The sequence below is a fragment of the Gemmatimonadaceae bacterium genome, from assembly GCA_020851035.1.
In the GTDB taxonomy this organism is placed as follows: domain Bacteria; phylum Gemmatimonadota; class Gemmatimonadetes; order Gemmatimonadales; family Gemmatimonadaceae; genus JACMLX01.
Window position 1 is genome coordinate 458,938 of sequence record JADZDM010000005.1, and the last position, 57,671, is coordinate 516,608.

General features: G+C 69.9%; 47 protein-coding genes (2 of these 47 only partly in view). 30 read left to right on the forward strand and 17 right to left on the reverse strand.

Features of this window, described 5'->3' with window-relative positions:
• Positions 1 to 121, forward strand: the final stretch of a protein-coding gene (locus IT355_05805) for a hypothetical protein (GenBank protein ID MCC7052762.1). The gene continues 1,043 nt to the left of window position 1, outside the view; the window shows 121 of its 1,164 coding nt (coding positions 1,044–1,164); the start codon falls outside the window, past its left edge; its stop codon occupies positions 119 to 121.
• A 72-nt stretch (positions 122 to 193) separates the two neighbouring features.
• Here the strand turns inward: IT355_05805 and IT355_05810 are convergent, their stop codons facing one another.
• Positions 194 to 1,021 (reverse strand): alpha/beta hydrolase, encoded by an 828-nt coding sequence (locus IT355_05810; protein ID MCC7052763.1) that lies wholly within the window; start codon positions 1,019 to 1,021, stop codon positions 194 to 196.
• Between the two features lie 294 nt (positions 1,022 to 1,315).
• On the opposite strand from IT355_05810, the gene IT355_05815 reads away from it, so the two are divergent.
• Positions 1,316 to 2,428, forward strand: coding sequence for a hypothetical protein (locus IT355_05815; GenBank protein MCC7052764.1), 1,113 nt, complete (start codon positions 1,316 to 1,318; stop codon positions 2,426 to 2,428).
• 157 nt (positions 2,429 to 2,585) lie between these two features.
• Complete coding sequence (ppk2, locus tag IT355_05820) at positions 2,586 to 3,755, forward strand: polyphosphate kinase 2 (GenBank protein MCC7052765.1); 1,170 nt, start codon at positions 2,586 to 2,588, stop codon at positions 3,753 to 3,755.
• 57 nt (positions 3,756 to 3,812) lie between these two features.
• Here ppk2 and IT355_05825 read toward each other — a convergent pair whose 3' ends face one another.
• A complete protein-coding gene (locus IT355_05825) occupies positions 3,813 to 4,646 on the reverse strand; it encodes a creatininase family protein (GenBank protein ID MCC7052766.1) in 834 nt (277 codons plus the stop codon).
• Between the two features lie 388 nt (positions 4,647 to 5,034).
• On the opposite strand from IT355_05825, the gene IT355_05830 reads away from it, so the two are divergent.
• The gene (locus IT355_05830) at positions 5,035 to 5,523 is read left to right on the forward strand and encodes a hypothetical protein (protein MCC7052767.1); all 489 of its coding nucleotides are present in this window, start codon (positions 5,035 to 5,037) and stop codon (positions 5,521 to 5,523) included.
• A 144-nt stretch (positions 5,524 to 5,667) separates the two neighbouring features.
• Positions 5,668 to 6,693: a 4Fe-4S dicluster domain-containing protein gene (locus IT355_05835; GenBank protein ID MCC7052768.1), complete on the forward strand. Its 1,026-nt coding sequence runs from the start codon at positions 5,668 to 5,670 to the stop codon at positions 6,691 to 6,693.
• A 266-nt stretch (positions 6,694 to 6,959) separates the two neighbouring features.
• Here IT355_05835 and IT355_05840 read toward each other — a convergent pair whose 3' ends face one another.
• Positions 6,960 to 7,760 (reverse strand): DeoR/GlpR transcriptional regulator, encoded by an 801-nt coding sequence (locus IT355_05840; GenBank protein ID MCC7052769.1) that lies wholly within the window; start codon positions 7,758 to 7,760, stop codon positions 6,960 to 6,962.
• 117 nt (positions 7,761 to 7,877) lie between these two features.
• Here IT355_05840 and IT355_05845 point away from each other — a divergent pair, with 117 nt between their 5' ends.
• The 3 genes from IT355_05845 (at position 7,878) to IT355_05855 (ending at position 15,177) form a co-directional block, all read left to right on the forward strand.
• Positions 7,878 to 9,113 (forward strand): MFS transporter, encoded by a 1,236-nt coding sequence (locus tag IT355_05845; GenBank protein ID MCC7052770.1) that lies wholly within the window; start codon positions 7,878 to 7,880, stop codon positions 9,111 to 9,113.
• Positions 9,114 to 9,283: 170 nt separating this feature from the next.
• Complete coding sequence (locus tag IT355_05850) at positions 9,284 to 12,541, forward strand: hypothetical protein (GenBank protein ID MCC7052771.1); 3,258 nt, start codon at positions 9,284 to 9,286, stop codon at positions 12,539 to 12,541.
• Complete coding sequence (locus tag IT355_05855) at positions 12,538 to 15,177, forward strand: ERAP1-like C-terminal domain-containing protein (protein ID MCC7052772.1); 2,640 nt, start codon at positions 12,538 to 12,540, stop codon at positions 15,175 to 15,177. Before IT355_05850 ends, IT355_05855 begins: the two co-directional genes overlap by 4 nt.
• A gap of 318 nt (positions 15,178 to 15,495) precedes the next feature.
• Here the strand turns inward: IT355_05855 and IT355_05860 are convergent, their stop codons facing one another.
• Complete coding sequence (locus tag IT355_05860; protein ID MCC7052773.1) at positions 15,496 to 16,686, reverse strand: winged helix DNA-binding domain-containing protein; 1,191 nt, start codon at positions 16,684 to 16,686, stop codon at positions 15,496 to 15,498.
• Between the two features lie 450 nt (positions 16,687 to 17,136).
• Between IT355_05860 and IT355_05865 the strand changes: the two genes are divergently transcribed.
• From IT355_05865 to IT355_05875, 3 genes are all read left to right on the forward strand, one after another.
• Positions 17,137 to 17,538: an energy transducer TonB gene (locus IT355_05865; GenBank protein ID MCC7052774.1), complete on the forward strand. Its 402-nt coding sequence runs from the start codon at positions 17,137 to 17,139 to the stop codon at positions 17,536 to 17,538.
• A gap of 208 nt (positions 17,539 to 17,746) precedes the next feature.
• Positions 17,747 to 18,913, forward strand: coding sequence for a diguanylate cyclase (locus tag IT355_05870; protein ID MCC7052775.1), 1,167 nt, complete (start codon positions 17,747 to 17,749; stop codon positions 18,911 to 18,913).
• A gap of 52 nt (positions 18,914 to 18,965) precedes the next feature.
• Positions 18,966 to 19,469 carry a hypothetical protein gene (locus IT355_05875; GenBank protein ID MCC7052776.1) on the forward strand — a complete coding sequence of 168 codons (504 nt, stop codon included), beginning with the start codon at positions 18,966 to 18,968 and terminating at the stop codon, positions 19,467 to 19,469.
• A gap of 223 nt (positions 19,470 to 19,692) precedes the next feature.
• Here the strand turns inward: IT355_05875 and IT355_05880 are convergent, their stop codons facing one another.
• Complete coding sequence (locus IT355_05880; protein MCC7052777.1) at positions 19,693 to 22,143, reverse strand: zinc-dependent metalloprotease; 2,451 nt, start codon at positions 22,141 to 22,143, stop codon at positions 19,693 to 19,695.
• 198 nt (positions 22,144 to 22,341) lie between these two features.
• Between IT355_05880 and IT355_05885 the strand changes: the two genes are divergently transcribed.
• Positions 22,342 to 22,767, forward strand: a complete 426-nt coding sequence (locus IT355_05885) for a hypothetical protein (GenBank protein MCC7052778.1) — start codon at positions 22,342 to 22,344, stop codon at positions 22,765 to 22,767.
• Positions 22,768 to 22,798: 31 nt separating this feature from the next.
• On the opposite strand, the gene IT355_05890 is transcribed toward IT355_05885, so the two are convergent.
• Positions 22,799 to 23,764 carry a dihydrodipicolinate synthase family protein gene (locus IT355_05890; protein ID MCC7052779.1) on the reverse strand — a complete coding sequence of 322 codons (966 nt, stop codon included), beginning with the start codon at positions 23,762 to 23,764 and terminating at the stop codon, positions 22,799 to 22,801.
• 208 nt (positions 23,765 to 23,972) lie between these two features.
• Between IT355_05890 and IT355_05895 the strand changes: the two genes are divergently transcribed.
• The gene (locus IT355_05895; protein ID MCC7052780.1) at positions 23,973 to 24,317 is read left to right on the forward strand and encodes a DMT family protein; all 345 of its coding nucleotides are present in this window, start codon (positions 23,973 to 23,975) and stop codon (positions 24,315 to 24,317) included.
• Between the two features lie 118 nt (positions 24,318 to 24,435).
• Here the strand turns inward: IT355_05895 and IT355_05900 are convergent, their stop codons facing one another.
• Positions 24,436 to 25,476, reverse strand: coding sequence for an NAD(P)-dependent oxidoreductase (locus IT355_05900; GenBank protein MCC7052781.1), 1,041 nt, complete (start codon positions 25,474 to 25,476; stop codon positions 24,436 to 24,438).
• Positions 25,477 to 25,804: 328 nt separating this feature from the next.
• On the opposite strand from IT355_05900, the gene IT355_05905 reads away from it, so the two are divergent.
• Both IT355_05905 and IT355_05910 read left to right on the forward strand, forming a co-directional pair.
• Positions 25,805 to 27,016 carry a hypothetical protein gene (locus IT355_05905; GenBank protein MCC7052782.1) on the forward strand — a complete coding sequence of 404 codons (1,212 nt, stop codon included), beginning with the start codon at positions 25,805 to 25,807 and terminating at the stop codon, positions 27,014 to 27,016.
• 206 nt (positions 27,017 to 27,222) lie between these two features.
• Positions 27,223 to 28,635: a radical SAM protein gene (locus IT355_05910; GenBank protein MCC7052783.1), complete on the forward strand. Its 1,413-nt coding sequence runs from the start codon at positions 27,223 to 27,225 to the stop codon at positions 28,633 to 28,635.
• A gap of 114 nt (positions 28,636 to 28,749) precedes the next feature.
• On the opposite strand, the gene IT355_05915 is transcribed toward IT355_05910, so the two are convergent.
• Genes IT355_05915 through IT355_05925 form a run of 3 tightly spaced genes read right to left on the reverse strand, consistent with a single transcriptional unit; the run spans position 28,750 to position 33,139 of the window.
• Positions 28,750 to 29,955, reverse strand: coding sequence for a CHASE2 domain-containing protein (locus IT355_05915; GenBank protein MCC7052784.1), 1,206 nt, complete (start codon positions 29,953 to 29,955; stop codon positions 28,750 to 28,752).
• Positions 29,952 to 30,776 (reverse strand): hypothetical protein, encoded by an 825-nt coding sequence (locus IT355_05920; protein MCC7052785.1) that lies wholly within the window; start codon positions 30,774 to 30,776, stop codon positions 29,952 to 29,954. The genes IT355_05915 and IT355_05920 overlap by 4 nt, the downstream gene beginning before the upstream one ends.
• Positions 30,773 to 33,139, reverse strand: a complete 2,367-nt coding sequence (locus tag IT355_05925; protein MCC7052786.1) for a CHAT domain-containing protein — start codon at positions 33,137 to 33,139, stop codon at positions 30,773 to 30,775. Before IT355_05925 ends, IT355_05920 begins: the two co-directional genes overlap by 4 nt.
• A gap of 456 nt (positions 33,140 to 33,595) precedes the next feature.
• Here IT355_05925 and IT355_05930 point away from each other — a divergent pair, with 456 nt between their 5' ends.
• The 5 genes from IT355_05930 (at position 33,596) to IT355_05950 (ending at position 40,159) form a co-directional block, all read left to right on the forward strand.
• Positions 33,596 to 35,671: a hypothetical protein gene (locus IT355_05930; protein ID MCC7052787.1), complete on the forward strand. Its 2,076-nt coding sequence runs from the start codon at positions 33,596 to 33,598 to the stop codon at positions 35,669 to 35,671.
• Between the two features lie 181 nt (positions 35,672 to 35,852).
• On the forward strand, positions 35,853 to 36,560 hold the full coding sequence (locus IT355_05935) for a PEP-CTERM sorting domain-containing protein (protein MCC7052788.1): 708 nt from the start codon (positions 35,853 to 35,855) through the stop codon (positions 36,558 to 36,560).
• Between the two features lie 191 nt (positions 36,561 to 36,751).
• Positions 36,752 to 38,803, forward strand: coding sequence for a hypothetical protein (locus IT355_05940; protein MCC7052789.1), 2,052 nt, complete (start codon positions 36,752 to 36,754; stop codon positions 38,801 to 38,803).
• Positions 38,800 to 39,222 (forward strand): hypothetical protein, encoded by a 423-nt coding sequence (locus IT355_05945; protein ID MCC7052790.1) that lies wholly within the window; start codon positions 38,800 to 38,802, stop codon positions 39,220 to 39,222. Before IT355_05940 ends, IT355_05945 begins: the two co-directional genes overlap by 4 nt.
• Positions 39,223 to 39,547: 325 nt before the next feature.
• Positions 39,548 to 40,159, forward strand: a complete 612-nt coding sequence (locus IT355_05950; GenBank protein MCC7052791.1) for a hypothetical protein — start codon at positions 39,548 to 39,550, stop codon at positions 40,157 to 40,159.
• 114 nt (positions 40,160 to 40,273) lie between these two features.
• On the opposite strand, the gene IT355_05955 is transcribed toward IT355_05950, so the two are convergent.
• The 6 genes from IT355_05955 to IT355_05980 form a co-directional block, all read right to left on the reverse strand.
• Positions 40,274 to 41,080, reverse strand: a complete 807-nt coding sequence (locus IT355_05955) for a DUF547 domain-containing protein (protein ID MCC7052792.1) — start codon at positions 41,078 to 41,080, stop codon at positions 40,274 to 40,276.
• A 203-nt stretch (positions 41,081 to 41,283) separates the two neighbouring features.
• The gene (locus IT355_05960) at positions 41,284 to 42,789 is read right to left on the reverse strand and encodes a mercuric reductase (protein MCC7052793.1); all 1,506 of its coding nucleotides are present in this window, start codon (positions 42,787 to 42,789) and stop codon (positions 41,284 to 41,286) included.
• A gap of 31 nt (positions 42,790 to 42,820) precedes the next feature.
• The gene (locus tag IT355_05965) at positions 42,821 to 43,570 is read right to left on the reverse strand and encodes a TVP38/TMEM64 family protein (GenBank protein MCC7052794.1); all 750 of its coding nucleotides are present in this window, start codon (positions 43,568 to 43,570) and stop codon (positions 42,821 to 42,823) included.
• 64 nt (positions 43,571 to 43,634) lie between these two features.
• Positions 43,635 to 44,420 carry a 1-acyl-sn-glycerol-3-phosphate acyltransferase gene (locus tag IT355_05970; protein MCC7052795.1) on the reverse strand — a complete coding sequence of 262 codons (786 nt, stop codon included), beginning with the start codon at positions 44,418 to 44,420 and terminating at the stop codon, positions 43,635 to 43,637.
• A 3-nt stretch (positions 44,421 to 44,423) separates the two neighbouring features.
• Positions 44,424 to 44,651 carry a CDGSH iron-sulfur domain-containing protein gene (locus IT355_05975; GenBank protein ID MCC7052796.1) on the reverse strand — a complete coding sequence of 76 codons (228 nt, stop codon included), beginning with the start codon at positions 44,649 to 44,651 and terminating at the stop codon, positions 44,424 to 44,426.
• Between the two features lie 121 nt (positions 44,652 to 44,772).
• Complete coding sequence (locus tag IT355_05980; GenBank protein ID MCC7052797.1) at positions 44,773 to 45,210, reverse strand: SufE family protein; 438 nt, start codon at positions 45,208 to 45,210, stop codon at positions 44,773 to 44,775.
• Positions 45,211 to 45,249: 39 nt separating this feature from the next.
• On the opposite strand from IT355_05980, the gene IT355_05985 reads away from it, so the two are divergent.
• Entirely contained in the window at positions 45,250 to 46,530 is a 1,281-nt protein-coding gene (locus IT355_05985; GenBank protein MCC7052798.1) for a glycosyltransferase family 1 protein, read from the forward strand.
• Between the two features lie 234 nt (positions 46,531 to 46,764).
• On the opposite strand, the gene IT355_05990 is transcribed toward IT355_05985, so the two are convergent.
• Positions 46,765 to 47,784, reverse strand: a complete 1,020-nt coding sequence (locus IT355_05990; protein ID MCC7052799.1) for a mechanosensitive ion channel — start codon at positions 47,782 to 47,784, stop codon at positions 46,765 to 46,767.
• Between the two features lie 105 nt (positions 47,785 to 47,889).
• Here IT355_05990 and IT355_05995 point away from each other — a divergent pair, with 105 nt between their 5' ends.
• The 9 genes from IT355_05995 to IT355_06035 form a co-directional block, all read left to right on the forward strand.
• The gene (locus IT355_05995; protein MCC7052800.1) at positions 47,890 to 50,589 is read left to right on the forward strand and encodes a hypothetical protein; all 2,700 of its coding nucleotides are present in this window, start codon (positions 47,890 to 47,892) and stop codon (positions 50,587 to 50,589) included.
• Between the two features lie 3 nt (positions 50,590 to 50,592).
• A complete protein-coding gene (locus IT355_06000; protein MCC7052801.1) occupies positions 50,593 to 51,819 on the forward strand; it encodes an ABC transporter substrate-binding protein in 1,227 nt (408 codons plus the stop codon).
• Positions 51,820 to 51,874: 55 nt separating this feature from the next.
• Positions 51,875 to 52,723 (forward strand): ABC transporter permease subunit, encoded by an 849-nt coding sequence (locus tag IT355_06005; GenBank protein MCC7052802.1) that lies wholly within the window; start codon positions 51,875 to 51,877, stop codon positions 52,721 to 52,723.
• Positions 52,720 to 53,514, forward strand: coding sequence for an ABC transporter permease subunit (locus IT355_06010; GenBank protein ID MCC7052803.1), 795 nt, complete (start codon positions 52,720 to 52,722; stop codon positions 53,512 to 53,514). The genes IT355_06005 and IT355_06010 overlap by 4 nt, the downstream gene beginning before the upstream one ends.
• Positions 53,511 to 54,647 (forward strand): ABC transporter ATP-binding protein, encoded by a 1,137-nt coding sequence (locus IT355_06015; GenBank protein MCC7052804.1) that lies wholly within the window; start codon positions 53,511 to 53,513, stop codon positions 54,645 to 54,647. Before IT355_06010 ends, IT355_06015 begins: the two co-directional genes overlap by 4 nt.
• Positions 54,648 to 54,650: 3 nt before the next feature.
• Positions 54,651 to 55,256 (forward strand): CDP-alcohol phosphatidyltransferase family protein, encoded by a 606-nt coding sequence (locus tag IT355_06020; GenBank protein ID MCC7052805.1) that lies wholly within the window; start codon positions 54,651 to 54,653, stop codon positions 55,254 to 55,256.
• A 63-nt stretch (positions 55,257 to 55,319) separates the two neighbouring features.
• Positions 55,320 to 56,249: a protein-methionine-sulfoxide reductase catalytic subunit MsrP gene (msrP, locus tag IT355_06025; GenBank protein ID MCC7052806.1), complete on the forward strand. Its 930-nt coding sequence runs from the start codon at positions 55,320 to 55,322 to the stop codon at positions 56,247 to 56,249.
• Positions 56,250 to 56,259: 10 nt separating this feature from the next.
• On the forward strand, positions 56,260 to 56,910 hold the full coding sequence (locus IT355_06030; GenBank protein MCC7052807.1) for a sulfoxide reductase heme-binding subunit YedZ: 651 nt from the start codon (positions 56,260 to 56,262) through the stop codon (positions 56,908 to 56,910).
• Between the two features lie 368 nt (positions 56,911 to 57,278).
• Positions 57,279 to 57,671 carry the 5' portion of a response regulator transcription factor gene (locus IT355_06035; protein MCC7052808.1) on the forward strand. It continues 339 nt past the right edge of the window, so the window shows 393 of its 732 coding nt (coding positions 1–393); it begins with the start codon at positions 57,279 to 57,281; its stop codon lies beyond the right edge, outside the window.

The window sequence follows — 57,671 nt, forward strand, 5'->3', positions numbered from 1 at the left end:
CGACATCGCGGCACCGGTCGCGGGCGCCGCGACCGTCACCCTGCAGGTGAACGAATCGTGGACGCGGCGCACCGGGGCGGAGCTGGCGACGGAGTTCCTCCGGGCGATGGCGAAGGTGTAGGCGCGACGCGGGGTGCCCGGCGGGCGACACCACGGCGCCGAGGCCTGCCGTCGTCGCCCGGGATCGCGCGCCCTAGGCCCGCGCGAACTCCACCATCGCCGCCGACACCTGCGGCCCGTGTGTCGCCGTCATCCCGTGCGGCGCATCGTGCAGGAGGACGACCTTGCTCCCCGGGATCGCCGCCGCCGTCAGCTTGCCCGACGCCTCGAACGGCACGATCCGGTCGGCCGAACCGTGCAGCACCAGCACGGGGATCGTGATCTTCGCCAGGTCGGCCCGGAAGTCGGTGGTGCCGAAGGCGCGGATGCATTCGTGCGTCCCGATGGGGGACGCGGCGTATGCGATCCACTTCGCGAACTCGATCGCGTCGGTGGGGAAGTCGGCCATCCCGGGTTCGTGGTTGAAGAACGCGGGGAAGAAGTTCGCCAGGAACGCCACACGGTCGGCGCGCACACCGGCCATCATCCCCTCGAACACCGACAGGTCGGACCCGCTGGGATTGTCGGGAGTCCTGAGCAGGAACGGCGGCACGGCGCTGATGAACATGGCCTTCGCGATCCGGTCGCTGCCGTAGGTGCCAAGGTAGCGCGCCACCTCGCCGCCACCCATCGAGAAGCCGGCCAGGATCACGTCCTTCAGGTCCAGCGTGCGGATCACGTCATGCAGGTCGTTGGCGAAGGTGTCGTAGTCGTAGCCCGTGGCCGGGCGGTCGGATTCGCCGAACCCGCGGCGGTCGTAGGCGATCACCCGGAAGCCGGCGGCGACGAGGGCGATGACCTGGCCTTCCCACATGCGCTGGCTGAGCGGCCATCCATGGATCAGGATCACCGGCTGGCCCGCGCCGTGATCCTCGAAATAGAGCTGCACCGGGGGCGTCGAGTGCGTGGTGATGTGTGGCATTGCTGACCTCGTTGAGGATGTGCGGAGCGCAGTGCAACCGACACCCGAAGGATAGGAGTCGCGCCGCGCGGAGCGCACACGGCCGCGGTGGCATTTCGCCGTGGTTCGGTCACGATCCCCTCGCGGCTGCGGTGCGCCACCGCCACAGGTTGGTGCCGCGCCAGCACCCGACCGGACACGCCGCAGGCGCCCTGTCCGGTTTTTCCCCATCTAACCCTCTCCCGGCCCGGAGGCTATCGTCTGGATCCGGGTCCCCGTCGGGCCCGTCCCTTCCGACTCCCGCAGGGAGCCCGCATGCGGCAGTCCTGGCTCCGCACGATCCTGTCGAGCGTCTTCATCCTCTTCATGCTGGCCTCGGCACACCTGCTGATGGTCGTCGTGAACGCGGCTGAAGTGCGCGCGGAATCGCCGCATGCCACGGAAGGCCTGGTGGCGCGGATGTACAACGACCGCCCGCTGGCGGAGGAGCTCGAGGGCGCCATCCGGAAGGAGAAGCGCGCCGACAATCGCGCCGTGCTGGCGGCGGCGCTGACCGAGGTGCACGCCGGCCGCCCCGTCGCACTGCGCACCCTCCCCGTCACGCCGTTCCTGGTGCAGGCCACGCTCGGCCTCACGCTGCTCGGCCTGGTGCTGATGTGGGTCACGTCGCGCCTGACGGGTGACGCGGCGCAGACCATCGTCGGCATCTTCGCCGGCAACCTGCTCTGGACCGGCGGCGTGGAGTACGGCCTGACCATCGCGGCGCGCACCTTCGGCATTGCGAAGGCGGTGACGGTCGTCAACGGCGACCTGACCGCCGTCTATGGCGAGTACACGCTCCTCAAGTACACGTGGGGCGTGATGGCGCTGGTGCTGGGGTACCTGCTCTTCCTGGAGTCGTCGCGCTGCCCGCTGTTCCTGGGCTGGCGCACGCACGTGCCGACGATGCGGGGCGCGATCGCGACCGGGCGCATCGACAACTACGGTCCGCGGAGCGCGTTCCAGTATGCGACCACGGTCTGGGGCTTCTACCTGCTGCTGCTCTGGGCGTACGACGAGACGCTGTTCGGGGTGCATGGCATCTTCACCAACTCGGTGATGGTGCTCTCGCTCGCGGGTGGCGTGTACTGCACCTGGCGACTGCACCAGCAGCGCGGGTGGGGGCCGGCGATCCGCTACGCCGTGGGTGCGATGATCGTGGTATGGACGCCGATCGAGATCGCCGGCAAGTGGGGGGTGTTCCGCCAGCCGTGGATCCTGCTGCAGCCGACCAGCCTGGTGGTGTTCTTCGGCGGGCTGGCGCTGGGCACATGGCTGCTGTGGCGTGCGCAGTGGAAGGCCATACCGCGGGGCGCCGCCACCTCCGCTGCCGGTGTGGGGACCGCGGACGCGGGGGACCTGGACCTGGTGCGCGTGGGCGGACCCTGAGCGCCGCCGTGCCGGTGGGCGTGACACGTCGCGATGCCGGCGTCGCGCAGGACCGGCCGGTCGCCGCAAAAGCCGACACCGGGTCAGGGGATGCCGCACAACGCCGGCGGTGACGCGGGCGATCATTCAGGATGAACACTTTCACGAGTGCAGTGCAATGAGCAGCAGCAACGGCAAGCGCCCGTCGACCCGTCGCGTCGCGACCGGTCGCCCCCCCCGCACGCCCACGCGGCGCGTGGCCACCGGCGACGTGGACACGGCCACCAGCGCGCCGGTGATCGCGACCCGCGCGGCCAGCCAGCGGACCGAGGCGGCGGTGGCGTCCAAGGCGACCGCGCTGGCGGACATCATCGAGCGCGGGGCGGCGGGGGACATGCCGGCGCTGATCGACTCGCTCGACGCGATCATGAAGGGCGCCTCGCCCGACGACGTGATCGCGCTGCGCGACGCGATCCTGGCGCAGGGCCGGCGCGCGGACCGCACCCGCTCGCAGGATGCGGACGCAGAGCTCTCCGACGAGTGGCGCAGCGGCGGCTACCCGTACCGGAACCTGATGTCCCGCAAGAACTACGAGCGGCAGAAGTACGGGTTGCAGGTGGAGCTGCTGAAGCTGCAGTCATGGGTGCGCGCCACGGGGCAGAAGGTGATCATCCTCTTCGAGGGGCGTGACGCGGCGGGGAAGGGTGGCGCGATCAAGCGCTTCATGGAGCACCTCAACCCGCGTGGTGCCCGGGTGGTGGCCCTCGAGAAGCCGAGCGAGGTGGAACGGGGCCAGTGGTACTTCCAGCGCTACGTGCAGCACCTGCCCACGGCGGGCGAGATCGTGATGATGGACCGGTCGTGGTACAACCGGGCCGGCGTGGAGCGGGTGATGGGGTTCTGCCAGCCGGACGAGTACACGGAGTTCATGCGCCAGTGCCCGGAGTTCGAGCGCAACCTGGTGCGCAGTGGCGTGCACCTGATCAAGTTCTGGTTCTCGGTGAGCCGTGCCGAGCAGCGGCGGCGCTTCAAGGAGCGCAAGACGCATCCGCTGAAGCAGTGGAAGCTCTCGCCAGTGGACCTGGCCTCGCTGGACAAGTGGAGCGAGTACACGAAGGCGAAGGAGGCGATGTTCTTCTACACCGACACCGCCGACTCGCCATGGACGGTGATCAAGTCCGATTGCAAGAAGCGCGCACGCCTGAACGCGATGCGGTACGTGCTGCACAAGCTGCCGTACTCGAACAAGGCGCTCGAGGCGATCGGGCCGCTGGACCCGCTGCTGGTGGGCCGGGCGAGCGTGGTGTACGAGCGGGGCGAGCACCACGGGATGGTGCCGCTGCTCTGACTGCGGGGGCGCGGCCGGCGCGTGTGGCAGCGCCGGCCGCAGCCACGGCCCGTGCGGTCAGCGCGGTGTGGCCGGGATGGGCCGCCGCCTGAGTGCGGCGATCTCGGCCACCATCCCCTCCACCTGCGCCGTCACGAGGATGCGCCCCTTCGCGCGGGTGGCGAGGGTGGCGTTGCCCCAGGTGCCGGTGCGCGACCAGAGGCGTCCCTCGCGCACGGCGGTGGCGGAGTCGCGGGTGAACGGGCCGCGACCCTGGTGGAAGTCGTTCGGCGCGAGGCGCATCCGCACCACCTCGGGGTGCATGTAGAGCATCATCGACGTCTCGAGCTCGTCGGCATGTGATCCGCCCTCCTGCCGGCGCACGCGCTCCTCGGCCTCCTTGCCGACGTTCAGGATGTCGGTGAACTCCATGATGATGCCGCTCGCGGCCAGCGAGTCGCGCGCCGGCCCGAGCGCACGCAGCGTCGAGACGCCGGTGTTCAGGATGTAGAAACGCCGCGGGCCGTGGCCCGCGATGGTGCGCACGATGTCCACGATCATGTCGCGCGCCGTCTCCATCCGCACCGAGGTGGAGCCGGGATACTCGACGAAGGCCGGGTAGAAGCTGTAGTTCACGGTGGGATAGACCACGACCCGTGTCCGCGCCGCCACCGCCTTCGCGTAGTATTCGGCCAGCAGCCAGTCGTTGTTGAGCGGCAGGTGCGGGCCGTGCTCTTTCGCCTGCGCACCAAGCGGGATCATCACGATGGTGGCCGTGTCGAGCAGCGCGACGGCCTCGGTCCAGGGGCGTGTGGAGACGAAGACGCTGCCGCGTGCCGTGGCCTGTGCGTGCACGGCGGTCGCGGAGAGCACAGCGGTCAGCAGGCCGACGGTGTGATGCCGGAATCGCATTGGTGGGTCCGTGGTGGAATTCGCATCGAAGGTAGTGCGCGGGGCGAGGAGGCGGGAGCGCTCGGGTGCTCGGGTGCTCGGGTGCTCGGGTGCTCGGAGGTGCCCACGTCCCGTGGTGCGTGCCGGTGGGTCGTCGCGGTTGTGGCGGCATCGCGTGTTCCCACGGAGCCACGGAGCACACGGAGGGCACGGAGAACTGCACTGCTTCCTGTTGGAACTGCGCGCGCGCGACGGGTCGCTGGTTCAGGCGCGCAGTTCCCCCGGACGCCTTTCTCCGTGCCCTCCGTGCGCTCCGTGCCTCCGAGAGAACCAACGGTCTGCACTCGTGTGCACATGCCGCTGCATCAGCACACGCAGTCCCCGCCCGGGACAGTGCTCCGTGTCCTTGGTGATGAGACCCTGTCCGCCGCCGGCCGCCGTCACCGAACCCACTGCACTGGCCGTCACCCGGAAGGCGGTGTGTGCAACGGTCGCGTTCCCTGTCACGTCGGTGGTGGTCGTCAATCGCGTGATGCCGTCGATGCGCTACACCATCAACAACTGCGGCACCCGCAAGCTGAACACGATCGTGACGGTGTACGAAGTCTTCGGCCAGATGTCCGAGATCTGTCCTGCCCCGATGCCGGCCCCGGCACGGCTCACGATCTCGTCGGGACGCACGGTCACGTCGTCGGTCCGCACCAGCCGCGGCGCATGCGGGTTCGTCTCTCCGCTGCAGCAGACCATCGTGCCCAGCAGCACTGCCTGGCAGGCGCACCGCCTGATGGTCTCGGTGCGGAACGCGGCAGACAACACCCTCCTCAGCACGACCGCCAGCCCGTTCACCTGGCATGGACGCCGCACCCTGAGCTCCTCACCGGCGCGGCGTGCCCGCTGATGTGTCACACGGCGCCCGCGCGAGCCCTCCTGTCGCATGGGCGCCGTGTCTGTGTGGCCGTGGCCCTGCGCTGGGCGCGCGCACGACCAGCTCCGTCGCCAGATTGTTGCGCATGCCCGCCTCCTCACGCCTCGACGTCCGTCCGTGACGCGCACCGCACCATGGACGCCCAGCGCCGAGCAGATGGCGCTGTGGCCTGACATCTCCGGCAACGCCATCAACGGCGTGGGAGAGGGGCAGGTACGGCGTCCGACGCCGGTGTACTGGCACGCGCCCGAGTCCACGCCGCATGGCCGGCTGCAGCTCTGGTTCTACTCGCAGATGACACCGCTGGTGGCCGCGGCCCGGCAGGTGCGCATGCAGGCCGCCGAGTTGCCGGTGGCACCCGTCACCGGTGACCCTGAGGAGCACGGTGCCGCGGACTGGACGCGGATGGTGAAGCAGGCCGCGGTGGACGTCGGCGCCGATCTCGTCGGCATCACGCGGGTCCGGCCGGAGTGGGTGTACGAGGGCCACGAGGTCCCGCAGCAGTGGGCCATCATGCTCGGCCTGCAGCATGACTGGAACGCCCTGCGCACCGCACCGGAGGACACGGCAGCGGCCGAGGTGATCCTGCAGTATGCCCGCGGCATGAAGGTGGCGAAGGGGCTGGCCGGCTGCATCCGGTCGCGGGGGCACGAGGCCACGCCGCTCGGCGGACCGATGGCGTTCCCGATGCTGCTGGTGCCGGCGGCGATCGAGGCCGGTTTCGGTGAACTCGGCAAGCACGGCTCGGTGATCAACCGCCGCCTCGGCTCGAACTTCCGCCTCGCGTGCGTGCTCACCGACATCCCGCTGCTGGCGGAGGTTCCCGACACGTTCGGTGCTGACGACTTCTGCACCCTCTGCCAGTCCTGCGCCACCGCCTGCCCACCGGCGGCCATCACCACGGAGAAGAAGCTGGTGCGCGGCGTGGTGCGCTGGTCGGTGGACTTCGACCGATGCCTGCCGTTCTTCAACGAGCATCAGGGCTGCGCGGTCTGCCTGGCCGCGTGTCCCTGGAACCTGCCCGGCGTGGCCGACACGCTGGTCGTCAAGATGGCCAGGCGCCGACAACAGCAACAGCAACAGCAACAGCAACAGCAACAGCAACAGCAACAGCAACAGCAACAGCAACAGCAACAGCTTTGACGCAAGGGCGCGAAGGACGCGAAGGACGCGAAGAGGTCGGTGCCCGAGACGGCCTTCGCTCGAGTGAGAAGCAGAGGAATCGAAGGGAACTGCGGTTGCAGTTGCAGTTCCAGAAGCAATGACGAGGCCCCGATGCGCATGGAGCACTGCTCCGCGCATCGGGGCCTCGTTCATCATGGTCTTCTTTGCGTCCTTCGCGTCCCTTTGCGCCTTTGCGTCAACGCTGTTGCTGTTCGCGGTGCTTGCCTCACGAACGCAGCAGGGGTTCAGGACGCCCGGACGACCTCGCGCACGATGCCGGAGAGCCAGGTCGGACCGGCATCGCTGATGACGAGGTCGATCTCGCGGAGGTCGGCGACGGCGTAGGGGGCCACCATGTCGTGCTTGGTGGCGTCGGCGAGCACGGCGCAGGCAGCGGCGGACTCGATCATCGCGCGCTTCACGTGTGCGTCACCGGCGATGGAGGTCGTCAGGCCCGCGCGCTGGTGGAGGGCGCAGGCGCCGAGGAACGCGAAGTCGGCGCGGTGTGCACGGATCGTGGACTGGGCCTGGTCACCATAGAACTCGCGCGTCTCGTGCGACCAGGTGCCGCCCGCCAGCACCAGCTGCACGGTCGGGTCGTTCGCGAAGAGCGCCGCCACGTCGAACGCGGCCGTGATGATCGTCAGCGGACGTGGCGCGTCCGGCGAGGCGAGGATCTGCGCCAGAGCCAGCGTCGTGCTCCCGCCATCGATGAAGAGGGTCTGGTGCGCATGCACCCGCTCGGCAGCGGCCCGGGCGATCGCCCGCTTCGAGCTCGCACGGACATCCACACGCTGCGCCATCGGCAACGCCGACGTATATAGCGCCACCGCGCCGCCATGCGTCTTCTGCACGAGGCCGCGGGACGCGAGCAGCCGGAGGTCGCGCCGGATGGTGTCCTCGGAGAGGCCGTACTCAGCCGCCAGCGCCGACACCTCCACCCGGCCCTGCTCGCGGAGCGTGGCCGCGATGCGCGCCTGCCGCTCCTGCGCGAAGCGCGGGCTGTCATCACTCCCGGGCGAAGTCGGTGTCTTGGGATGCGCCATGCCACAACTTAGTCAATTCTGGGTCCGTATACTTGCACGAATGTGCAGCTTCGTGCAGCTTCGTGCACTCAGAGCGGGAGTGACGCTCGCCATGACCAACCCAGCCGTGAGGCGTTGATGCCCGCCGACCCGTCTCGCAGCGGAACGACACCCACCCCACGCGCCGCGCTCTCGCGCGCCCGCTGGGCCACCCGCGCGCAGTTCCTGAACCTCGGCGTCGCCGCCGGGTCGTGGGGGGTGCATGTGCCGTCGGTGAAGGCACACTACCGGCTGGATGAGAGCACGCTCGCCCTGGTGCTCCTCGCGACCAGCGTCGGGTCGCTGCTCACGCTGACGATCGCGGGCCGGATCGTCGGCCGGCTCGGCGCGCGCACCACCTCGCTGCTCGCCGGCTGGGGTTTCTGTGCCGCGCTCGCCCTCTCGCTGCTGGTGCCGGGCCTCTGGGTCCTGCTCCCGGTGATGCTCTGCTTCGGCGCCAGCGAGAGCATCTTCGACGTGTCGATCAACGCCGAGGGCACGACGCTCGAGACGCTCAGCGGCCGGTCGGTGATGAGCGGGTTCCACGGCATGTTCAGCCTCGGTGCGATGGCTGGCGCCGCGTCGTCTGCGCTCATGATCCGGGCGTCGGTGCCGGCGGCCTGGCAGCTCGGGCTGATGGGCGGCGCCATTGCCGTGAGCATCCTGGTGGCCTCGCGTGGCATGCTCGAGTCACATCCCGTGTCCGACGGACCGCAGTCGCACTTCACCTGGCCGCACGGGACGCTGCTGCTGATCGGCGCGCTGATCTGCTTCGGCATGCTGGCCGAGGGGGTCATGTACAACTGGAGCGTGCTGTACGTGAACCAGGAGCTGCACGCACCGCAGGAGCGGGCGGCGCTGGCGTACGTCGCGTTCGCGGGGGCCACCGCACTGATGCGCTTTGCCGGCGACGCCGTGCGCGACCGGGTGTCGGAGCGCACCATGCTGCTGTCCGGCCCGACCATCGCGGCGGTGGCCATGCTCGTGGTGCTGCTGGTGGCGCGCCCGTGGGTGGCGATGGTGGGGTTCGCGGTGGTGGGGATGGGGCTCGCGACGGTGGTGCCGATCCTCTACAACGCCGCCACGCGGGTGCCGGGGGTGAGTCGCGCGGCGGCGATCGCGTCGGTGTCGTCGATCGGGTACGTGGGCTTCATGATCGGGCCACCGATCATCGGCGGGATTGCGCACGCCACCACGCTCACGATCGCCATGGGCACGCTGACGGTGGCGTGTGCGGTGCTGGTGGCCGGTGCCCGCCGCGTGCCCGAGTCGAAGCCGGAGCCGGTGGCCACCCGCACGCACGGCACACTCGCACCGCACCACGCCGGCAACTGAGCGAGCGCCTGCCGCCCGTGCGGCATCCGTGACCATGGCGACGCTGGTGTCCGTGCGATCGGCGTCCGTGCGGCCGGTCCCCTCTGGCGCGGCATTCCGCGGGGCGCATGTTCCGCAGCAGGTCTCCACGCCAGGCCGTAGAGCCACTGTCTCCCACCGGACCGGTATCCGTGCGTCTTCCGACGTTGCGCAGCGCCCTCGCCCTCCTTGTCCTTGGCCTTCCCGCCGCGCCGTCCGCCGGCGCACAGCAGGCCGACATCACCTCCGGCATGCAGTGGCGCCACATCGGCCCGGTGCGTGGCGGCCGTGCCCGCGCCATCGCCGGCGTGCCCAGCCAGCCGAACGTGTTCTACGCCGGCTACGACAACGGTGGCGTATGGCGTTCCACCGACTACGGCTCCAACTGGGTGCCGCTCTTCGACCGGGAGTCCACCGGCTCGATCGGTGCGATCGCGGTGGCACCGTCGAACCCCGACATCATCTACGTCGGCACGGGGGCCGGGATCATCCGACCCGACCTGGCGGTGGGCGACGGGATGTACAAGTCCACCGATGGCGGCCGCACCTGGACCCACCTCGGGCTGCGCAACAGCCAGATGATCGCGATGATCGACGTGGACCCGTCCAACCCTGACCGCCTGTTCGTGGCCGTGCTCGGCCACCCCTACGGGCCGAACAGCGAGCGCGGGGTGTTCCGCTCCCTGGATGGCGGAAAGTCGTTCGAGCGGGTGCTCTTCCGCGATGACTACACCAGCGCGAACGACGTGCGCATCGATCCGCGGAACCCCAACGTGCTCTTCGCGACGCTCTGGCAGCAGCAGCAGAGCTTCATCGAGGGCCAGGGCTTTGCCGGTGAGGGGGGGATCTTCAAGTCGACCGACGGTGGCACCACCTGGCGCCAGCTCAAGGATGGGTTGCCGGCGCTGAACCAGGCCAACCTCGCCCAGTCGCTCAGCAACCCGAACGTCCTCTACGCCACCGTGGCCAGCCTCACCGCGCCGGCGAACGTGTCGTTCTACAAGTCGGCCGATGCGGGTGAGCACTGGGCGCTGGCCGTGGACATGCCCGGCATGCCGCCGCGCGCGGGACGCGTGACCGACAGCCGCCCGATGGGCCGCATCGGCGGCGGCGACCTGCCCACGCTCTACGTGGACCCGAAGCACGAGAACGTCGTCTACAGCGCCAGCACGGTGATGTGGCGCACGGAGGACGCCGGCTACTCGTGGAGTGCCGTGCGCGGTGCGCCGGGCGGTGACGACTACCAGAAGATCTGGATCAACCCGAACGACCCGAAGATCATCTTCGCGGTGGCGGACCAGGGCGCGGTGGTCTCGGCCAACCGCGGCGTGAGCTGGAGCAACTGGTACACGCAGCCCACGGCCGCGATGTACCACGTCACCACCGACAACGCCTTCCCGTACCGCGTCTGCAGCGGCCAGCAGGACTCAGGCTCGGCCTGCGTGGCCAGCCGCAGCGACGACGGCATGATCACGTTCCACGACTGGCACCCGGTGAACATCCAGGAGTACGGGATCGCGGCGCCCGACCCGCGCGACCCCGACATGGTCTTCGGCAGCATGCGGAGCGGCGTGTCGCTGTACAACCGGAAGACGGCGCAGACCACCTACGTCGGCCCCGACATGGAGGGCTTCGCGCGGAACGTGCGCACGATGCCGCTGCACTTCTCGCCGGTGAATCCCGACGTGCTGTTCTACGCATCCAATGCGGTGTGGAAGACCCTCGACCGCGGGAAGCACTGGAGCCGCATCAGCGGCGACCTGACGCGGCAGACCTGGGAGGTGCCGGCCACGGCGGGCCAGTATGCCAGCCAGGTGAAGGTGGCGCCGTCCGGCGCGCTCACCGCGCTGGCCCCCTCGCCGCGCGACGTGAACGTGCTCTGGAGCGGCAGCGACGACGGCTCGATGCACGTGACCACCAACGGCGGCGCCACGTGGAGCAACGTGACCCCGCCGACGGTGAAGCCGTGGACGCGCATCTACAACATGGAGGCGGGCCACTTCGACACGCAGACGGCCTACGCCGCGGCCAACACGCTCCGCATCGACGACCTGAACCCGCACTTCCTGCGCACGCACGACGGTGGGAAGACGTGGACGGAGATCACCACCGGGATCGCCGCCGGTGCGGCCGCGAACTCGATCCGCGAGGATCCGCGCCAGAAGGGGCTGCTCTACGCCGCCACCGACGCGCAGGTGTGGGTGAGCTACGACGACGGTGACCACTGGGAGTCGCTGCGCCTGAATATGCCGGCGATCTCGGTGCGCGACATCCAGGTGAAGGACGACAGCACCTGCCACTGCAGTGACCTGGTGGTGGGCACGCATGGCCGCGGCTTCTGGATCCTGGACAACATCACGACGCTGCGGCAGTCGGCGGCGGCGCGGGCGGCCTCCGCGGCGTACCTGTTCCGGCCGCCCACGGCGCTGCGGGTGCGCTTCGCCACCAACGATCCCACGCCGTGGCCGGCCGAGGTGCCGCATGGTGAGAACCCGCTGCCTGGCGGCATCATCGACTACCGCCTCGACCGCGATGCCACGGGTCCGGTGACGATGGAGATCCTCGACGCCACCGGCGCGGTGGTGCGGAAGTACACGAGTGACGAACCGGTGCTGACCCCGCACCCGGCCATCGACCTGCCGGCCTATGACCGCGTCTGCCAGCGCGTGCCGACCGCCACCTACTGCGGCCTGCCGCTGTACTGGCCGGCGCCGCCGATCCAGCTCTCGACGAAGGCGGGAATGCACCGCTTCGTGTGGGACCTGCACTACGACCCGATCCCGCCCGAGGACATCGCGGACAACGGCGACGAGGAGGCCACCGGCGCGGTGCCGGGCCGCACCTACGAGACGATCAACGCACCCTGGGCGCCGCCCGGCAGCTACACCGTGCGCCTGACGGTGAACGGCACCCGATACATGCAGCCGCTGACGCTGCGACTGGACCCGCGCGTGCGGACGCCCGCGCCCGCGATGGCGCAGGTGGCGACGCTGTCGCGTGAGATGTGGGCCGGCTCGCATGCGGCCTACGACGCCAACCGCACGGCCCGCGCGCTCTCGGCGGCGCTGGCGGCGGCGGGTGGTGCCGACGCGGCGGCGTTCCGGGCGCAGGTGGACTCCGTGGCACCGGAGGTGCCGCGCGGGCGCGCGCGCTTCCGGCGCCGCGGACCGGCGGCCGCCACGCCCACGCTCAGCGGCGCCAGCAACTCCATGATGGCCGCGGCGATGGCGATGCAGACGGCCGACGTGGCGCCCACGGCGGCGCAGGTGGCCGCGGTGACGAACGCACGGGCACAGGGTGCGGCAGCGATGGCGAAGTGGAACACGCTGCGCACCACCGGGCTCACGACGCTCAATGCCGCACGGCGGGCTGCGGGCCAGCCGCCAGTCACGGTCCCCGGCCTGCGATGATCGGACGGTCGGCCGTCGCCGCCCTGTTCCTCGCGGGCACGGCAGCCGAGGGGCAGGCGCCGTCGGGGTCTCTCGATCTGCGACTGGCGCCGGGGGTGTCACACGTCCTCGCCACGGAGCGTGCGGCACGCATCAGTGACGTGCGCTACGCCCTGGCGCTGGACGTGACACACGCCGACAGCGCACCGGGAACGGTGACGGTGCGCTTCCGGCAGGCCGGTGCACACGACGTGATCCTGGACTTCCGCGGCATCGCAGTGTCGCGGCTGCAGGCGAACGGCGCCGGGCTCCCGGTGAACGACTCCACCTGGAACCGTGCGCACATCCGCATCCCGGCCGCGGCGACGCGCGCCGGGGAGAACGAGGTGCAGGTGACGTTCACGTCACCGATCGCGGCGGCGGGCGCGAGCATCATCCGCTCGCATGATGCCAGCGACGGCAGGGATTACCTGTACACGCTGCTGGTGCCGTCGGATGCGAACCTGCTGTTCCCGTGCTTCGACCAGCCTGACCTGAAGGCACGTGTCACGCTCAGTGTCACTGCGCCGGCCGACTGGAAGGTGCTGGCGAACGGCGCCGGGCGCAGTGCGGTCCCTGCCGGCGCCGGTGTGCGGCACACCTTCGCCGAGACGCCGCCGCTCAGTACCTACCTGATCGCATTTGCGGCCGGGCCGTACACGACGGTCACGCGCCCGCGGCAGATCTTCGATGCGCCAGGCGCCGATTCGGTCACGATGTATGTCAGGGCCTCGCGTGCGAAGGAGGCCGAGTCGGATGCGCTGATCGACATGAACGCCGAGGCGCTGCGCTGGCTTGGCCGGTGGTTCGGGGTGGACTACGCCTTCCGGAAGTACCACTTCCTGCTCGCGCCCGCGTTCCCGTTCGGCGGCATGGAGCATCCCGGCGCGGTGTTCTACAACGAGGCCAGCTTCATCTATCGCGAGCGGCCCACCACCTCCCAGCTCCTCGGCCGGCAGGCGACGGTCTTCCACGAGGTCGCGCACCAGTGGTTCGGCGACTACGTCACCATGCAGTGGTTCGACGACCTGTGGTTGAAGGAGGGCTTCGCGACCTACATGGCGGCGAAGATGCAGGCGTCCATCGCGCCGGAATCGACGCCGTGGAAGACGTTCTACCTGCGCAACAAGCCGGTCGCCTATGGCACCGACGCCACCGCCGGCACCACGCCGGTGTGGCAGGCGCTGGACAACCTGGAGCAGGCCAAGAGCAACTACGGCCCGATCGTCTACAACAAGGCGCCGGGGGTGCTGCGGCAGCTCGACTACCTCGTGGGCGACGAGAGCTTCCAGAAGGGGGTTCGCGCCTTCCTCGCCGAGCACCGCTATGGCAACGCGACCTGGCGAGACCTGCTTGGCGCGGTCGGCACCGCCGCCGGCCGCGACCTGACGGCGTGGGGTGAACAGTGGATCCTGCGGCCGGGAATGCCGATCGTGGAGCAGGAACTCACGACGTCGCGTGGGCGCATCACGCGCCTCGTGCTCACGCAGCGTCCTGCACAGCCGACGCTGTCCGGCACCGGCGCGTGGCCGATGCGCATGTCGGTGTTGCTGTGGTATCCCGGCGCGGCCCCGGTGCACATTCCAGTGGAGCTGACCACGCTCCGCACGGAGATCGCTGCGGCGCGCGGCCGGAAGGCACCAGCGTTCGTGTTCGCCAACGCAGGGGACTACGGCTATGCGCTGGTGCTGCCGGACGCCGCGAGTGTGGCCTGGCTGGAGCGGCACATCGGCACCGTGAAGGACGACCTGCTGCGTGCGATGTTGTGGGGCGCCCTGTGGGACCTGGTGCGCGAGGCACGCCTCTCCCCCTCCCGCTTTGCCGCGGCCGCACTGCGCGCGCTGCCCGCGGAGCACGATGAACAGATCGCTCAGGCCCTCACCGGCCGCATCGCCACCGCCGTGAGCCGCTACAGCAGTGACGCCGCGCGCGACTCGCTCCTCCCGGTGCTCGAGCGCGTGCTGCTGGCCGGTGCCAGCGACACGACACTCACGTACGGGCAGCGGAAGTCACAGCTCGATGCGTACATCGGGTCAGCCACCACACCCGCGGCGCTGGCACGGCTGGACGGCTGGCTCTCCCGTGACAGCGCGGCCGGCCTGCCGCTGCGCCCGCCGACACGCTGGTCGATCGTGACGCACCTGCTGTCGAGCCGGTCGCCGGGCGCATCGGCGCGCCTGGCGGAAGAGGCGGTGCGCGATTCCTCCAGTGAGGGATTGCGGCAGGCGTTCGTGGCCGGCGCGGCCGTGCCGGATGCCGCCGTGAAGCGCGCCTACTATGCGCGCTGGTTCGCCGACAGCACGCTCAACGAGGAGTGGGTGACCAGCAGCCTGCGCGCGTTTCACGATCCGGACCATGCCGCGCTCACGCAGGCGTTCCTGGTGCCGTCGCTCGACACGCTGCCGTGGATCCAGCGCAACCGCCGCATCTTCTTCCTCGGCTCGTGGCTTGGCGCCGCGATCGGCGGGCAGCGATCCGCGGCCTCACTGCAGTCCGTGGACGACTGGCTCGCGGCGCACCCTGCCCTTGGCGCCGACCTGCGTCGCAAGGTGCTGCAGGCGCGTGACGAGCTGGAACGGACGGTCCGGATCCGCGGCGCGGTGAAACCGGCGAGTTGAGTCCGGGTGGCGTTGGTGCGTGTCGGTGGGTGTCGGTGGGTGTCGGTGGCATTCGGGTGATCCTCGTTCCCACGGAGCCACGGAGCGCACGGAGGTCACGGAGAAGGCTCCTGGGGAACCGCACGCGCGAAGCAGGCTACGGAGCGCGCTGATCTCCAGGAAAAGGGCAGTGGGGAGCAACACGCGCGGAGCGGGACCGCGAATCGCGCGAGCAGTTCCAGCATCGCCCTTGTCGTGCTCCGTGCGCTCCGTGGTCTCCGTGGCTCCGTGGGAACAGGTCAGCAACGGACCACAGCGACGCCGCAGTGTGTCGGTCTCCTATTCCAGCGCCCGCAACCGCTCGATGCGCGTGGTTCGCGACGCGGGTGAATCGAGTGAGAAGGCCCGGGCGTCACCCAGGTCGGCACGGATGAAGGCCTCGGTGGCCTCGATCTCCGCCTTCAGTGCCTTGTCGGGTTTCCGACCGAAGAGTGCGCAGACGATCGATGACGACGCGGTGTCGTACTCCCACAACCCGATGAGGTGACCGCGATCCAGCACCGCGTGGCTGGGCAGGTCCGCGAGCAGCCCAAGCGGGCGTTCCGCCTTGTCGGCGATGATGAGGCGCGACAGGTCGCTCTCCTCCAGCAGCCCGGCGATGTTCCGGCGCGCGGCGACGATCGTGTCGAGGGTGCCGACGAGCGCATACTGGGGCGACGTCGGCATGACGAACGCCTCGAATGCCGCCATGTCGGCCGCCGGGAGAAGCAGGTCGCTGCCCGGTGTCACCGGCGTGAGTTCGAGTGGTGCGACCGCCTTCGCGCTGCCGGCGACACCGAAGCCCGAGAACCACTGGAACTCCTTCAGCGATGCCGGCCCGATCCAGCGGAAGTACGCGGCGGCGAGCTGGCGTCGCTGGTCCTCGGCACTGACGGTGAACCCGGCGCGCGGATTCGGCGACCAGCGCGCGTAGGCGTAGCGTTGCGTGTCGAGACGGCCGGTGAGCGGCACGCGCCTGACGTCACCGGTGGCCTGCAGCCGTCCCAGCGCGAGTGGCAGGGTGGTGGACACTCCCTTCTTCTTCCCGGCCTCGCCCAGCGACCGTGATGCGCCGCCCGTGGCATCGCGAAGCGCGTCCGGGGTGAGGGTGTCGCTGCCGAGTGCGACGAGGATCGTGGCGCAGAGCGCATCGATCTCCTGGTCCGTGACGCCCAGCTTTCGCGCGGCGGCCATATCACCGTCTCCGGCGGCCTCACCGAGGGCGAGGCCGAGCGCGTAGTCGGCGGCGGGGAGCGCGTAGGTGCAGCCGCGGACGGAGGGGAGTTCGTGGATCTCCTGCGCCGCGAGCGCCGCATCGACGGCTGCACGATCGAGTCGCGCGCGCGCGAAGCAGGCGAGGTACGGGCTCACGCCGCCGACCGTGCGGCACCAGCCGGTGCGGGTGAGGATCTCACCGGGGGTGGCAGTCCGCAGCGAGCCGTCGAGGCCCTGCCAGTGAGACCACCATGCGCGGATTCTGGGATCGGGCATCGGATTCGAGTCAGGTCGGGTGGTCGTGCGGGGTCGTGCGGGGTCGTGCGCGGGTCGTGCGCGGGTGGAAGATCGCTGGTTCCCACGGAGCCACGGAGTGCACGGAGCCCACGGAGCAGGACTTGGGGGAACTGCACTCGCGGTTGCGACTTTCACCGCGCGAGAGCAGTTCCAAAAAGTCTCTTGCTGTTCTCCGTGGCCTCCGTGCACTCCGTGGCTCCGTGGGAACCGCCCAAGCCGGGTCGAACCGAATATTCGAGTCGCGCCATGAAAACCGAGCCCATGAAAACCGCGCCCATGAACCCGAGAAAACTCTAATAAAAGGGTGAGCATCGGATTCCGCACGGCGGAGCTAAAGCGATGTGAGCCATTGGTCGATACCAGCAGGAGTCCGCGTCCGGCGGGCCACCTGCTGCACGCGCCGCCATCTACCCGAACGGAGTTGCCCACATGATCGCCATCCGCCGCACCCTCTGCACTGCCGCCATCGCGCTGACGGCGCTCGCTCCGTCTGTGATGCACGCGCAGGAGGCCAGCCGCACCTACACACTGGCCGAAGTGGAGACCAAGCCGTCGCTGGCATCGGTGTCGAACTTCCAGCGCATCGTGTCGGAGGGCTATCCCGAGGACCTGCGCCGCCGGCGGCAGGGTGGAATCGCGGAAGTGTCGTTCGTGGTGGACGCGACCGGTCGTGTCGAGCCGTCGAGCGTGGAAGTGGTGGATGCGACGCAGCCTGCGTTCGGCGAGGCGGCCAAGCGTGCACTGCTGCAGGCCGGGTTCCGTCCCGGCCGGGTCAGCGGCAACGCCGTGCGTGTGAAGGTGTCGCTGCCGATCGTGTACCGCGTGCAGTAACGGTGACGGCAGTCAGGTCGCGTCACGGCCGGCGGGTCGCACACAAGTGCGGCCCGCCGGTTCCGCATTCAGGAGATATGCGGATGACGTCGTCAACTATTGCGGATGACTTCGGTGTGGAGCAGGGAGCGCGCGCCGTCGCCTCCGGCCGGTGTATGTTGCCCCCGGAGCACACCACGTTCCGTACCCGTTTCGCGGGCTTCGAGTCATGGATGTCCAGCTCTGGCGCTGGAGCACCGCTGTCCAGGTCACCTCGGCGCTGCTGATCGCGCTGTTCTTCCTCGTGCTGGCGCACTCCACGCGCCGCGCCGAGCTGCGGGTGTGGGTGGTGGCGTGGGTCGCGAACCTGCTGGCGCTGGGCGTGACGCTCGCGTTCTGGATGCCTGCGGCGCAGACGGAGGCGCTGCTGGTGATGATGCGGCTGCCGTACCTCGTCTGCAAGCTTGCGTTCGTCGTGCTGCTGGTGATCGGCGCGGTGAACTTCGGCCGCCCGGCGCCATCACCGGAGCGCCTGTTCCGGATCGGTGTGGTGATCCTCGGTGTGAGCATCGCGATGTCGCTGGTCGCCGACTCGCTGGACATCATCGGCGTGCTGATCCACGCATCCATCGCGCTGGTGCTGGGCTCGACCGCCGTGTGGATGGCGATGCAGCATATGCCGGTGGGCGGATGGCTGGTGGCCGGGTTCGCGTTGCGCGGCGGGCTGGCCGGCTTGGAGTGCATTGCCTTCGCCTCGCGCCTGGTGAATGGCACCGCGGTGGCCGGCGAGGGCGTGACGACGTTCGTCGCGATGTCCTCGGCGTTCGATGCCGGCGCCGAGTGGCTGATCGCCCTCGGCTGCGTCCTGGCGGTGTACCAGACCATGGGGCGCGAGCTGACGCGGATCAACGAGGACCTTGTCGCCACCAAGGACGAGCTGCGTGTCCTCTCGCACCGCGATCCCCTCACCGGCGTGTTCAACCGCCGGCGGCTGGACGACATCATGCACGACTCGCAGCAGACCGGTGCGACGATCCTGTTCTTCGACCTCGACGACTTCAAGGACATCAACGACCACCACGGGCACCACGTGGGGGACGAGGCGCTGCAGCTCTTCGCGCGCGTGCTCCAGTCGAGCTTCCGGCCCGGCGACCACGTCGTGCGCTACGCCGGCGACGAATTCATCGTGGTCGGCCAGGGAATCGAGCAGCTCGACGTCGGCGCGCGGATCACGCTGGTGCGGGAGACGCTGGTGCAGCACCGGGCGGAGGGGCCGTGCATCCGGTTCGCGGTCGGTGAGGCGTACCTGCCGGTGGGTGGCGACCCCGACGCGGCGCTCCGGGCGGCCGATGCGGCGATGTACCAGCGCAAGGGCGAGCAGAAGCGGATGGCCTGAGGTGACCATCGCCGGGGGCAGGCGGTCATGTGGGGCCACTACCTTCCGACACATGCCCCAGACCGACATTCACGACCTGCCCGACAGCGCCCGCCTCTGGATCTTCGTCGCCGACCGCCCGGTGACGGATGCGACGCCGCTTCTCGCTGCCGTCGACGCGCACCTGGCCCAGTGGGCGGCCCACGGCGTGCCGCTCCGATGCGCCCGCGACTGGCGTGACGATCACTTCCTCGCGATCGCCGTGGATGAAGCGGCCACCGGGGCCTCGGGATGCTCCATCGATGGCATCTTCCGCGTGATCGCGCGCACCCAGTCCGCCCTCGGCGCCGACCTGCTGGCGTCCGGCCGCGTGGCGTGGCGCGACATGGCCGGCACCATCCGCGTGACCCCGCGCGCCGATGTCGAGGCGCTCGCCGTTGCCGGCACCATCACGCCGGCGACACCCGTGTACGAGACCGTCATCGACACCGTCGGGGCCTGGCGCCACCACTTCGTCCGCCCTGCCCGCGAGAGCTGGGCCGCTGCGCTGCTGCCTCCTGAACTGCAACAGCATTGACGCAAGGTCGCAAAGGACGCAAAGGACGCAAAGCGGTCGGCGCGCGGCGCAGCGGCCGAGCACCTACGGTGCGAAGGGTTTCATGGGAACAGCGGTGGTTGTTGCCGTTCCCCTCGAGAAGGCGAGGCCCCGATGCGCATGGAGGATTGCTCCGCGCACCGGGGCCTCGTTCGTCATGCCCTTCTTTGCGTCCTTCGCGCCTTTGCGTGAGGCTGTTTGCGGACTACGGATCGATGGTGCCGATCGGCGAGCCGGGCGGCACGTCGAGCTTCATCTTCCGCTCGGCCGGCTTGTAGGTGCCGGCCATCCAGCCGCGGATGTCGGCGGCGAGCTGCTCGGCGGCGGCGCTGCTGCGGCTGGTGACGCCGGGACGCAGCGACGTGCCCAGCAGGGACACCAGCGTCGCACGCGCCTCGGCGCGCACCAGCGGCATCTCGGCCGTCTCGGCGAGCTGCAGGACGTGGTCGACGTAGGCGCGCTGCACGAGCTGCTGCAGGGTCGCGTCATAGGCCGATGCGCTGCCGGCCGCGAAGATCTTCGCCTCGATGCGCTTCAGGACGTCGGCGAAGCCGGGCAGCGTGGGGTCGATGGCGTGCTGTGCCACCAGTCGCGCGGCGCGCTGCGGGTCGAGCAGGAGGTCGAAGGTCACGTTCGCGATCGTCGCGCCCGGCGCGAGCGGGTCGAACGTCATGCCGGTCCAGCGGTCGAAGAGCTCGCGGGTGGGGTCGATCAGGAACGGGCGCGGCGGGAGCTGTGCGAGCAGCGCGCGCGGGAGCGCCAGGTTGGCTGGCGCGAGGACCTCGGCGATGGCGTCGATGGCGACCTGCTGCTGTGCGGCCGGCACGGACACCGGGCCAGCCAGCCCGTCACCACGGAGGTTGTAGGCATACGTCACGCCCCCCACCACCTTGATCGCGGCCTCGAGCTGGTAGCGGTGGTGCAGGTACACCGGCACCAGCACGTCCTCCATCGTGGCCAGCGGGGCACCGCGCCGGACGGCAGCCTCGCCGAAGCGCTGCAGTGCGCGCGCGCGGACGGTCATCATCCGCTTCAGCTCCGTCACGGCGTCGGCGCCGTTGTCCCAGAGGTGCGTGTTCGGGTGTGCGCTGCTGACGGGGCGGGCGTCCTGGTCGGTGAGGAAGGTCAGCCCGCGGCCGCGGGCGGCCACCAGCACGCTGTCGAGCGCCTTCGTCTCGTCACCGGTGAACTGGCCGTAGCCCCAGGTCACGGCGACCTTGTCCCACTCGCCGATGCCCGTCTCGTAGGCCCTGGTGACGTCGATGGTGCCGTCGGGCCGGAGCGAGATCATGGGGTGCGGGTAGTCCATCACGCTGGCGTTGCCCTGTGCGCTGCTGATGTAGTTGTGCGCCATGCCCAGCGTGTGCCCCACCTCGTGTGCGGCGAGCTGCCGGATGCGCGCCAGCACCATCTGCTGCACGCGATCGGCCTTCTCGGTGCCGGTGGTGTAGGGCTGGTCGAGGCCCTCGCCGATGAGGAAGTCCTGGCGTGCGCGGAGCGAGCCGAGGATCACGTGACCCTTCATCATCTCGCCGGTGCGCGGGTCGGTCACGGCGCCGCCGTAGCTCCAGCCGCGGGTGGCGCGGTGCGCGTACTCGATCACGTTGTAGCGCACGTCGAGCGGGTCGATGGAGTCGGGCAGCACCTGCACCTGGAAGCCGTTGATGAACCCCGCGGCCTCGAAGGCCTGGTTCCACCACCGGGTGCCTTCCACCAGCGCGGTGCGGATGGGTTCCGGCGCGGTGTTGTCGACGTAGTAGATGATCGGCTTGACCGGCTCGCTGCGGGCCGCGCCGGGGTTCTTCTTCTCGATGCGGTGCCGCGAGGCGAAGCGCTGGACGAAGTCACCACCGAGCGGTTGCGCGTAGTCCTGGTAGCTGATGCCGAAGAAGGCCGAACGCGGATCGGCGGCGCGCATCCTGAACCCCGGCTCCGGCAGCGCGACCAGGCTGTGGCGCTCGCGGATGGTGATGGCCTCGGGGTTCGGCGTCACGTCGCGCACGTAGCGACCGGGGTTGCTGCCGGCGAGCGTCAGCGTGACCTCGATCTCGGTGTTGCGCGGGAATGCCTTCGTGTGAGGCATGTAGAGCGCGCTGCGCGAGCGGTCGAGCGTGAAGGTGCCCTGCTGCGAGCGGCGGAGTGCACCGACCGCGTCGTGCGCGTCGCGCACGGCGAACTCGGTGGCATCCACCAGCACGCGCATGCCATCCTGGGCCTCGACAGTGAAGCCGAAGATGGCGCTGCGGGCGAAGCTCTCCTCCACGCCGCGGGCCTCGTTGGCATCGCTCGAGACGCCGCGGAAGTTCGTGTTCTTCTCGATCAGCAGCACCCGCGGCCCGCTGCGCTGGAACACCACCAGCCGCTCGCGACCGAGCTGGTTGCGATCGAGGCCGATGTCGTTCGAGCCCACGCCCCACGGCAGCGACGTGAAGTAGATGAACTCCTGGTCCATCTGCGGGATCTCGAGGAACAGCTTGCCGGTGCGCTCGTCCCAGTAGAGCGGGAAGAGGCCGTCGCGCTTCACCATGCCTGCGGTCTTCGCGGCGATCCCGGGAAGGCCGGCGGCGGCGGGCAGTGCCGGCGGTGTGCCCTGCGCCAGCAGCGGGGCGACACCGAGCAGGGACGAGGCGAGAAGCAGGCGCAGGGAGCGTGACATGAGGTGGCGTGGGTGTGGGTGGGGATTCCGCCCGGAGTACGTCCCCCGGTGAACGCCCGTTGCGTGCACGATAGCGCCGCGGTCCTGTGCGCGTCGGGCGCGAGCTGGCGGGCTGCCCGACCACTGCCGTGTGTGGCAGAGCTCGTTAAACGGAACCAATTGTTATCTCCAGCTCATGTGCGCTCGACACTCTGGCGCATGACGCCACTTCGCTTCGCCGCCGTGCCCGAGTCGGTCCCGACCGGCACCCTCTTTCACATCGGCGCCCGGCCGTTCCGGGCACGGTGCACGCACCGCGGCGACCGGGTGTGGCTGGGACAGGATGCGCGGTTCGGCGAGGTGGTATTGCTGCTGACCGACGACCGACGGTACGTGGTGGCGCCGTGGCTGGAGAGCGCGGCGCCGCGGGCCATGCGCGAGCTCATCCGTACCGGCCTGCTGGTGCCGCCCGATCCGCTCACGATGCTCGATGAACCGACGCAGGAGCACGATGCCGAGGACGCGGCGCTGCGGGTGGCGGTGATCGAGGGGCTGCTCGAGACGTCGCAGCTCTCGCTGGACGATGCCTGGCCGGCGCTGCGGCGGTGGCGGGCGCTGCGTGACCGGGTACTGCACAGCGACTGAAGCCGAAGAAATTTCCAGCGCTATCGAGCCATCAAGGCGTCAGCCACGCGTCACGATGCTCCGCAACGAATGCATCGTCCGTCAGCCACGGGTACGATGTCATCACGCGGTCCAGCTCGTCAGTCTGTCGCGGACTGAGCTGTTCTCGCGGGTCCAGCGTCCACGTGCCCCGCAACAGGCCCTGACGCCGCAAGACCTCGTGGATCCCGGGAATGCACCCGGCGTACCGGTGCAGCGAGTCGAAGATCGCCCCGTTGGCATCCGTCAGCTCGGCACCCTCTGTCAGGAGGCTCGGTGCCAGCGGCGAATCGCCCAGCGCCTTGATCCGGGCCAGCAGCTCCACCGCGCGGCGGGTCCAGACCGCCCACTGTCCCAGGAGCCCGCCCACGATGCGCGCCGTATCGGTCCGGCCGTGGCGACGCACGGGGAACGGGGTCGTCAGGTCGGCCACGATGGCGTCGTCGTTGCCGGTGTAGAGCGCCACGTCGTCGCGCCCCGCGCCGGCGATCGCCCGCACGACATCGATGGTCCGGTACCGGTCGAAGGGCGCGATCTTCACCGCGATCAACTGCGGCACCTCGGCCAGCTCGCGCCAGAAGCGGTACGACAGCACGCGTCCGCCCACCGCCGGCTGCAGGTAGAAGCCCACGATCGGCAGCACGTCGGCCACGGCCCGGCAGTGCGCGATCAGCGCCCGCTCGTCGAGCGAGTCCAGCCCGCCGAGTGACAGCAACGCGGCGTCGTAGCCGAGGTTCTGGGCGATCGCGGCCTCACTCACGGCCTGCGCCGTCTCGCCGATCACGCCCGCGATGGTGACGAAGGGGCGTGGGCTGGCCTGCAGCATGGCCGCCGCCGTCTCCTTCGCGAGCTGCAGGACGGGGTGGTAGAGCCCCACGCGCCGGATCGCGAACTGGGTGGTGTGCACACCCACGGCGATGCCGCCGGCGCCGGCCGCCATGTAGTACCGCGTCAGCGCCCGCTGCGCCCGTTCGTCCATCGTCCGCGCCGGGGTCAGCGCCAGCGGATGCGCCGGGATCACCTGCCCGGCGAGAAGATGCTGGCGAACGTTCACGGCTGGGCTCCGGCTGCAGGAAGCGGGCACAGGAATGCGGGGTGGCCCGTCACCATTACGATAACCGGAATGTCAGGCCCAGGACGGGCCGTGACACGAACCCGTGGTTCGCCCCGGCCCCCGATCCCGCACCATGTCACCGCTCCTGCGCTTCGTCCTGCTCCTCGGCTGCTCCAACGTCTTCATGACGTTCGCCTGGTACGCCCACCTGAAGAACCTCGCCGACAAGCCGTGGTACGTGGCCGCGCTGGTGAGCTGGGGCATCGCGCTCTTCGAATACCTGCTCCAGGTCCCGGCCAACCGCACCGGCGCGACGGTGCTCTCGCTGGGGCAGCTCAAGATCGTGCAGGAGGTGATCACGCTGACGGTGTTCGTGCCGTTCGCGGTGTACTACATGAAGCAGCCGCTCCGGCTGGACTACCTGTGGGCGGCGTTGTGCATCCTGGGCGCGGTGTACTTCGTGTTTCGTGGTGCGTGACGTCGGCTGCGGTCGGAGACCGTCAACAGGGTGCACGCGGAGGCGCGGGGAAGCGGAGGGCCCTGTGCGCGACAGACGTCGACGCTGCATCGCGCGACACCGACGCCCGCTTCTCGTGCTAGAAGCGCCCGTCACGGACCTCGAACTTCGTCGCCTTGCCGAGCAGCGGCCGGCGTTCGCGCACCCAGTCGGCGGTCCAGTCGAGGAGTGTGTCGAGCGGCATGAGGTGGAGATCACCTTCGAGGCGTGACGCCAGCGCACGGGCATCGGAGAGCAGCGCGTCGGGCGCCTCGGTGCCGGTGAGGACAGGCTCGCGGCCGAGCCGTGCACCGAGTGCGGTGGCGAGGTCGCGGACGCGGAGGGTTTCGGCGCCGGTGACGTTGACGGGCACGGCGGGGGTGTCGCAGTGCGCCAGGAGACGGAGCGCGATGGCGTTGGCGTCGCCCTGCCAGATCACGTTCACCGCGCCCATCGTGACGTCCACCGGCAGTCCGTCGCGCACCTTCACCGCGAGGTCGGTGAGCACGCCGTAGGTGAGGGCACAGGCATAGTTCAGCCGCAGCAGCGCGACGGGGGAGCGGTGCCGGTCACCGAGTGCACCCGCGATGCGCTCACGGGCGAGGCAACTCATCGCGTACTCACCCACCGGTCCGGGGGTGGTGGTCTCGGCGGCGCCGTGGCCCGCCGCGGGCGTGAGCGGATAGACGTTGCCGGTGGAGAAGATCACCTGTCGTGCACCGGCGTAGTGCTCGCAGCACCAGGCCGGGACCACGGCATTCATCTCCCATGTCTGCACGGGATCGTTGCCGCTGCCGAACTTCTGTCCGGCCATGAAGATCACGTTCGGCACCAGCGGCAACCGGCCGACGGCGACACGGTCCGTGAGGTCCGCCGTGATGACCTGCACACCGGCGCAGGCCAGCTGTGCCGCCGCGTGTGCATCCGACCAGCGCGAGACGGCGTAGACCTCGCGACGACGATGTGCGCCATCCGCGAGGTCGAGCGCGCGGCGGGCCATGCGTGTGAGCGACGGGCCCATCTTGCCACCGGCACCGAGGACGACCAGGGAGCCGTCGATTGCCGCCAGGGCGCGGACGAGTGCCGCAGGCGGGGTGCTCAGGGTGTCGTCGAGCGCGGCGGGGGTTGCGGGGGGGCGCATGCTCAAAGATCCGTCTCGTGCACCTCCCGTCAACGGCCTTGTCGGTGACGTCGCACCACGACGCGGATCGTGACCCTGCACTCACATCGGTCCGCACGGCGGCCGCACCACCGCGCTGACCGAGAATACGGGCTGCATCGCTGGTGGCGCACTGCCAGTGGACTGGAAACGAAGTTCGGGATGCAGTCGGACGCCGCGACATCCCACCCGCCGACGTTGGAAATGCTCGGAATGCCGCTGGTATTGCTGCGGTTTCCGCCTTGGCGGCTGGGCGCCACGACGCCCGTCATGCTCGCCCAACTCGTTTCCGATCCACTAGAATCCGCGCATGCGGATCCGATGGCGGCGCCCACTGCGCTGGGCCGGTATTGCGGGGCTGGTTGCCTGCAGTCGCGACGCGAAGCCGGTCGCACCCTCCGCTGCGCCACCGAACCTGCGGCTGGCCCAGGTCGTCTTCACGCAGGTGACGCAGGACGTCGACGGGACGCTGCCACTGGTGGCCGGGGCGCCTGTGGCGGCAAAGGTGCTGGTGGTGCGCAGCGTGGAAACCGTGGACGAAGTCGAGGTGGTGCTGCGGCTGTTTCGCGGCGGCACGCAGATCCACGTCGACACTGCACGGACCGGCGGTGTGCTCGGTCCGACAGCGTCGTTGTCTGCGGCGAGCGCCGAGTTCCTGGTCCCGTCGCGACTCGTCTCAGCCGATGTCTCGTGGCAGGTCGACCTCGACCCGCGCCAGCGGCAGGCCGACTCGACGCGAGCGGACAACCGGCTGCCCGTGTCAGCACCCGAGCGGCTGCGGGTCATCTCGCTGCCGCCGATCCGGCTGCGCCTGGTTCCCGTGGTGCTGGCGCGACACGACAGCGCGGCGGGTGTCGTGGATGCCGCCAATGCGGAGCTGTACGTCCGACTGGCGCGACAGCTCTTTCCGGACAGTGCGTTCACCGTGACGGTTGGTGCTCCGGTGGTCACGGCCGCGTTCTTCGGCGCGCCACCGGGTGGGGGGGATCGTGGGTTCTGGGACGCCGTCCTCGCCGATGTCGATCGTGCGCGCACCGCCAGCGGGCCCAGCGACGAGTTCTGGTACGGCGTGCTGTCGTGGCCTCGCGGGTACCGCAGTGCGGTGTACGGCGGCTTCGGGTTCATTCCGGCGGCGCCGGCGAGCACCGGGGAGGCGTCGCGCAGCGGCGCAGGATTCGGAATCGGCGAGAACATCGATGCCCAGTTCGCCCAGCAGACGCTGGCGCACGAACTGGGGCACAACCTTGGACGCTCCCACACCCCGGGATGCGGGACGGTCGCCCCGATCGACTCGCTCTATCCGAGCGGCGACGGTGCCATCGGCGGCTTCGGGCACGACGTGTGGAGCTGGGCGAACGGTGTGACCCGTGGAGCGCAGGCAGTCGGGTCGGCGACCCCCGATGTGATGACGTATTGTGCCCTTCGCTGGATCGGGCCGTACACGCACACGGCCGTGCTCCAGTGGCGCATGGGGACACTCGTGTCGACGCGTGTCACCGGACGCGGGAATGCCGTGCCGTGACTGACCGGTGGAGGCCATCGCGATCGGTGGCGATCCTCCCGGTGGACAGGGGTCGAGATTGCGGGCACGTCGCGTGCGGCCTGGATGCTGCAGCACGGCGGTGGCGGTCGAGATCATGACGTGATCGTCTCCGGATGCGCCGCAGATCCGGTGGCAGGTCGTGCCGCGTAATGGCTGGAGGGATCCACGCCCCAACCGCTGCGCGCATGACGACATCCTCCGAACACCGCGACCACGCTCCGCCGACACGGCGCGTCCTCCGAGTCCTGGCCGAGCCCGTGCGGGCGGAGTCGCGCGCCCTGCTGGCCGCGAACTGGGCGCTGCTGCCGCCGGAGTTGCGCACATCGCAACAGATGCTCGGACGTCAGGGTAACGGCTGCGGTGCCACGATCGGGGCCATGCCGCGGTGTGGCTTTGCGTGCCGCGGGTGCTACCTCGGCGAGGCCGCCAATCGCATCCCGGCCGAGCCGGTGGAGGCGATCATGGCGCAGATGCGCGCGCTTCGGCCCGTCCTCGGCCCCGATGGCAACCTGCAGCTCACCGATGGCGAGGTCACGCTGCGACCGCCGCACGAGGTGGTGCAGCTGCTGCAGTACGCGCACTCGCTGGAGCTGGTGCCGATGCTGATGACGCACGGGGACTCGTTCCGGCGTCGTCCCGGGTTGCTGGAGCGGTACCTGCGCGAGGGGCGGCTGGCGGAGGTGAGCATTCACGTGGACACCACGCAGCGCGGGCGCGTGGGTGCGGCGTACCGGCACGCGACGGATGAGGCGTCGCTCAATCCGCTGCGCGACGAGTTCGTGGCGCTGCTGTCGGCGGCCCAGGCGGCAACCGGCCGCAGCCTGCGTGCGGCAACGACGATGACGGTCACGCGTGAAAACCTCGGTGGCGTGCCCGACGTCCTGCGCTGGCTGGTGGGTGGGCAGCCGGTGTTCCGCATGATCAGCTTCCAGCCCATCGCGCAGGTGGGGCGCACCGAGGACGGGTTCGGTGGCGGGGTGAGTGCGGACGTGCTCTGGCAGCAGGTGGCGCTGACGCTCACGCACGGCGATGCCGCGGCGGCGGATGCGCTCCTGCGGTCGCAGGTGTGGTTCGGGCATCCGGCATGTAACCGGATCCTGCACGGGCTGGTGGCGCAGCGCGACGGAGCGGCCCCGGTGTTCCATGCGGCGCGTCCGGCCGAGGGTGACCCGCAGGCGGAAACCGTTGTGGCGTTCTTCGCGCGGTTCGGTGGGGTGAGCTTCAAGACCGACACGCGGCGGACGGCGCTTGCGCGCGCCGTGGGCATGGCGCTGCGGGCGCCGCGGTTCGTGCTGGGCCGGTTGCCGGGCTACGTGCGCCACTGGCTGGATCGGCTGGATGCGGGGCATCCCATGCGGGCGCTGCGCGACCTGCTGGCCGGCCGCCTGCGGGTGCAGCCGCTGGTGATCGTCAGTCACCACTTCATGAGTGCGGATGAGCTGCAGACGCCGGATGGGCAGGTGCGCCTGGCACACTGTGTCTTCCAGGTGCCGGTGAACGGGGTGCTGACGTCGATGTGCCAGGTGAACGCGCTGGGGGGGCGGGATGCGTACTACGCGGGGCTGGCGCACGCTGGCGATGCCGTTGGAGCGGGCTAGGCTGTGCACGCCGCGCGAGCTCGTGTCGGGTGGGAATGGTGAACCGTGTTCCCGCGGAGGTCGCGGAAGCACGGAGAGTTCATCGCGCGCCACACTGGACGTCGGCCACGCTGTTCACCGACCAGTCACGGCGCTTCCGATTCGCTGGAGCCAGTGATTGATCGCATGCCCGAAGTGAGACTCGAGCAGCAGTTCGAGTACCACGCCCACCAGCAAGGGCACCACGTTCACCCAGTATCCGCCGTTGGCGCGTGGCAGGCCTGCGTACCAGAAGGTGGCCGCGGCAATCGCGCAGACTCCGAGCATTGCGCTCCCAGGCGAGACGACTGCGTACAACAGCATGATGACGCCGGCCAGCAGGAACTTGAGTGCATACGACACCCAGGGTCGTGGCAGCCTGAAGAACGATCTTCCAAGCTCTGCAGTGACAAGCTGCGACTGAAGAAGGACGCCGGCGGACGTCCCCGAGGCCGTCGCATGGACGTCATCGGAATCCGCGCCACCGATCAGGACGATGTGACCGCGGAGCCGCTTCGAGATCGAATCCCAGGCCGCAGGATCGGTCGCGCGATTCGAGAACGCCAATAGCAGCGACCACGCGTCGATGGCCATGCTGTCGTGCACGGCGGTGCCAACTGCCACGAGGTCAGCAGTGCTGTCGGGAAGGGCGAAGCGGCACCGTCGCCTGTCCTCGTCCGTGGTGCCGGAGCGCGCGCGCTCCGCGCAGCCGGTTCGCACGATCGCCCGCGCAAAGCTTGCGTACGTCTCGTTCCCAGCCCGTTCGTACGGCGTGTATCGGCGTAGCACGCCGTCACTCTCGCGGACGGTATGTGACAACCCCAGTTCGCCGTGCAGGAGCCCCTTTCCACCGATCGGCGCAAGGGGCATGAGCAAGGTGTCACGCGTGTCAGCGATCCAGACCCAAACCGTCGGTGCCGACGTTGCCGGGTCGTTGTAGGACCTGTATTGGCCGGGGTCGTGCGTCAGGATGTCGACGCCGATCACCTCTGGGCCCGCCGAATCCACGGCACGTACCAGTTCGAACAGCCTTTCGGCACGCGTCGGGTATCCGAACTGCGCGTCGACCCGGCTTCGAGCACGGATCAGCACGACGGCAACCCGGCCGGTCTCTGCGGGTGTTGCACGACGGACGGCAGCATCGAGCGCTGCGTTCGACCAGGGTTCGAGGATAGGAATGCCCTTGCTGGTACCGGACAGCACTACGAGGCCTGCGCAGGCGACGATGTTCGTCCACCGGAGCGAGGTGAGGCGCGCACGCCAGCCGGCACCGGCCGACGCACTGTCGTGACTCGTCGTCATGGTTCCGCTGTCAGGAGCACTGCACGCCGCAGCGCCTCACGCTCACCGGGGACGGGAGGGTCCGGCCATCGGTGCATGGCGCCGTCCAGGTTGTCGAGCGCCCGCGCGATGCCACGCGCACGGCTGGCGCCGGCAAGCACCACGACGGCGGGTCGGAGTCCGGTCGACTCGTACCGGGTGCCATCGGTCGTCGTCCGCGTGCGGAACACGTGCGCGACGAATGCTCCAGAAACGGCAGGTTGGATGATCGCGTGGCGCCCGGTAATCGGTGCAATGAGGACCGAGTCGCCGTCCGGCATGCAGATGGCCTGCTGGACGGGACACAGGACCGCGACCAGTCCGCGGGGCGCCTCCCCAGTCAACAGCCGGCCGATGTCGCTGCGTCCGGCGACGAGTTCACCCAATCCGTCCACGATGCCGAAATCCGCAGCCAGGGCGGCCTGGTGCCGGATCATCTCCAGCACGATGACGCTGTCCCGGGGATGGCGTGCGCGTCGTGTCGTCGTGCCCTGGTTCAGCGGAGCGGTCGGGACGCGGATTGCGATAGGGCGCACGCACTCTCCGCGTGCGCAGGATACGACCCGCAGTCGCCCGCTCAGCCGCAGGAGCAGCGAATCGCGATTCGCGGGCGAGGTGGAGTCGTGCTCGATGACCGACATCGGCTGCAACGGCTCGAAATCGCCGATGCGTGCCGGTGGGCGTCCGTCCAGCCGCCAGCGGCCGCTGGACGTGATGACGTAGCGGGAGAAGACATCCGGCTGCGCCGAGGCGATGCTTGCGCCGGAGAGCAGCAGGAATGCGAGCCTTCGCACCGTGCTCATGGCAGGCGTCCGAACGGATTCCCCACCACCGTCCACCCGGCCCACGATGTCGGCGCCGGGTATTGTGCCTTCACTGCCTCCTGCGCCTCACGCAACGCCTGCTGGAAGTGGAGGCGCCTGGAGACGGCCGCCTCCACGAACGCCTCGACGAACAGCTCCGTGGCGGCGCCGTTGTCGGCGGGCCACAGGGAGACGACACTCGCCTGCGCCCCGGCGGCAGTGAGGGCGAGCGGGAACCCAAGCACACCCTGGCCGTCGAGAATCTCGCCGTCGCCGAGCCGGCAGGCGATCAGCATCATCAGCGGGGTGCGGCGAAGGTCGAGCTGCGCGAACTGTGCCGCGTTGACCCGGGCCGCCGAGTCCACATTGGCGTTGGACAGCGCGATGGTGGAACGGGTGACGTAGGCGCTGAGCGCATCATCGTCCCCGATCGGCACGCCGCCGTGCGTGACGAGGATGCCGATCGTGCTCTTCTGCAGGTCGCGGGACACGCTGGCCCACTCTGCACTTCCACCCCACGCGGAATCCACGGGGGTACGCGCGCCCGCGAGTACTTGCGCGACCGACGGCCGGAAGGTGATCGGGGCGAACCGCTGACCACTCCCGAACTGCAGCCCAGTGAGCAGGAACCCGCGCGCCTTGTTCGGCGTCGCATCCGATCGCTGCCGCGACACGAGGTGCGCGAACGACGGGACGACTCCGACGTCCTGGGTGATGCCCGCCGCCGCAGCCAGCAAAGGGAGGTTCGCGTGCAGCAGTCGGCTGTCCGGGGCAACCAGGATCCGCGTCACGGTGGCGGGAATCTGCGACTTGAGCCTGCCCCAGATCGCGGCGGCAGCCGAGGCAGTTGCCTGCGCCCACACGGCGCTGTCGCGCGTGCTCGCAGCCTGGCGCCAGCGGTCCACCTGCGCTGACAGCTCTGCCTCGGTGCCGAGCTCGACGAACCCTAACTGTTTCGAGCCGACGGAGATGATCGCGAAAACGGAACGCCGCTGGCCCTTCTCGAGGGGCGACGCACGGAAGATGTCGATGAAGGCGTCCCGGTCTGTCAGGGCCGTGCCTTCGAGATGCAGGTTCGCGTCCTTCCGCGAACCCTGCTTTCTCATGACGCCCTGATAGAACGTGCCGAATGGCGCAACGGTGGCAGAATCGATCTTGCCGCCGGAGGAGAGTCGCCTGAGGATCTGCCTGGTCACTCGGACACCCTCTTCCTCCTCCTCGGGCGTGAGCTCCATGAGCATCGTCCGCGAGGCCGGCAGCGCCGTGCCGTAGGCGATCGCCAGCATGCCCTTGCTCGACCGCACGATTTCGGACAGGCCGGTGACACAGGCCGCCTCGCGCCCGCAGCGCACGAGGATGTATCGCATGAAGAGCGCGGTCTGGAACTCCAACAGCTCGATCGCGGCATCGCGGGACATGGCGCGCAGCAATGCCACGTTCATCAGCTCCGCGGAGAGGCGTGTCAGCTTTGCCGCGACCGGGTAGATCATCTGGCGCACGATGACACTGTTCGTGTCAGTCAGCGTCCCCTCATCCGCCCCGCGCTCTGCGCCACGTGCGTCTGCGGGTCTCCGGGCTCCGACCGCACCCGCGTCGGTGAACATCCAGCGGATCCAGCGGAAGGACATCGCGTCGAACATCGCGATCGTCTGTTCCAGCATCCGGATCTGGTCGATGGTCAGGCCCCGGGCCGCCAGCACGCGCTCGGCGGTGCTGCCCGGGGGCACCACGATGTTCAGTCCCTGTGAATCTGCCTGCGCTGCCCGGCGCTTCAGTGCCTGCGTCGCCAGCGACATTCCCAGCTCCTCGACCTCCATCGCGCCGCGGGCCTGCCCGACGACGGCACTGGGAGCACCGGCCTCCCCGAGCGCGCCGGCAAGCAGGTCCCGGAAGTGCGCGAAGTCGTCCCGGTTCTCATCGGACATGAGTGCGGCGCGCTGCCAGAGCTGCGCCCGCGTGACGGCGGGGGCCGGTGCGAGGCGGAGCGAGTACTGGCGCAGGATGCCACGCGGCTCGGCGGCATTCGCAGTGCCGAACATGCCCGTCGTCAGAAGGCGGTGCGCGGCCCGGACACCGAGTGACATGGTGGATGCGCTGCCCGATCCGCGATCCAGCAGCTGACGGCACGCGGAGGTCATGAGACGAACGGGCTGAAGGCACGTGCGTGTCAGCACCTCAAAGCGAACCCGGTTGATCGGATTCAGCGGCAGCTCGACGGCAGTGCCGCAGCCGAGTCGCTCGCAGCGCGCAAGCGAGGAGTCGATCCAGCGCTCGAGCGGTGTGCCGTTGCGACGGTCGTTCGCCGCGCTGTGCAGGAACAGCAGGTGCACGTCGTTGGCGAGCATCTGATCGATGGCCTCCATCCGGACGATCTCACGGGCGGCGCGCGACTGCGGCGCAGGCGCAGCTGGAGTCGCGGCGCTGCTCCGGCCGCTCCGCCTGGTCCTCGATTCCTGCGCGGCGGTCGCACCGACGTTCACCGTGGCACATGCCCCGAGCAGCACGAGCACCGTGCGCAGCCGGCCTGCGGAAGCGAATCGACGGCGAGTCCGGCGATGCGGAGGGAGGGAGGTGTCATGCATGTCGGACCCGGAGAGGTGGTCCAGCTCAGTGATGAAGCCGAGGGGAACGGGCCCGTCGGCGGCGTGCCAGGGCAAAGGAGCGGACCGTGCGTTATCGTCGCGTTATCGAGCTGGACGCCACCATGACGGCGGTTCGGGCACCGACAGTCCGTTGCCGGTCCGGCGCGCGATCGTGGGCCGGTGGCGAGGTTCGGCGCATTGCGGCACCGATGCACCGACTGGTATCAATTCCGTGCCATGAGCCGATATACGATCCATCTCCTCGGCGGCGTCGAGTTCGTCCCGGCTGGAGCGGGGCAGTCGCTGCTCGCGCGGCCGACGCGTCTCGCCCTGCTGGCCTTCCTCGCGGCGCGCATGGACAACGGCCCGCAGCAGCGCGATGTCATCCTCGGCACATTCTGGCCGGAATCGAGTGAGGAGCATGCGCGCAACAGCCTGAGACAGGCACTGCACGTGCTCCGGCGTGCCCTGGGTGAGGACGCCATCCTCAACCGCGGTACCGCGGTCCAGCTCAACGAGGCCGTGGTGGAGTGCGACCTCGTCCGCCTGGATCGCGCCCTCCGCGCCGGACGGGATGCCGATGCGGTGACGGCCTATCGCGGACACCTGCTGCATGGCCTCTTCGTGCCGGACGCGTACGAGGTCATGGCGTGGCTTGGCAGCGAGCAGGAACGCCGCCGGCGTGCCGTGATCGACGCCGCCAACCGACTGGCCGAGGATGCCGAGCGAGCCGGCAACGCCCGGGAATGCCTGCGCTGGGCTCGGCGTGCCGCCGAGTTGCACACACCGGAGGAACGGCCGTCCTCGCGATTGATGGCGCTGCTGTCGCAGGCTGCCGTCCATCGGCCAGCGCGGCCCTCTCCGGCAGGGTTCCCGGCGTCGCTCGCCGACGCCCTGCGGGCCGGAACGGGCAGTGTCCAAGCCGGTGGCGATGCCCGGCTACTGCGTGTGGCGGTGATCCCGCTGCTCAACCTGACGGGCGATCCCGGGAATGACGCCATCGCGGAAGGCTTCGCGGCCGCCATCGGCATCGCGCTCGACGACGAGCGGCTGGACGTGGAACGGGTGTCGCAGCCCTCCCTCCGCCAGCTGCAATCGACCGCCGCGGACATCGCGCTCGCTGCGGAGCGCCTGGACGCCATGGCCGTGCTGTCCGGCACCTTGGACAGTGCACAGGGCGAGCTCCGGTTGTTCATCGAGATGCACGCGCGCGACGGACGCCTCCTGTGGTCGGACCAGATGGGCCTCGGGTCTGGTGAGTTCCAGGCAGCGGTGGCTCTCGTGCGGCGTGCCGTGGCGGACGCGCTGCCGAAGGCGTCGGCGGTGACGCGGCGCGTCCGGCGCATGCGTCGTGAGGGGAGCGACCCGGCCGCGGTGCTGTCGGTGATGCGCGGCAACCATCACCTCTGGCGGAGCACACCGAAAGACCTCGAGCGGGCTCTGGCCCACTTCACCGACGCCACCGCGCGTGACCCCCAGAGCGCGCCGGCGTGGGCCGGGCTGGGGCAGGCGCTGCTCACGATGCCGTTGTATGGACTCGTCGATTCGGCGAGTGCGTTCACCCGCGCGCGTGCGGCGCTGGACCGGGCGATCCACATCGATCCGGACTATGCCACCGGCTATGCGGCACGGGCGGCCGTGGCGTCGATCTGGGAGTGGGACTTCGAGGCGGCCGAGCGCCTGGCGTTGACGGCGCACGAGCTGGACCCGGCGGATCACGAGGCGTGGATCGTGGAGTTGCTTTATGTGCGCTCGCCGCGCCGACAGGCAGCGGCGGCACTGACGGCTGCCGCACGGCTGGTGGCGCTCGATCCGGTGTCGCCGGTCTCGCTGGCGTACGCGTCGCTGGGCGCATCGTACTTCGACCGCGAGATCGGCGAGGCGTACGCGCGCGGGTCGCTGGAACTCGAACCCAGCCTGCCACTCGGGCACTGGGCACTGAGCAGCCTCGCGACCTGGAACGGCCAGCACGACGTCGCGCGGGAACACGCGAGGCTGCTGGTGGAACTGGCGCAGGGCAACCCCGGTTTCCGGGCGTTCAGCGCAATGCTCTCGGCGCGGGCGGGTGATGCCGGTGTGGCGCGCGACGAGCTGGCAGCGCTTGGCGGGGACGCCGAGCGCGTTGAAACGGCACGCTACTACGTCGCGCTGACGCTGGCACAGCTTGGCGACACGGAGGCGGCGCTCTCTGCACTGGCGCGGGAGGTGCAGGTGCGGAACAGCCTGATGATCTACCTGGCGATCGATCCCTCGCTGGCGGAGCTGCGGCAGCATCGCGGGTTCGAGGCACTCCGGGGGCAGGTGGGGGTGTGACCGAAGGCTGGTCCGCGGTTGCCGCGGGCGGGTGCGGCGGGTGGAGCCTGGGGTGATAACGGCGCACTAACGACACCGCCATATGGTGTGTCCACGCGAGTCCCGCAGACGTGAACATCGCGCCGCGATCGTGGGTCAGGCTTGGTGTCACCGATCTCCCCACCCAGAAGAGGTGTATCCCATGCTTCGTCGAGTTCTTCCTGCGCTTGCCGCCGCGTGCGTGCTGGCGACGCCGGGCGTCGCGCAACTCTCCGTGCAGTCCTACACGATGCGCAACGGCGGCACTGGCAGCGCAGCCTACTGGGATGCGGGCTATTCCACCGGCAGCAGCCAGACCGTGAGCAACGCCTTGCTGCAGGGTGGGGTGGGCAAGCTGACGGACGGTGTCATCGCGACGGACCGCTGGGATGTGGTGTCCAACTCTGCCGGCACCGGGCAGTATGTGGGGTGGTACATCGGGTCGAATCCCGCCACGGTGCCAGTCATCACGACCTTCTTCAGCCAGAGCTACCTGTTCACGCGGCTCCGCCTGTGGGTGGACCATGCGGCGGGGTACGGCGGCGTCGAGCCGCCCCTGAGTGTGATCGTCGGCGGCACGGCGAACGCGGCGTGGACGGACATGACGGGCGGCTTCTCGTTCACGGTCACTCCACCTGTGGGCTCGGCGCCGTTCCTGATCGACCTCGACCTGACTTCGCTGAACCTGAGCGGGACCTCACTGACGTTCCAGGTGACGCACAAGGCGAGCGCCTGGGTGATGATGAGCGAAATGGCCGTGAATGGCAGCGCGTTGAGCGTGGTGCCCGAGCCGGCGACGGTCACGCTGGAGCTGGTGGGACTGGCGATGCTGGGCGTCGCGTGGCGGCAGAAGAAGCGACGCACGATGTGAGTTGTGTGCGGCTGCACGGGAGGCGTGGCTAGTGTCACGCGCCAAAGCAACATGGCGAGCGTGATCGCTAGAGAGTGCGCCCGTTGCGCATCCGGTGTGGGCGGCACGACGGGGTGACGCTCTCTGAAGGGCGTTCACTTGAGCTCGATTGCCAACCCCACCTCGGGCATGCTTGCGGATCGAGAGCAGGAATGGATGTCAGTTGCGAATTAGCGACACTTTTCGGAGTTGATTTGCGCGTCTTCGGCTCGGTACGACGAAATCAATTCCTTCTGCCGCTCGCGATCGTGGTCCCGATTGCGCTGCGTGCCCAGGTCGGCTGTGCAGATGTGAACACGCGACCGAAGGCGGTGCCGGCAGGGCTGGCGTCGCGCGTGAACGCAGTTGCTGGCTTCGAGACGGTCTTGGTCGCGTCGACACAAGCAGTGCGAACGAGCTGGGCGCTTCCGACCGGCAGGACGATCGTCCGGTACTCCCTGCTTGATCGCGGAAGCGCGTCGACAAGCATAGGCATCGGGTCTGGCACTGGATGTACCGCAACCACGCTCGCGCAGCTTTTCGGGTCGACGTCCGTGGCCGGCCACACTGCGCAGCTCAACTTCTCTGCGGGGCAGGCGGTCCTGTCGGGCACGGGACTCGTACCCCAGACATACGGTGGCTTGTTTCCCACAAACCTGACTTTCTACGCATTCGGACCGGCCGGAACCGACGTAGTTCGCGACGCGGGCAATCCCGGCGGACGCGTTGCCATCCTCGCCTTCGTCAGTCCTGCGGATTCGAACTCCTGGCTGCTTGCCGGCATCGGTAGCCAAGACTTCCTCGTGAAGATGGACTTCGCCGCTGCCACCGCGACTGCGCTGGCCGCCTACGGTCCAGCGCAGCTGATCAGCGAGCGTCGCACACTCAGGGACACCGTGAAGGCGACACTGTTGGATGCCGGGAACAACGTCGTGCCGCTCGCGGGAACTGCCGTGACCGTGAGTCTCGCATCCGGCAGCGGCAGTCTCGGCGGCACCCTGACCGCTACCACGGGCAGCGATGGTGTCGCGCGCTTCCCCGATATTGTGATCACCGGTAACGGGGCCCACACGCTCAAGTTCACGGCTGCCGGCCTCACGGACGCCACCCTGCCGATGCAGGTCCTGCCCCTCGCGCACCTCGAGGTGACCGCGCTTCCGACAAGCGCGTATCGTGGGCTCAGTTTCACGCCTCGTATCAGCCTACGTGTCGCCGATGCATCCGGTTCGACAGTTCCACTGAACCTCGTGGACGCGCAGGTACGGGTCGCGTCCGGCCCGGGCGCGCTCGCCCCGACATCGGCCACGACAGCGCGCTTCTCCGCTGGCGTGGCTCAGTTCAGCAATACGGCGATAACGGCCGACGGCCTGCATCGTCTGCGCTTCACCGTTCCATTCCTGGACTCGATCGTATCCGCAGATATCAATGTCGTCGCACCACCAGTGATCACGAGTGGCCCGGCGCTGCCAGCGGCAACCAGAGGCCAGCTTTACGATATCGTTCTTCGCACCTCTGTCGACTCGGCTGGGGTGACGTGGGTCGTCATTTCGGGCGCGGTGCCGAGCGGCCTCGCGCTCGCGCCGAACGGTCGCCTGTCGGGGACACCGGATTCCAGCGGTACTTCCGCCTTCATGGTGCGTGCGATCAGCAGTGCGTTCGCCCCGCTAGCGAGCGTTACCGCGAACCTCACCCTGACCGTCTCCGCAACCGCTGGCAGTACCGGTCCCCGCCTGGTCGTGCGCGGCGCTCCCGGCGCCATCCGGCGCGTGGCGGCGGATTCACTGCTCTGCGCCAGCGCCGATACCACTGCCACCACCTGCACGCTGTCCACGTCGACCGCTGTGACGGTGGTGGCGAAGGGCACGCCCACAAGTGGCTTCACGGGCTGGCAGCAGCTCTGCACTGGCCGCGCCGCGTGTGCGATCCCGGCGGGGACAGTGCAAGAACTGCACGCGGTGATGGTCCCGCTGCCGGCCATCACCACCACGGCGGCGGAGCAGGACCTGCTCACCGGTACGGGCCTCACCAACCCCGAGCGCAGCCTGCTGGACCAGACCGGGAATGGCAACGGCCTCTACGACATCGGTGACCTGATGGCGCACCTGGAACGGAACGGTCAGTCGCTCTCGGCAAGAGTACAGGACGCCATCAACGCGAGCGATGTGCCGCTCGTACGCACATTCCGGGCGCCCGCGACGACACGGCAGCGTGGGGGCCGGCCATGAACCGAACATCAGTGGCGCTCGCCATCGTCTTCGTCTTCGGCCTTGGACTCGGCGGATGCGGTGGCGGATCGAGTGATACCCCCATCACGCCACCCCCGCCGGTGCTGCCGGGAGTGCTGGCCGTGTCGGTGCGGTCGGCGCCGGTGGAGCTGCGCGGCATGCGACTGCGCGTCGTCGGCGCCGGGATCGGCACGCCACGGGCCGGGTCGGGCGTGCGGCTCAGCGTCGGCGGGCGCTCTGGTGACACGCTCCGCATTCTCGCGACGGGTGCACTGTCCAGCGGCACGTTCCTCGAGCTCCCCCTCGCCCGCACCGGGACGGCCGTGACCATCGACGTGCTGGACGCCGCAGGAGACCAGGTCAGCGGGTATCGCGTGATCGCGCCCGACTCGGTGCAGCTGAATCGCAACGGCGGATGACGAATGGCGTCCTGCGTCGCGCGTCCGGCAACCCGGCGGTACCCCGTGACTGCTTTCGGCTCCAGTCGCCCTGAATAACGCGACGGTAACGCACGAGCCGTAGGATCGCCGGAGCCACGACCCCGTCGTGCCCGAAGACGCGGGGCCACGGCGGCACCGGTGCGTACGCGCCGCAGGAGCTGGCGCTGTTCGGCGGGGGCCCGTGGTGCCTGTCTCTCCACGTCACGCGAAACTGCCCACCTCACCGATCGCCCCGAATGGAACACCCGGACGAGGTATCGGTGACGCTGCCACGCGCTCCCCGGAGCTTCCTGGCGCCGACCCGGTGATCGCGCACCATGTGCACCTCCTCGGCGGGGTGGAGTTCGACTCACCGAGTGCCGCGCGTGAGCTGCTCTCGCGCCCCGGACGCATCGCGCTTCTGGCCTGGCTTGCAGCGCATGCTCAAACCGGCCCGCGCCAGCGCGACGAGATCATCGGGCTGTTCTGGCCGGAATCCGGGGAGGACAATGCGCGCACATCGCTGCGACAGGCGCTGCACCTGCTGCGCCGGGCCCTGGGGGACGACGCCATCCTGAATCGCGGCACGGCGCTGCAGCTGAACACGAGTGCCGTCTCCTGTGATGTCGTCCACTTCGACCGCGCCGTGAGGAACGGCCATGACGCCGACGCGATCCGGCTCTACCGCGGCCACTTCCTCGACGGGATGATCGTGCCGGGAGCCTACGATGTGATGGAGTGGATCGCGCTGGCACAACGCCGGCGCCGTGAGCACGCGATCGCGGCGGCCATCCGCGTCGCCGAGCGGGCGATGGCGGCGGGTGACCTGCATCTGGCTGTGCGTACGGTGCAACGCGCGGCCGACCTGCTCCCGCCTGACGATCGCCTGCACGCGCGGTTGGACGAGATCGCGAGGGCGGCGCAAGGCGTGGGCTGAGATTGCAAAGTGGCACAGGCAGGTCGGCGGAGACGCGCTGCCGCACATCGTCGCGGCACATCCACGTTCAAGATCGAGGCTGGTACGCGTGAGCCTCCGCTCCGAACATCCCCCCTACCGCACCAGCCCCAGCCGCCGGCCGTTCGCGACGCTGTTCAACGACCAGTCATACGCCGTCTTCACCGCCGTGAACTCCCCGCTCTCCAGCAGCGCCTTCTCCGCCCCCGCCGGATAGTACCGCGCGATGAACCGCCCCATCGCCGCCTTCGACCCGCCGAAGTCGTCCAGGTAGTTCGAGAACGTGAACACCTGGCTGTGGTGCACCGTCCGGTTCGGCACATCCACCCGGTTCTTCGCCGGTGTCCGCGTCAGGAACGTGCGCGCCTGGTCTTCCAGCTGCGCCTCGAGGCGCGCACCGGTGTACGCCTCGCTGCGCAACGGCGGGCACCCGACCGCGGCACACACCAGCGCGAAGTGGATCCGCGGCTCGCGGAACGTGGGCCGGATGGTCCGCTGCTCGATGTCGTCCAGCGTGTACGTCCGCCCACCCACCACCGCGAACGCCTCCGACCACGGCCCCTTCAGCCGCAGCAGGCCGAGCGACTTGTTGATGTTGCGGATCGACTCGCGTTCGCCCTTCAGGTTGATGAGCTGGATCGTGTAGGCATTGTAGGCGTTGATCCAGAACGCGAGCTGCTCTGGGCGCGGGAGCGCAGCGGGATCGGTCGAGGCCAGGAGCCGCAGGTAGCCGGCGAACGCCGGGTCGGCCGTGAACGCATCGTAGTCCACGAAGCCGTTGGTGACGTGCGCCCGCAGCAGGCGGTCGTAGGCGCCGTGGTCCACCGCCTGGGCGCCGGGCGCCTGGCCCGCGATGACGAGCGAGGCGACGAGGGCTGAGGTGCGAAGGAAGGTGTGTCTCATCCGGGCAATCGGTGGGGGCGGCCGAGGTGCATGTCCACGGCAGATACGACGCGATCGGGCGGTCGGATTCTTCTCCGCCGTGTGATCACTGTTGACGATGCCTGACGATCGCCGCCATCGGAGCCGCGCATCCGCACCGCCTCAGCGCCGCGCGGGACCTGATGACGTGGCCGCGTGGCGCCGACCCGCGCGGACCCGCCGCCTCACCGCAGCATCGACAGGTACCGCACGAAGAGCTTCTTCACGAACGGCGTCAGCCGCGTCCGATTGTACGCATCCCCCACCTTCCGCAGCATCTCGCCCTGCGTGGGATAGGGGTGCATCGTCGTGGCCAGCGCCCCGAGTCCAAGCCCGTGCGTCATCGCGAGTGTCACTTCACTGATGATGTCACCGGCGTTCGGCGCCACGATCGTGGCGCCGACGATCGTGTCCGACCCCTGCGCCACGTGCACGCGGCAGAACCCGGCCGTCTCCCCGTCCAGCCGCGCGCGATCGACGTCGTGCAGCGGCACGGTGAACGTCTGCACCGCCACGCCGGCCTGCGCCGCACTCGCCGCCGTGTGCCCGACCTGCGCCAGCTCCGGTGCGGTGTACGTCGCCCAGGGGGTGACCAGGGTGCTCAGCTTCCCCCTGCCGAAGAACAGTGCATTCCGGATCACCATCCGCGCCTGGAAGTCGGCCGCGTGCGTGAACTGCAGCGGCGAGCAGATGTCGCCCACGGCATACACCCGCGCGTTACTCGTGCGCAGTTGGTCATTCACCGTCACGCCTTTGCCGGTGTACGTCACGCCACCGCGCTCCAGCTCCAGCCCCTCCACGTTTGGCGCCCGGCCGATTGCCACCAGAAGGGCGTCGCCCACGCTGACCTGCACGCCCCGGCTGCCGGTGGTGTGGACGTGGATCCCGTCGGACTCCTGCCGCACCTCCGTGATGGCCGCACCGGACAGGTACGTCACCCCGTCATCGAGCAGCGCCTGCTGCACGATCGCCGCCGCATCGGCATCGTCGCGCGGCAGCACGCGTGCTCCCTTGTCGACCAGCGTGACCTGCGACCCGAACCGCGCGAACGCCTGCGCCAGCTCGCACCCGATGGGGCCGGCCCCGATGATCGCGAGGCGCGCCGGGAGCGTGGTGAGGTCGAAGATGGTCTCGTTGGTGAGATACGGGACCGTCCTGAGACCGGGGATCGGCGGCGCCGCTGCGCGTGCACCGGTCGCGATCACGGCACGACGGAAGCGCAGCGTCGCGCCACCCACGGTGATCGACTCGCGATCGGCGAACGCCCCCTGGCCGAGGAACACGTCGATGCCGAGGTCGCGGAACCGCGCCGCGCCGTCGATGGGACTCATCTCCGCGCGGATGCGGCGCATGCGCTGCATCATCGCCGCGAAGTCACCCGGCGCCTGCGGATCGAGACCTGGGCCGGCGTACTTCGCCGCGGCATGGCGGGCCGCATGCCACGAACGTGCCGCACTGATCACACCCTTCGACGGCACGCAGCCGACGTTGAGGCAGTCGCCACCCATGAGGTGCCGCTCGATCAGCGCGACCTTCGCGCCGATCCCTGCCGCGCCCGCCGCCGTCACCAGCCCGCCGGTGCCGGCCCCGATCACCACGAGGTCGTACTTCGCCGCCGGCACGGGGTTCACCCATCCCGCCGGCGACACCTCGGCCAGGAGTGTCTCGTCCCAGTGATCGTGCTGGAGCATGTGCGATAAGTGAGGGAGTGGTGCGGTGCGTTCAGCTGCCTGATGATGCGGTCGCGCTGGCCAGCGCCCGCTTCGCCATGCGTCCAACCAGCACGGCCACTGCTGCGGTGGCGGCAAGTCCGAGGCCAAGCACCAGCCAGAATCCCGCACCCCGCGCCGGCGCCGCGCCACCGGTCGCGCCGAGCACGGTGCCGGCCACCGAGCCGGTGTACACATAGAGCAACGTGCCGGGAATCATGCCGAGCGACGCGACCAGGTAGTCCACTGCGCGCACCTGTGTCAGCCCGAGTGCGTAGTTCAGCAGGTTGAACGGGACGAGCGGCGAGAGGCGCAGCAGGAACACGATGCGACGGCCGTCGTCAGCCACGGCGCGATCGATGGCGGCGAATCGGGGATCGCGCTGCACCCGGGCGGCCACCCAGTCGCGTGCGATGTACCGCGCCACGAGGAAGGCCAGGAACGCACCGAGCGTGGCGCCGGTGAGGACCAGCAGTGTGCCCTGCACCACGCCGAAGAGTGCCCCCGCCGCGAAGGTGAGGATCGAGGCGGGCACGAATGCCACGCAGGCGGCGGCGTACACGGCCACGAAGACCGCCGGCGCCCACGCACCGAGCGACTCGACCTGCGCGGTGAGCTGCGGCAGTGAGCCGGCCAGCCTCCGGCCGAGCACCAGCAGCAGCGCAGTGATGCCGACGATCACGACGAGACGCACGATCCCGCCACTGCGGCTGGTGACTGCCGCGACGGCGGGATCGGGGGCGGGTCTGCCAGGCTGGTTCATCAGATGACGCTACGGCGTGAGGGGTGTGCCCGGATCCGCCGCGCGCCCGGAGACCGCGAACCGGTCAGGCCGTCTGGCCACCTGCCGTGAGCGGTTCACCGCTGTCGCCCAGGCCGAGCTCGTCGTGCAGCCTGAGCTTGGCCTCGGCGATCACGGCCCGGGTCCGGTCCTTGAGCGACGTGATGTCTGCCAGGGTAAGCCCCGTGGTCTCGATTGGTTCCAGCACGCGGCAGATGGCGCGGGTGCGCTGGAACTGGAAGGTGTGCTTCGCCATGGCGCGCCGCGTGCCGGCCACCGCGATCGGCAGGATCGGGGCGCCGTTCTCGATCGCGAGGCGGAAGGCCCCGTCCTTGAACGGCAGCAGCTCGCCGTCGGCGGTGCGGGTGCCCTCGGGGAAGATCATCACGCTGAGCTTCCGCTTCAGCTTGCCGGTGCAGCCGTTCATGGCCGATACGATGCTCTCCTTCCGGCCGCGCTTGATGGGGATGTCACCAGCCAGCCACATCATCCAGCCCAGGAACGGCACCTTGAAGAGCTGCTCCTTGCCGAGCCACTTCATCTCCCACGGCAGGAAGGAGATGAGGAAGATGTCGGCGTAACTCTCGTGGTTCGAGACCGCGACGTAGGGGCGTCGCGGGTCGGTGACGCGAAGGCCATCGGCGCGGAACGTCCACAGCGGGTTGAGCCGCACCGTCGTGACACCCACCAGCCGGAAGGTGCGGCCGGCGATGTAGCGGTCGCGGTCGAACGGCAGCGTGACCAGGAACACCGCGAGCACCACGAAGAACCCGAAGAAGATGGCCAGGACCAGCACCACCCAGTTCCAGGCGTTCAGCACTTTCTGGAGCACGGGTCAGCCGATGCTGGTGGCGCGGACGCAGGTGCCGTCGAAGCCGCTGGTCTTGTGTGCGCCGTCGCAGAACGGCTTGCGTGAGCTGGCGCCGCAGCGGCAGAGGAAGACGTTCTTGCCTTCGGGCAGCGGGATGATGGTGCCGTCGGCATCGGTGAGCGTCACCGAGGGCACATCGGCGGCGGCGATCATCAGCGGGCCGTTCGTGTTGACCTTGATCGTGATGGACATGCGGCGGGGCTGGAGGCGTACGGACGGCGGGAGGGGCGGCCGTGGTGGAGCGACGGTCAGGATAACGCCCCAGCGGGCCAGCCGTTACCCGGTGGGGCCGACCGTGACGGGGCGACCGGCGTCAGGTCGCGGCTGCGGCGGCGTGGCGCTTCAGGCGCTGGACCATCGCGTTCAGCCCCACCTCACGGCCAGCCAGCCCGATGTCGTGCATGAGCTGCCGCACGATGTCGCCCGGAATGGCGAGTGTGACGGCGGGGGGCTGGTCGTTCACGGCCTGGAACAGGATGGCCAGCACGGCCGCGACGGTGGGCGACTCGCGGACGTTCACGTCGGCGTAGAAGTGCAGCGTGCCGTCCCGGACCTCGGGGAAGAGGTCCACCCGGGTCTGGCACTCCGGCACCTGGAAGGCGGCGCGATCCAGCCCGGCAAGCCGTTCGGGCAGCGGTTCCAGCTTGCGGGCGTATGCCACCAGGCTGGCCATCTTCTCCTCGCGCCCCATCGCCCGGAAGCGCGTGAGCACCTTCTCCAGTGCCGGCGGGACGATCTCCATCTGCGTCATGCGGGGAAACCTAGCGGCCCCCCGCGATATTCCCGACATATGCATCTGGTCATCGTGACGTCGGGCTCCCGGGGCGACGTGCAGCCGTACCTGGCGCTGGCCGTCCGCGCCACCGCCGCCGGGCACCGCGTGACGCTCGCCACGCACGCGATGTTCGAGTCGATGGTGCAGGCCCGTGGCATCGCGTTCCGCCCGCTGCATGGCGACCCGGTGGCGATGCTGGCGAACCCGGGAGCGCGGGCCTGGCTGGCGACGGGCTCGATGGGCGGGCTGTGGCAGTTCGCGCGCGAGTTCGGGCGGGACTTCGGCGCGCTGTTCGAGGGGCTGCTGCACGACCTGGCGCTCGTCACCGCCGATGCCGACGTGGTGCTCTACAGCGCGGTCTGCATGGCGGCCGCGCAGCTGCACGAGATCCGCGGCACCACCGTGATGGCGGGATTCCTGCAGCCGCTCACGCCCACGCGTGAGTTCCCGGCCGCGGGACTGACCTACCGCGCGCCGGAGTCCACCTGGGACCGCCGCCGGAACCGGCTGTCACATGCCGTGGGTGAGCAGCTCCTCTGGCAGCCGGCGCGCCGCGCGGTGAACCGCTGGCGCCAGCGCACGCTCAGCGCGCCACCGGTGTCGCTGGCGGGACCATTCGCCGCGCAGCGATCGGCGTCGTACCCGGTCTGCTACGCCTACAGCCCGTCGGTGCTGCCGCAACCCGCCGACTGGCCCGAGTGGATCGCGCCGACGGGGTGGTGGTTCCTCGACGAGCCGGCATACACCCCGCCGGCGGCACTGGCCGCGTTCCTGGCGGCCGGCGACGCGCCGGTGTGCGTGGGCTTCGGCAGCATGTCGCCGCAGGATGGCGAGCGGCTGGCCCGCACGGTGCTGGAGGCGTGCGAGCGGGCGGAATGCCGCGTGGTGCTGCTGGAGGGATGGGGGTCGGTCGGTGGCCTGGCGATCCCGTCGTGGGCCCACGTGCAGCGCGAGGTGCCGCACGCCTGGCTGGTCCCGCGCTGCGCGGCGGTGGTGCACCACGGTGGCGCCGGCACCACCGGCGCCGGCGTGCGCAGCGGCGTGCCGTCGCTGGTGGTGCCGCTGGGTTTCGACCAGCAGTTCTGGGGCAGCCGCCTGCACGCCCTCGGTGTGTCCCCGCCACCCATCAAGCGTCGCGACCTCACCGTCGCCAACCTCGCTGCGGCGCTCCGCACCATGCGCACCGATGCCGCGATGCACTCCGCTGCGGCGTCACTCGGTGCCGCGGTGCAGGCGGAGGATGGCACTGGGCTCGCACTCGCGCGCATCGTCGCGCATGCGCGGAGCCGTGCGTAACGCGGGAGATCCTGAACTGCTTCAACGCAAAGACGCAAAGGGCGCCATGAGCACTACACCGATGCCAACCTCCGCGTCGCGCGGAGGTGCGGAAGTGCTTTGGGAACAGCAGCTGCGAAAGCAGTTCCCCAAGACAGCTTTGCTCCGAGACGCGAAGAGACCCGGCCGCGCGGCAGAACTCTTTGCGTCCTTTGCCCCCTTTGCGCCTTTGCGTCGGAGCCGTTCCAGCGATGCCTACGAGACGCCGAGCACCGTATGTCCGGCGGCCACGGCAGCGTCAGTGAGTGCCGCGACGAGCGCCGGACGGGCGGTGCCGAGTACCTGGGGGGACTCGAGCACGCTCTCGACCACGATGCGCGCGCGGCCGTCGACGACGGCGTTGAGCCTGGCCTTCGCCGACTGCACCCCGTCCACACTCCGCGCGGCTTCCTCGCACCGCGACGCCAGGGCCAGCAGCGCCGCGCCGGACTGGCCGTTGGCGGGGACGCCGACGGTCAGGGGCAGCATCCGCACGCGGGTGCGTGAGTTGTTGGTGAGCCGCGTGCGCATCACCTCGGCGTTCGCGATGCTCACTTCCTCGCCGCTGCCGAGGCGGAGGCGGGTGGTCTTGAGGCCCACGTTCTCGACCTTGCCCGTGATGTCACCCACGACGATCTCGTCGCCCACGGTGAAGGGCTTGTCGAAGGCGATGGCGAGGGCGGCGAGCAGGTCGCCGAGGATGTTCTGGACTGCGAGCGCGACCGCGATGCCCGTGATGCCGAGTCCCGTGACCAGCGCGGTGACATTCACGCCGAAGTTGTCGAGCGCGAGCACCATCACGATCACGAACACCGCGCCGCGGATCAGCACGCCGACGACCGCCAGCGAGGCGCGGCCGCTCTGCTGGCCGTTGGTGGAGCGCGACCAGTGGCCCAGCCAGAAGTCCACCGAGGCGTTCGCCCAGCGCAGGAGCTGCAGGCAGAACGCCGCCACCGCGAAGATGCGCAGCCAGGACGGCATCGCGTCGCCGGCCACGATCGCGTAGCCCGCGACCGCGATGCCCATCGCCAGCATATAGATGCGCGAGGTGCGCTGGGCGAGCAGCAGCAGCAGGTCGTCGGCCCACGTCTCCGTGCTGGCGGCGTTCCGCAGCCGCCGCACCAGCAGCTCGCGCAGGCCCCAGAGCACGGCCACCACCGCGGCGCCGATGCCGGCGCCAGTGAGCCACTGCAGGTACGAGATGCCGAGCACGGAATGGTCGCGCAGGTAGTTCATGGACATCCGGAGCGGAAGTTCTGTCGTATTGCCTCGCGGGAACCATCGCGCGGCCTCGTGGCTACAGGCGGTGTCGGCCCTGTCCCCAAACCTATCTTCCCCCTCATGCGATTCCCGTTCCCCGGCGTCCGTGCTGCAGCGCTGCTGGTGCCGGCGCTTGCGGCGTCCTCCGGCGTGTCGGCCCAGGGCCGGCCGGACACGCCGCCCGACAGCGCAGCCTGCGTGCGGCACCCCGCCGCGGCCGGCTGTCGCGGCACACGCGACTCCGCGGCGGCCCGACTCTCGGTGATCAGCGTGGTGGCCGACCGGCCGCGGAAGCTGCTCGACACCCGCACCGCCACCGTTGGCGGCACGGTGGAGCGGAAGGAACTGAACGCACTCCCGACCGATGCGCGTGATCCCATCTCGCTGGCCTACGCCCTGCCCAACGTGGCGCAGGCGACCGGCTTCTTCGGTGACGCACCGCGGCTGACCATCAACGGCAGCAACGCACTCTACACCTCGTACACCATCGACGGGCTGGAGAACAACGAGGGGTTCCTCGGCGGCACGCGCGTGGAGCTGCCGCTCTCGGCGCTGGAGCGGCTGAGCGTGGCCGCGAACACCTACGGCAGTGACATCGGCCGGAGCAGCAACGGCGTGGTGCAGTTCGAGACGCGGGCGGGCAAGGCCACATGGGGTGGCGAGGCCTTCGTGTACAACCGTCCTGGCGTCCCGTTCGATGCGCGGGCGAAGATCGTGCCCGGCGGTAACACCGATGCTGTCAACCGGGCGCAGGATGGCTTCCGGCGCACGCAGGCCGGTGTGGCCGGCGGCGGGCCGCTGGTGAAGGACCGCACGTTCGTCTTCGGTGCCGTGGAATACACCAACGAGAACGAGGACCGCATTGCCAGCACCACCAGCGTGCCGTTCGTGGGCCGCGAGCTGCGCCAGGTGTGGAAGGCGTTCGGGCGCCTCGACCAGGGCCTTGGCACTGCCGGCAGCCTCACCGCGCGCCTCGCGCTCACCAGCACCGATCGCGCGGGCCAGGGCAGCGGCATCGTGGCACCGGAGGCCGACACGCGCACGCAGCGCATCGGGTCCCTGGCCAGCGTCACGCACCGCGCCGCGCTGGCGGGCGGGCGCGCCAGCCAGGTGACCTCGCTGCAGCTCGGCACCTTCCGGTGGAACTTCCCACCCACCCGCAGCAGCTTCAGCATCCCGCAGGTCACAATCGTCGCCGCCGATCCCTCGCGACCCGGCAACACCATCACGCAGGCGGTGGTGGGGAGCAGCAACTTCGTCTTCGACGAGTCCGAGCGGCAGTTCCAGTTCCGCACCGAGCACCGTCGCGAGCTGGGCACGCGCCACACGCTCGGCATCGGAACCGACCTGGCGCGCAGCGCCTTCCGGCTCACGGGCTCGAACACGAACCCGATCGGCAGCTACACCGTGCTGAACGAGGGCAACATCACGCCGTCGGGCGGTGGGTTCTACCGCTTCGCCGACATCCCGCAGGACGTGACGGTGCTGCGCTACAGCATCGATGCGCGGCAGAAGCAGGTGAACCTCACGCAGCTGCTGGCCAGTGCGTGGGTGGAGCACCGCTGGCAGCCGTCGACGTCGGTGACCGTGAACACGGGCCTGCGCTGGGACTACGACGACCTGACCTCGCGCGGCGAGAGCACGCCGGACCTGGACAACGTGCAGCCGCGCGCCTCGGTGAACTGGACGCCCACCGACCGTGCCGTGCTCCGCGCCGGTGCCGGCCGCTACACGGGCAGGTTCCCGTACGCCATCTACTCCGACGCCGTGCAGTTCGGGGCCGAGGGCAACGCCACCATCACGCTCGATGGCGCCGCCGCACCCGCGTTCCTGCGCGGCCCCAGCGGGCCGACGCTCGCCTCGCAGGTGAGCACCTTCCCCCCGCGCGAGATCCGTCGCCTCTTCGCCCTCGGCCTCGAGCAGCCCTACAGCGACCAGCTCAGCCTCGGGTTCCAGTACCAGTTCACGACCGCACTCGGCGTGACCCTCGACGCCGTCGCGACGCAGACGAACAACCTGCCGCTGTCGTACGACCTGAATGCCAACACGCGTGGCATCGGACCCGCCGACGTGACGACGGTGCCGGTGTCGGTGGGTGACGCGTTCCGCCCGGTGGCGCCGGTCACGGGGAGCTACCGCCGCCTCACGACGTCGGCGTCGCTGGGCGAGGCGAACTACCTCGGCCTCACCACCGCGCTCCGCTGGCAGCCCGAACGCACCATCCTCCTCGATGCGACGTACACCGTGAGCCGGGCACGGAACAACACCGAGGACATCAACTTCAACGCCACGCAGGGCAACGACTTCGAGGCGGAGTGGGCGGACGCGGTGAACGACCGTCGCCACAAGCTGTCGGTGCGCGCGGTGTACACCGGCGTGCGGCACCTGTCGCTGAGCACCGTGTTCGACGTGCAGTCGGGCACGCCGATCAACCGCATCGCCGGATTCTGCGGCGCCGCCTACTGCGACCTCGACGGCTCGGGCGACACCTTCGGCAACGGGTTCCTCGGCAACCAGGATCGCTTCTTCGGCGTGCCGCGCAACGGTGAGCGGCTGCCGGCGGCCACGCTGGTGAACCTCGGCGCCGGCTACACGGTCCGCCGCATCGAGCTGCGGGCGGATGTGTTCAACGCCCTCAACACCCGCAACGTGAGCGGCTATGCCAACGGTCTGCCCGGCGGTGGCGCGCGCACCCAGGTCGGCCGCCCGGGCGAATCGATCGTCTACCCGAGTGCGGCACCGGCGCGGCAGGTGCAGTTCTCGGCGCACTATAGCTTCTAGGGCATGCGCATTCCGGTCGTCCGCACGCTGCTGAGCACGACGCTGGCCCTCGGTGCGCTCATTGCGTGCGCGACGCCGGCGCCGCCAGCGAACGCCGCCACCCTGGCCGCGATGCCGTGGGACAGCGTGCTGGCGCGGGCCCGCGGGCAGGCCGTGGTGTGGCGCATGTGGCGCGGGGATCCGTCGATCAACGCGTTCATCGACGGCTGGGTCGCCCCCCGTGTGCTGGAGCGCTACGGCGTGACGCTGCGCGCCGTGAACGGGCAGGGGAACGAGCTGGTGGACCAGCTCACGGTGGAGCAGGAGGCAGGGGCGAAGGACGGCACTGCCAGCCTGCTGTGGATCAACGGCGAGACGTTCGGCGCGCTGCGCCAGCGCGGGCTGCTGGCGGGGCCGTGGAGTCATGTGCTGCCATCGGCGGCGATGGTGGACAGCGCATCGCCGATCATCACCCGCGACTTCGAGCAGGACCCCGCCGGCTACGAGTCGCCGTGGGGCACCGTGCAGCAGGCGCTGATCTACGACGCCACTCGCACCCCCAACCCGCCCCGCAGCCTCGCCGAGCTGTCGCAGTGGGCACGCGCGCACCCCGGGCGGTTCACGTACGACCAGAGCTTCGCCGGGATGACGCTGCTCAAGGGGTGGTTCTACGCACTCAACGGCGGCGTGGCCACGTACCAGGGGCGCTTCGACTCCACGAAGTATGGCGCGGGCCGTGACCGCCTGTTCGCGTTCCTCGACTCGCTGAAGCCGTTCCTCTGGCGCCAGGGCACGCAGTATCCCGCCGACGTGGCCGCGATGCACCGGCTGTTCGCGAACGGCGAGATCGACTTCAGCCTCTCGAACAACCAGAACGAGGCGGTGACCAAGGCGCTGCAGGGCATCATCCCGGCCACCAGCCGCGCCCTCGTGTTGCGCGACGGCACCATCGCCAACGCGCACTACCTCGGCATTCCCTTCAACGCCCCGAGTGCTGCGGGGGCGATGGTGGTGGCGAACTTCCTGCTGTCACCCGAGGCGCAGCTGGAGAAGCAGCGGCCGCAGGTGTGGGCGGATGGCACGGTGCTGCGGATCGCGACGCTGCCGGCTGAGTGGCGGGCGCGGTTCGACTCGGTGGTGAACGACCCGCGCCTCGTGCCCGCCGACACGCTGCGCCTGTACGCCCGCCCCGAGGTGTCGCCGCGGTACCACGAGCGGCTGCAGGCCGACTGGCGCCGGATGATCCGCTGAGCGGCGTGACCCGGGCCACGTTGCGCCGGCGCGGCGTGGTGGCCACTCTCCGACCGTGAACGCCGCACACACCTCCGCACGCGCCCGGCTCCTGCCGCTGCTGATGGCCGGCACGCTGCTGGGCGTGCCGATCGCCGTGGGCGTGGGGTACCTCGTGGCAGGAGCGCTGGGTGTCGTGGGCAATGCCACACCCGGTGCGATGGGGCGGGTGCTGGCGGACGGTGCCGTGCTGCGATCGGCGCTGCTCTCGCTCTGGATCGCGGTGGTGGGCACTGCGTTGGCGACGGTGGGTGCGCTGTGCGTCGCGCTGCTCTTCGATGGCAACCGCATCGTCGATCGCATCGCGAAGCGCGTCGCCGTGCTGCCGCTGCCGGTGCCCACGGTGGCGGCCGCGGTGGCGGTACTGCTGCTGCTCTCGCAGGCGGGGTGGCTCTCGCGTGTCGCGACGCGGCTGCACCTCGTCGCGGGGCCGGCGGGCTTTCCGGCGCTGGTCTACGACCCGTTCGCCATCGGCGTGATCACCGCCGTGGTCTGGAAGGAGATGCCGTTCCTGCTGCTGCTGGCGCTGTCGCTGCAGTCGTTGCGCGGCCGCGCCCTCACCGATGCCGCACGCACGCTGGGCGCGTCGCGCTGGCAGGCCGTGCGACGTGTGACGCTGCCGGTGCTGGTCTGCGGGATGTCGCCCAGCATCGTGGCCGTGTTCGTCTTCGTGCTTGGCTCGCTGGAGCTGCCGATGGTGCTGGCGCCCAGTTCACCGCAGGCGCTGCCGATGCTGATCCAGGAGCGGCGGCAGGCGCTGGATGCGGCGTCGCACGGCGAGGCGTACGTGATCGCGCTGCTGGCGACAGTGCTGGCGCTGCTGGCGGCCGTGGCGCACGAACGGCTGCGGGATGATGCCGCATGAGTGCCCGCACGTCGCTGGTGCGCACACTGTCACTCGTCGCGCTTCTGCTGTTCGTGACGGCGCCGCTGCTGCTGCTGGTCGTGACGTCGCTGGCGCGCGGGTGGTTTGCGCCGGCGTTGCTGCCGGATCACATCGATGGCAGCGCGTGGCGCGACCTCGTCACCGACGCCGCACGACGCGAGGCGCTGGTGAACAGTCTCGTGCTCGGCATCATGACGGCGATCGTGGCCACGGCACTCGCACTGCCGCTGGGTCGCGCGGCGGCGCGCAGCACGCGTGCGGTGCGACGCAGCGTGGCGCTGCTCGCCTTCGCCGCCGTCGCGCTGCCGCCGGTGGCACTGGGCGTGGGGCTGCAGCTCACCGTACTCACGCTCGGGCTCGGCGGCACGCTCGCCGGTGTGTTCCTCGCGCACCTCGTTCCCACGCTTGGCTATCTCACGCTGGTGTTCCTGGGCGTCTTCGCGCAGTGGGATGGGCGGATGGACGAGGCGGCGGCCACGCTTGGCGCGGACGTGCGCACCCGGTGGCGGCTGGTGCTGCTGCCGCTGTTGCGTCGCCCGATCGCCGATGCACTGGCGCTCGGCTTCCTGGTGAGCTGGGCGCAGGTGGCGCTGACGCTGCTGGTGGGTGGCGGGGCGGTGCGCACGCTGCCGCTGGATGTGCTGGCGATGCTGCAGAGTGGGCAGGACCAGCGCGCGGCGGCGGGGGCGCTGGCGCTGGCGATGCCGGCGCTGCTGGTGCTTGGCCTCTCGCGCGCGGCGGCACGCAACACCGCGGCGGTGGCCGCGTGACGGCGGCGCTGGAGGTGCGCGACCTGTGGGTGTTGTTCGGCGGTGACGAGCGCCCCGGTGCGACGGAGCGACGGAACTTCACGGCGGATGGCCCGATGCCCCCCGTGCCGGACGGCTATCGCGTCGGGCTGGCCGGCGTGGAGCTCGCGGTGCAGCCGGGTGAGTGTCTGGCCGTGCTCGGCGGCTCCGGCGCCGGCAAGTCGTCGCTGCTGCGCACGATTGCGGGATTGCAGCCGGCGGCGCGCGGGTCGATCCGTGTCGGCGCGCGGGAAATCAGTGCACTGTCACCGGATTTGCGGGGCGTCGTGTACCTGCACCAGGAGCCGGTGCTGTTTCCACACCTGTCGGTGCTGGCGAACGTGATGTTCCCGATGCTGATCCGGGGTGTGGCCAGGCTCGACGCCGAGCGCCGGGCGGTGGGGATGCTGGATCGGCTGCGGGTGCTGGGCGTGATGGGGAACGCGCCCGATGCCCTCAGCGGCGGACAGCGGCACCGGGTGGCGCTGGCGCGCGCCCTGTGTGCCGATCCGGCTGTCTTGCTGCTGGACGAGCCGCTGTCGTCGCTGGATCCCTCGGTACGGCGCGAGGTGCGCGCGGCGTTGCTCACGGCGCGGGAGGCGAGCGGGGCAGCGGTGATCCTCGTGACGCACGACCTGGACGACGCGATGGCCGTCGGCACGCACATCGCCGCCATTGACGAATGGCACAGACTCACCGCGCCGCTGGTGCCGGCCGTGCTGCTCGATGCGCCGCCATCGCTGCACGTGGCGCAGCTGCTCGGGGTGTACGCCGAGCTGCCGGGGGTGGTGGTGCCGTCGGAGTCGGGGGCACGATTCGAGTGGATCGGCGGTTCCGTGGCGGTGCCAGCGTGCGCGGCAGGTGCTGCGACGGCGTGCCTCCGCGCACACGACGTGGACGTGTTGCCGATGGACGCTGGTGACGAGCGGCATGCAGTGCGCGTGCTCGAGCGCCGCGACATGGCACACGAGTCGCAGCTGATCGTGGGCGTGGATGACGAACCCGGGTCCTCGACGCCGGTCACGCTCCGGGTACCGATGGTGACCGTGGCGCGGCCTGGTGATCGCGTACGCGTGCTGCTCCGCAGCCCGCGCGTCTTCCCGAGGGGCGGCTGACCGATGTTCGATCACCTGCTCCGCGGCCTGAAGGACCGCCTGCTGGCGCCGCTGGCCACCCTGTTGCGCGGTGTGCCGCCGAACCTGTTGTCTGTGCTGGCGCTGGTGGTGGGGTTGGCGGCGGCCTGGGCGGCGTTGCGTGCGGCGTGGGGTGCCGGCCTGGTGCTCTGGCTGGTGAACCGCGTGTTGGACGGACTGGACGGCACCGTGGCCCGGCTGGCGGGCCGGCAGACCGACTTCGGCGGCTACGTCGACATCATGCTGGACTTCGTGGTCTACGCCGCCGTGCCGCTGGGACTGGCCCTCGGCGCCGGCGGCGGTGACGTGCTGCTGGCCGCGGCGGTGCTGGAGGCGGCCTTCTTCGTGAACGCAGCGAGCTGGATGTACCTCTCGGCCGTGCTGGAGAAGCGCGCATCCGGTGCGGCGTCCACCGGCGAACTCACCACGGTGACCATGCCGCCGGCCCTCGTGGCCGGGTTCGAAACCGTGGTGTTCTTCGCGCTGTTCTTCCTGATGCCCCACCGGCTGGTGCTCCTGTTCGGCCTCATGGCCGGCCTGGTGGGCGTGAACATCGTCCAGCGGCTCCTCTGGGCGCGCCGGGTGTTGTAGCCTTGGGACCGCGTGGCGGTTGCCGCACGGTCCGGTCATGAATCCCTCGTCACGTCGCCTCTCATGCTGATCCGCCGCAACCGCATCGACCCGCCATCGTCCGAGATCACGCCGGAAGCCGATTATCTCGATCGCCGGGCCTTCCTCGGGATGGTGGGCGGGATGGGCGCCATCACGGCCACCGGTGCGCTGACCGAGGCGGTGCTCGGCGCGTTCAATCCTGCCGGTGCGCAGCAGGGGGAGGCGGTGACCGACGAGGACAAGGTCACCAGCTACAACAACTACTACGAGTTCGGGACCGACAAGGAGGATCCGAAGGCGAACTCGCAGCAGTTCCGTGCCCGTCCGTGGTCGGTGAAGATCGAGGGGATGGCGCGGAAGACCGGCGACATGCCGCTCGACAGCTTCCTCGCGCCAAGCCGCGTGGAGGATCGCACCTATCGCTTCCGCTGCGTGGAGGCGTGGAGCGCGGTGATCCCGTGGCGCGGCATCCCGCTGGCCGACGTGATCCGCCGCGCCGAGCCACTGCCGTCGGCGCGGTACGTGGAGATGACGACGCTGTACGATCCCGCGCGGATGCCCGGGCAGCGGCGCGCCACCATCGCGTGGCCGTACCTCGAGGGGTTGCGGCTGGACGAGGCGATGCACCCGCTGGCATTCCTGGCCACGGGGATGTACGGCAAGACGCTGCCGAACCAGAACGGTGCCCCGCTGCGGCTGGTGGTGCCGTGGAAGTACGGCTTCAAGAACATCAAGGCGATCGTGAAGCTGAAGTTCACCGACGTGCAGCCCACCAGCACCTGGATGCGTGCGGCGTCGGACGAGTATGGCTTCTACGCCAACGTGAACCCGACGGTGGATCACCCGCGCTGGAGCCAGGCGCGCGAGCGGAAGCTCGGCGACATCCTCCGCCGTCCGACGCTGATGTTCAACGGCTATGCGGAGCAGGTGGCGTCGCTGTACAGCGGGATGGACCTCCGTCGCAATTTCTGAGCGTGCGGGCGTGAGCACCGGCGGCGGGGCCGTTCCGCGCGCGCGGCCGCGCGGGCCGCGCGTGGCGCGCGCACTCAAGCCGCTGGTGTTCCTGGTGCTGCTGTCACCGGCCCTCTGGCTCACGTACGCGCTGCTCACCGACCGTCTCGAGGGCGACGTGGTGAAGCTCCTCGAGGTCGGCACCGGCACGGTGGCGCTGCGCTGCCTGGCGGCAACGCTCGCCATCACGCCGCTGCGGCAGCTCACCGGCTGGGCGTGGCTGTCGACCTACCGCCGCATGCTGGGGCTCTTCGTGTTCTTCTACGCGACGGTGCACATGGCGGTGTACTTCGGCCTGGACCTGGAGCTGCGGTTCGCCGAGATATGGACGAGCATCGTGAAGCGGCCGTACATCACGGTGGGGATGGTGAGCTGGCTGATTCTGGTGCCGCTGGCGATCACCTCGCCGGCCGCGGTCTCGAAGTGGATGGGTGGCGTGCCGTGGCGGCGGCTGCATCGCCTCACGTACGTCGTGGCCGTGACCGCCACCACGCACTACCTGTGGGCGGTGAAGAAGGACACGCTGTGGCCGGTGCTGTATTTCGTGCTCTTCGGCGCCCTGCTGGGCTTCCGGGTGGTGCGGGCGCGCCAGCGTGTCGCGAGGCCGGCTCCCGCATCCTGAGGCGGGCTGGGCGGCAGCGGTGCTGCGTCCGCGCACGGAATCGGTGTGGCGTGTGCACGGCACCACGCGCGCACGCCACAGACGCTCCAGCCCGCTATCAAACGACATTCTCATCCGTTGAGAGTGAGACGTTCCGCCGGAACGGGCGTTTCTCCTGCTGTGCGGCAGCCGGGGCTCGCGTCGCGCCGACGCGGCGCGCGGCCGGGCCTGCCAGCAGCGCGCGGGGCACGGGTGATGCGTGCGTCAATGCGCCGCGCCCCGGGTGTGGACGCGCGACGTTACGGCAGTGGTCGGTGGCGGGAAGGCGTCCTCCGGACGAATTCGCCGCGACCGTTGGTTCGGCGGTCCCGTGAACGAGGATGGCGCGAATGCCCGAGGAGCGCGTGGAGTCGCACGAGGCGGCGGGACCGCAGACCCTCTCCGCGACCAGCGTGGTGCTGGTGGTGGGAGTGCGCCTGTATCGCGAGGGGCTGGCGGTGGAACTGGGCCGCGATCCACGCCTGGACGTGGTGGGACAGTGCGGCACGCCGGCCGAGGCGCTGGCCATCGTCGGTGCGACCCCGCCGGACGTGATCCTGGTGGACATCCGCACGCCACAGGCGTTCACGCTCCTGCGGCTGCTGCGTGAGCAATCCGCGCCGGTGCGCGTGGTCGCCTTCGCGGTGGCCGAGGACGAGGACGACATCGAGCGGTGCGCCGAGGCGGGTGTGGCGGGGTTCGTGACACAGGATGTCTCGATCGACGACATCGCGAACGCCGTG

Bases quoted from the DNA above. Each gene is read 5' to 3' on its own strand.
- IT355_05810 (MCC7052763.1), bottom strand. From the start codon at position 1,021: ATGCCACACATCACCACGCACTCGACGCCCCCGGTGCAGCTCTATTTC.
- IT355_05815 (MCC7052764.1), top strand. From the start codon at position 1,316: ATGCGGCAGTCCTGGCTCCGCACGATCCTGTCGAGCGTCTTCATCCTC.
- ppk2 (MCC7052765.1), top strand. From the start codon at position 2,586: ATGAGCAGCAGCAACGGCAAGCGCCCGTCGACCCGTCGCGTCGCGACC.
- IT355_05825 (MCC7052766.1), bottom strand. From the start codon at position 4,646: ATGCGATTCCGGCATCACACCGTCGGCCTGCTGACCGCTGTGCTCTCC.
- IT355_05840 (MCC7052769.1), bottom strand. From the start codon at position 7,760: ATGGCGCATCCCAAGACACCGACTTCGCCCGGGAGTGATGACAGCCCG.
- IT355_05845 (MCC7052770.1), top strand. From the start codon at position 7,878: ATGCCCGCCGACCCGTCTCGCAGCGGAACGACACCCACCCCACGCGCC.
- IT355_05855 (MCC7052772.1), top strand. From the start codon at position 12,538: ATGATCGGACGGTCGGCCGTCGCCGCCCTGTTCCTCGCGGGCACGGCA.
- IT355_05860 (MCC7052773.1), bottom strand. From the start codon at position 16,686: ATGCCCGATCCCAGAATCCGCGCATGGTGGTCTCACTGGCAGGGCCTC.
- IT355_05865 (MCC7052774.1), top strand. From the start codon at position 17,137: ATGATCGCCATCCGCCGCACCCTCTGCACTGCCGCCATCGCGCTGACG.
- IT355_05870 (MCC7052775.1), top strand. From the start codon at position 17,747: ATGGATGTCCAGCTCTGGCGCTGGAGCACCGCTGTCCAGGTCACCTCG.
- IT355_05875 (MCC7052776.1), top strand. From the start codon at position 18,966: ATGCCCCAGACCGACATTCACGACCTGCCCGACAGCGCCCGCCTCTGG.
- IT355_05880 (MCC7052777.1), bottom strand. From the start codon at position 22,143: ATGTCACGCTCCCTGCGCCTGCTTCTCGCCTCGTCCCTGCTCGGTGTC.
- IT355_05885 (MCC7052778.1), top strand. From the start codon at position 22,342: ATGACGCCACTTCGCTTCGCCGCCGTGCCCGAGTCGGTCCCGACCGGC.
- IT355_05890 (MCC7052779.1), bottom strand. From the start codon at position 23,764: ATGGACGAACGGGCGCAGCGGGCGCTGACGCGGTACTACATGGCGGCC.
- IT355_05895 (MCC7052780.1), top strand. From the start codon at position 23,973: ATGTCACCGCTCCTGCGCTTCGTCCTGCTCCTCGGCTGCTCCAACGTC.
- IT355_05900 (MCC7052781.1), bottom strand. From the start codon at position 25,476: ATGCGCCCCCCCGCAACCCCCGCCGCGCTCGACGACACCCTGAGCACC.
- IT355_05905 (MCC7052782.1), top strand. From the start codon at position 25,805: ATGCGGATCCGATGGCGGCGCCCACTGCGCTGGGCCGGTATTGCGGGG.
- IT355_05910 (MCC7052783.1), top strand. From the start codon at position 27,223: ATGACGACATCCTCCGAACACCGCGACCACGCTCCGCCGACACGGCGC.
- IT355_05915 (MCC7052784.1), bottom strand. From the start codon at position 29,955: ATGACGACGAGTCACGACAGTGCGTCGGCCGGTGCCGGCTGGCGTGCG.
- IT355_05920 (MCC7052785.1), bottom strand. From the start codon at position 30,776: ATGAGCACGGTGCGAAGGCTCGCATTCCTGCTGCTCTCCGGCGCAAGC.
- IT355_05925 (MCC7052786.1), bottom strand. From the start codon at position 33,139: ATGGAGGCCATCGATCAGATGCTCGCCAACGACGTGCACCTGCTGTTC.
- IT355_05930 (MCC7052787.1), top strand. From the start codon at position 33,596: ATGAGCCGATATACGATCCATCTCCTCGGCGGCGTCGAGTTCGTCCCG.
- IT355_05935 (MCC7052788.1), top strand. From the start codon at position 35,853: ATGCTTCGTCGAGTTCTTCCTGCGCTTGCCGCCGCGTGCGTGCTGGCG.
- IT355_05940 (MCC7052789.1), top strand. From the start codon at position 36,752: ATGGATGTCAGTTGCGAATTAGCGACACTTTTCGGAGTTGATTTGCGC.
- IT355_05945 (MCC7052790.1), top strand. From the start codon at position 38,800: ATGAACCGAACATCAGTGGCGCTCGCCATCGTCTTCGTCTTCGGCCTT.
- IT355_05955 (MCC7052792.1), bottom strand. From the start codon at position 41,080: ATGAGACACACCTTCCTTCGCACCTCAGCCCTCGTCGCCTCGCTCGTC.
- IT355_05960 (MCC7052793.1), bottom strand. From the start codon at position 42,789: ATGCTCCAGCACGATCACTGGGACGAGACACTCCTGGCCGAGGTGTCG.
- IT355_05965 (MCC7052794.1), bottom strand. From the start codon at position 43,570: ATGAACCAGCCTGGCAGACCCGCCCCCGATCCCGCCGTCGCGGCAGTC.
- IT355_05975 (MCC7052796.1), bottom strand. From the start codon at position 44,651: ATGTCCATCACGATCAAGGTCAACACGAACGGCCCGCTGATGATCGCC.
- IT355_05980 (MCC7052797.1), bottom strand. From the start codon at position 45,210: ATGACGCAGATGGAGATCGTCCCGCCGGCACTGGAGAAGGTGCTCACG.
- IT355_05985 (MCC7052798.1), top strand. From the start codon at position 45,250: ATGCATCTGGTCATCGTGACGTCGGGCTCCCGGGGCGACGTGCAGCCG.
- IT355_05990 (MCC7052799.1), bottom strand. From the start codon at position 47,784: ATGAACTACCTGCGCGACCATTCCGTGCTCGGCATCTCGTACCTGCAG.
- IT355_05995 (MCC7052800.1), top strand. From the start codon at position 47,890: ATGCGATTCCCGTTCCCCGGCGTCCGTGCTGCAGCGCTGCTGGTGCCG.
- IT355_06000 (MCC7052801.1), top strand. From the start codon at position 50,593: ATGCGCATTCCGGTCGTCCGCACGCTGCTGAGCACGACGCTGGCCCTC.
- IT355_06010 (MCC7052803.1), top strand. From the start codon at position 52,720: ATGAGTGCCCGCACGTCGCTGGTGCGCACACTGTCACTCGTCGCGCTT.
- IT355_06020 (MCC7052805.1), top strand. From the start codon at position 54,651: ATGTTCGATCACCTGCTCCGCGGCCTGAAGGACCGCCTGCTGGCGCCG.
- msrP (MCC7052806.1), top strand. From the start codon at position 55,320: ATGCTGATCCGCCGCAACCGCATCGACCCGCCATCGTCCGAGATCACG.